The 57,671-nt window shown below is 60.9% G+C and carries 44 protein-coding genes and 1 riboswitch (2 of these 45 cut by a window edge); of the genes, 11 read left to right on the top strand and 33 right to left on the bottom strand.

Annotated elements, in window-relative coordinates; translation table 11 throughout:
• The 28 genes from I2I05_RS16965 to I2I05_RS16830 all read right to left on the bottom strand — a co-directional run.
• Positions 1-632 carry the 5' end (the start) of a cyclic nucleotide-binding domain-containing protein gene (locus tag I2I05_RS16965; RefSeq protein ID WP_196283450.1) on the bottom strand. Its footprint begins 2,671 nt before the window's first position, so only the first 632 of its 3,303 coding nucleotides appear in the window; the start codon lies at positions 630-632; its stop codon lies off the left edge, out of view.
• Positions 633-898: 266 nt separating this feature from the next.
• A complete protein-coding gene (locus tag I2I05_RS16960) occupies positions 899-3,355 on the bottom strand; it encodes a glycoside hydrolase family 3 C-terminal domain-containing protein (protein ID WP_196283449.1) in 2,457 nt (818 codons plus the stop codon).
• A 285-nt stretch (positions 3,356-3,640) separates the two neighbouring features.
• Entirely contained in the window at positions 3,641-5,065 is a 1,425-nt protein-coding gene (locus I2I05_RS16955) for a T9SS type A sorting domain-containing protein (protein ID WP_196283448.1), read from the bottom strand.
• A gap of 141 nt (positions 5,066-5,206) precedes the next feature.
• On the bottom strand, positions 5,207-6,115 hold the full coding sequence (locus I2I05_RS16950; RefSeq protein ID WP_196283447.1) for a glycoside hydrolase family 16 protein: 909 nt from the start codon (positions 6,113-6,115) through the stop codon (positions 5,207-5,209).
• Between the two features lie 12 nt (positions 6,116-6,127).
• Positions 6,128-7,012 carry a glycoside hydrolase family 16 protein gene (locus I2I05_RS16945; RefSeq protein WP_196283446.1) on the bottom strand — a complete coding sequence of 295 codons (885 nt, stop codon included), beginning with the start codon at positions 7,010-7,012 and terminating at the stop codon, positions 6,128-6,130.
• 39 nt (positions 7,013-7,051) lie between these two features.
• A complete protein-coding gene (locus I2I05_RS16940; protein ID WP_196283445.1) occupies positions 7,052-8,311 on the bottom strand; it encodes a PKD domain-containing protein in 1,260 nt (419 codons plus the stop codon).
• Between the two features lie 36 nt (positions 8,312-8,347).
• Positions 8,348-9,826: a RagB/SusD family nutrient uptake outer membrane protein gene (locus tag I2I05_RS16935; protein WP_196283444.1), complete on the bottom strand. Its 1,479-nt coding sequence runs from the start codon at positions 9,824-9,826 to the stop codon at positions 8,348-8,350.
• 20 nt (positions 9,827-9,846) lie between these two features.
• A complete protein-coding gene (locus I2I05_RS16930) occupies positions 9,847-12,981 on the bottom strand; it encodes a SusC/RagA family TonB-linked outer membrane protein (protein WP_196283443.1) in 3,135 nt (1,044 codons plus the stop codon).
• A gap of 66 nt (positions 12,982-13,047) precedes the next feature.
• On the bottom strand, positions 13,048-15,327 hold the full coding sequence (locus I2I05_RS16925) for a glycoside hydrolase family 3 N-terminal domain-containing protein (RefSeq protein ID WP_196283442.1): 2,280 nt from the start codon (positions 15,325-15,327) through the stop codon (positions 13,048-13,050).
• Between the two features lie 574 nt (positions 15,328-15,901).
• Complete coding sequence (locus I2I05_RS16920) at positions 15,902-17,842, bottom strand: 7TM diverse intracellular signaling domain-containing protein (protein WP_196283441.1); 1,941 nt, start codon at positions 17,840-17,842, stop codon at positions 15,902-15,904.
• Positions 17,843-18,021: 179 nt separating this feature from the next.
• The gene (locus I2I05_RS16915) at positions 18,022-20,577 is read right to left on the bottom strand and encodes a DUF5686 and carboxypeptidase-like regulatory domain-containing protein (protein ID WP_196283440.1); all 2,556 of its coding nucleotides are present in this window, start codon (positions 20,575-20,577) and stop codon (positions 18,022-18,024) included.
• Positions 20,578-20,894: 317 nt separating this feature from the next.
• On the bottom strand, positions 20,895-21,191 hold the full coding sequence (locus I2I05_RS16910) for a hypothetical protein (protein WP_196283439.1): 297 nt from the start codon (positions 21,189-21,191) through the stop codon (positions 20,895-20,897).
• Between the two features lie 121 nt (positions 21,192-21,312).
• The gene (locus tag I2I05_RS16905; RefSeq protein WP_196283438.1) at positions 21,313-22,647 is read right to left on the bottom strand and encodes a family 1 glycosylhydrolase; all 1,335 of its coding nucleotides are present in this window, start codon (positions 22,645-22,647) and stop codon (positions 21,313-21,315) included.
• Between the two features lie 195 nt (positions 22,648-22,842).
• A complete protein-coding gene (locus I2I05_RS16900; protein ID WP_196283437.1) occupies positions 22,843-24,537 on the bottom strand; it encodes a GMC family oxidoreductase in 1,695 nt (564 codons plus the stop codon).
• Between the two features lie 143 nt (positions 24,538-24,680).
• Complete coding sequence (locus I2I05_RS16895) at positions 24,681-25,289, bottom strand: gluconate 2-dehydrogenase subunit 3 family protein (protein WP_196283436.1); 609 nt, start codon at positions 25,287-25,289, stop codon at positions 24,681-24,683.
• A gap of 257 nt (positions 25,290-25,546) precedes the next feature.
• Positions 25,547-27,070 (bottom strand): M20/M25/M40 family metallo-hydrolase, encoded by a 1,524-nt coding sequence (locus I2I05_RS16890; protein ID WP_196283435.1) that lies wholly within the window; start codon positions 27,068-27,070, stop codon positions 25,547-25,549.
• An 80-nt stretch (positions 27,071-27,150) separates the two neighbouring features.
• Positions 27,151-27,297, bottom strand: coding sequence for an MFS transporter small subunit (locus I2I05_RS16885; protein WP_196283434.1), 147 nt, complete (start codon positions 27,295-27,297; stop codon positions 27,151-27,153).
• 34 nt (positions 27,298-27,331) lie between these two features.
• The gene (locus I2I05_RS16880; RefSeq protein ID WP_196283433.1) at positions 27,332-28,738 is read right to left on the bottom strand and encodes an L-lactate MFS transporter; all 1,407 of its coding nucleotides are present in this window, start codon (positions 28,736-28,738) and stop codon (positions 27,332-27,334) included.
• Between the two features lie 226 nt (positions 28,739-28,964).
• Positions 28,965-29,822 carry an SDR family oxidoreductase gene (locus tag I2I05_RS16875; protein ID WP_230688394.1) on the bottom strand — a complete coding sequence of 286 codons (858 nt, stop codon included), beginning with the start codon at positions 29,820-29,822 and terminating at the stop codon, positions 28,965-28,967.
• Between the two features lie 180 nt (positions 29,823-30,002).
• The gene (locus I2I05_RS16870) at positions 30,003-31,208 is read right to left on the bottom strand and encodes a PA14 domain-containing protein (RefSeq protein WP_196283431.1); all 1,206 of its coding nucleotides are present in this window, start codon (positions 31,206-31,208) and stop codon (positions 30,003-30,005) included.
• 86 nt (positions 31,209-31,294) lie between these two features.
• A complete protein-coding gene (locus tag I2I05_RS16865) occupies positions 31,295-31,735 on the bottom strand; it encodes a putative signal transducing protein (protein WP_196283430.1) in 441 nt (146 codons plus the stop codon).
• Between the two features lie 14 nt (positions 31,736-31,749).
• Positions 31,750-32,316, bottom strand: a complete 567-nt coding sequence (locus tag I2I05_RS16860) for a hypothetical protein (protein ID WP_196283429.1) — start codon at positions 32,314-32,316, stop codon at positions 31,750-31,752.
• A gap of 41 nt (positions 32,317-32,357) precedes the next feature.
• A complete protein-coding gene (locus tag I2I05_RS16855) occupies positions 32,358-32,867 on the bottom strand; it encodes an energy transducer TonB (protein WP_196283428.1) in 510 nt (169 codons plus the stop codon).
• A 180-nt stretch (positions 32,868-33,047) separates the two neighbouring features.
• Positions 33,048-33,521, bottom strand: a complete 474-nt coding sequence (locus I2I05_RS16850) for a tetratricopeptide repeat protein (protein WP_196283427.1) — start codon at positions 33,519-33,521, stop codon at positions 33,048-33,050.
• Between the two features lie 45 nt (positions 33,522-33,566).
• Complete coding sequence (gene metF, locus I2I05_RS16845; protein ID WP_196283426.1) at positions 33,567-34,523, bottom strand: methylenetetrahydrofolate reductase [NAD(P)H]; 957 nt, start codon at positions 34,521-34,523, stop codon at positions 33,567-33,569.
• An 89-nt stretch (positions 34,524-34,612) separates the two neighbouring features.
• On the bottom strand, positions 34,613-38,317 hold the full coding sequence (gene metH, locus I2I05_RS16840; protein ID WP_196283425.1) for a methionine synthase: 3,705 nt from the start codon (positions 38,315-38,317) through the stop codon (positions 34,613-34,615).
• A gap of 74 nt (positions 38,318-38,391) precedes the next feature.
• Positions 38,392-38,499: riboswitch (SAM riboswitch) on the bottom strand.
• An 83-nt stretch (positions 38,500-38,582) separates the two neighbouring features.
• Complete coding sequence (locus I2I05_RS16835; protein ID WP_196283424.1) at positions 38,583-39,806, bottom strand: molybdopterin molybdotransferase MoeA; 1,224 nt, start codon at positions 39,804-39,806, stop codon at positions 38,583-38,585.
• Between the two features lie 172 nt (positions 39,807-39,978).
• The gene (locus I2I05_RS16830) at positions 39,979-41,046 is read right to left on the bottom strand and encodes an SDR family oxidoreductase (RefSeq protein WP_196283423.1); all 1,068 of its coding nucleotides are present in this window, start codon (positions 41,044-41,046) and stop codon (positions 39,979-39,981) included.
• Positions 41,047-41,287: 241 nt separating this feature from the next.
• Between I2I05_RS16830 and moaC the strand changes: the two genes are divergently transcribed.
• The 3 genes from moaC (at position 41,288) to I2I05_RS16815 (ending at position 43,829) form a co-directional block, all read left to right on the top strand.
• Positions 41,288-41,779: a cyclic pyranopterin monophosphate synthase MoaC gene (gene moaC / locus I2I05_RS16825; protein WP_196283422.1), complete on the top strand. Its 492-nt coding sequence runs from the start codon at positions 41,288-41,290 to the stop codon at positions 41,777-41,779.
• A gap of 8 nt (positions 41,780-41,787) precedes the next feature.
• Entirely contained in the window at positions 41,788-42,978 is a 1,191-nt protein-coding gene (locus I2I05_RS16820) for an NTP transferase domain-containing protein (RefSeq protein ID WP_230688384.1), read from the top strand.
• Positions 42,979-43,139: 161 nt separating this feature from the next.
• Positions 43,140-43,829, top strand: a complete 690-nt coding sequence (locus I2I05_RS16815; protein WP_196283421.1) for a porin family protein — start codon at positions 43,140-43,142, stop codon at positions 43,827-43,829.
• A gap of 188 nt (positions 43,830-44,017) precedes the next feature.
• On the opposite strand, the gene I2I05_RS16810 is transcribed toward I2I05_RS16815, so the two are convergent.
• Complete coding sequence (locus I2I05_RS16810) at positions 44,018-44,449, bottom strand: molybdenum cofactor biosynthesis protein MoaE (RefSeq protein WP_230688383.1); 432 nt, start codon at positions 44,447-44,449, stop codon at positions 44,018-44,020.
• Between the two features lie 98 nt (positions 44,450-44,547).
• Positions 44,548-44,790: a MoaD/ThiS family protein gene (locus I2I05_RS16805; RefSeq protein ID WP_196283420.1), complete on the bottom strand. Its 243-nt coding sequence runs from the start codon at positions 44,788-44,790 to the stop codon at positions 44,548-44,550.
• 146 nt (positions 44,791-44,936) lie between these two features.
• On the opposite strand from I2I05_RS16805, the gene moaA reads away from it, so the two are divergent.
• Positions 44,937-45,974 carry a GTP 3',8-cyclase MoaA gene (gene moaA / locus I2I05_RS16800; protein WP_317192368.1) on the top strand — a complete coding sequence of 346 codons (1,038 nt, stop codon included), beginning with the start codon at positions 44,937-44,939 and terminating at the stop codon, positions 45,972-45,974.
• A 31-nt stretch (positions 45,975-46,005) separates the two neighbouring features.
• Here the strand turns inward: moaA and I2I05_RS16795 are convergent, their stop codons facing one another.
• On the bottom strand, positions 46,006-46,389 hold the full coding sequence (locus tag I2I05_RS16795) for a nuclear transport factor 2 family protein (RefSeq protein ID WP_196283419.1): 384 nt from the start codon (positions 46,387-46,389) through the stop codon (positions 46,006-46,008).
• A gap of 154 nt (positions 46,390-46,543) precedes the next feature.
• On the opposite strand from I2I05_RS16795, the gene I2I05_RS16790 reads away from it, so the two are divergent.
• The 4 genes from I2I05_RS16790 (at position 46,544) to I2I05_RS16775 (ending at position 50,821) form a co-directional block, all read left to right on the top strand.
• On the top strand, positions 46,544-47,704 hold the full coding sequence (locus I2I05_RS16790) for an MFS transporter (protein ID WP_196283418.1): 1,161 nt from the start codon (positions 46,544-46,546) through the stop codon (positions 47,702-47,704).
• 174 nt (positions 47,705-47,878) lie between these two features.
• Positions 47,879-48,256 (top strand): cupin domain-containing protein, encoded by a 378-nt coding sequence (locus I2I05_RS16785; protein WP_196283417.1) that lies wholly within the window; start codon positions 47,879-47,881, stop codon positions 48,254-48,256.
• Between the two features lie 3 nt (positions 48,257-48,259).
• Positions 48,260-49,051, top strand: coding sequence for an SDR family oxidoreductase (locus I2I05_RS16780; protein WP_196283416.1), 792 nt, complete (start codon positions 48,260-48,262; stop codon positions 49,049-49,051).
• 192 nt (positions 49,052-49,243) lie between these two features.
• Positions 49,244-50,821, top strand: coding sequence for an MDR family MFS transporter (locus I2I05_RS16775; RefSeq protein WP_230688382.1), 1,578 nt, complete (start codon positions 49,244-49,246; stop codon positions 50,819-50,821).
• A gap of 95 nt (positions 50,822-50,916) precedes the next feature.
• Here I2I05_RS16775 and I2I05_RS16770 read toward each other — a convergent pair whose 3' ends face one another.
• Entirely contained in the window at positions 50,917-52,104 is a 1,188-nt protein-coding gene (locus tag I2I05_RS16770) for a putative sulfate/molybdate transporter (RefSeq protein WP_317192367.1), read from the bottom strand.
• Between the two features lie 115 nt (positions 52,105-52,219).
• Positions 52,220-53,524 (bottom strand): cation:dicarboxylate symporter family transporter, encoded by a 1,305-nt coding sequence (locus I2I05_RS16765; RefSeq protein WP_196283415.1) that lies wholly within the window; start codon positions 53,522-53,524, stop codon positions 52,220-52,222.
• 200 nt (positions 53,525-53,724) lie between these two features.
• On the opposite strand from I2I05_RS16765, the gene fdhD reads away from it, so the two are divergent.
• From fdhD to I2I05_RS16750, 3 genes are all read left to right on the top strand, one after another.
• On the top strand, positions 53,725-54,603 hold the full coding sequence (gene fdhD / locus I2I05_RS16760) for a formate dehydrogenase accessory sulfurtransferase FdhD (protein WP_196283414.1): 879 nt from the start codon (positions 53,725-53,727) through the stop codon (positions 54,601-54,603).
• Between the two features lie 259 nt (positions 54,604-54,862).
• A complete protein-coding gene (locus I2I05_RS16755; protein ID WP_196283413.1) occupies positions 54,863-55,186 on the top strand; it encodes a DUF7009 family protein in 324 nt (107 codons plus the stop codon).
• A 347-nt stretch (positions 55,187-55,533) separates the two neighbouring features.
• Positions 55,534-57,671 carry the 5' portion of an FdhF/YdeP family oxidoreductase gene (locus tag I2I05_RS16750; RefSeq protein ID WP_196283412.1) on the top strand. Its footprint extends 418 nt past the window's final position, so 2,138 of the gene's 2,556 nt are visible here — the first part of the coding sequence; it begins with the start codon at positions 55,534-55,536; the stop codon falls past the right edge of the window.

Raw genomic sequence — 57,671 nt, 5'->3', positions numbered from 1 at the left:
TGCCGCACGGGCCGGGCAGCGGCTTCCACCACGTGCGAGCTGAGGGTGGAACGCAGTGCAAACAACGCCCCCAGGTAGGCCGCAAACGATACGCCCAGCAGCACCGGCAGCTGCGCATCGCCGTGGATGAGGGCCGCCAGCAGGGCGCCCAGCGCTTTGGCCGGCATGTCGCCCGAACTGATGACGCTAAACAGGCGCTTGCTCTGCCGCACATCGAACACAACCGCCGAAACGCCCCAGAACTCCAGGTTGGTGAGCAGGTAGATGACGCGATACCCCACCATAATGGCCGCCGCCGCCGCCACGGAATGGCCCACCGCCACCAGCACGCCCATGACGCCGGTAAGGGCCACCACGGCCAGCAACACCCGCACGGCGAGTTTTTTCAGCAGGTAGTGGTGCTCGAAGTAGGTGTAAACCTTGCTCACGGCCATCATGGCCAAGGCGCCGGCAATGTAGCCGAGGGGCAGGCTGTGCGCGGGGTCGTGCTCAAGCAGCAGCACGTTGGCCGCGACGTACACCAGCACCGAGCCGATGCCCAGCAGGAAATTGTGCAGCAAAAACAGCCCCACGGTGCGGGCTTCGCTGGTTTTGATGCCAAACAGGCGTTGCAGATAGGTGGCAGAAATCATGCGGGAAGGACGCCGGCACCACCGGGCACGGTCGTAGCCAAAGATACGGGCGCCGGGTCCCTATTTCGGAATAATTGATTCCTTGGGCATTTGCCCCAAATGCCTTCCCGCAATGGCGCAGGGCGCTTGTTTGCTAACCAGAACAGCAACCAACCCGGGTCAACACACCGTTTTCAACAGCAAAGCCTTCTCAACAAAACAGGCCCTTGACAATGTGCCAAGGGCCTGTTCGAGGAAAAAGTGTTACGGGGCGGGTAACTGGTTTCTTATTGGGCGGGCGGGTTGGAATACACTTTGATGGGCCGCGTGAAACTGTTGTTGCCTTCCAGCCATTCGCTGATGAGGTTGCTTTTGTCAATGACTGCGCCGAGCGAGAACGTGCCCGCTGCAGTGGGCTTCCAGTTGTTGGCCGTTGCGGGTAGCAGGCGCGCCTGGCCCGGCAACAGCGGCTGGCCAATGCCGGCGAGGCTGGCCACCGGCGCATTGCCTACGCTGAAGGCAATGTCGAGCTTGCTGGCCCCGCTGACCGGTGCGGTGCCCATGTTTTTCACCATGGCATAAAAAGTAACCGCCTGACCAGGCAAGGGGAAACGCGGCACCGTGAACACCTGCGTTATCTTCAAATCGGGCTTGGCCGGGGCCGCTTGCAGGGTGAAGGCGCCACCCAAAGGCAGGTTATCAGAGGCGCTGCCAACTTTGAAGGCGTAGGCTCCCGGGTGTACTTCGTAGGCTTTGGTCTGCTCGTTCCACTGGTAGAAATCCTCGGCCGAAAGCGTAAAGGTCACGGTTTTCTTCTGCTTCGGTGCCAGCCCGATGCGCTCGAAACCCTTGAGCTGTTTCTCAGGCATAGGCAGCTTCGACGACTTATCCAGCACGTATAGCTGGACGACTTCATCGCCGGCCACGGCCCCGGTGTTCGTCACGTCCACGCTAATGGTGACGGGCGCCCCAGCGGCGGCCGTAGCGGCCGGCAGCTTCAGGTTGGTGTACTGGAACGTGGTGTAGCTCAGGCCCGCCCCGAAGGCAAACTCGGGCTTCATGCCTTTCTTGTCGTAGAGGCGGTAACCCACGCCGTTGGCATCGCGCAAGTCGTCGCCCCAGGCGGGCAGTTGGGCATCGCCGGTGGGCATGGTCACGGGCAGGCGGCCGGCGGGGTTGTAGTCGCCTACCAGCACGTCGGCCAGGGCAGTGCCGGCCTCCTGGCCCGCGTAGAAGGAATAGAGCAGCGCCTTGGTGCGCGGCAGGCTTTCGTGCAGGGCGCACACGCCGCCGCTCTGCACCACTACAATCATCTTGGGGTTGGCTTTGGCGAGGGCGTTGATGAGGGCCTGCTGCTGGCCGGGTAGCGTGGCCGACCTGTTGGCGCGGTCGTGGCCCGAGTTGTATTCTTCGCCTTCCTGCGTGCTGTCGAGGCCGGCAGCAAAGATGACCACATCGGCTCCGCGGGCCAGCTCCCGGGCCAGCTTGAAACCGGAAGTGTCGGCGCTGTTCATGTCGCAGCCCTTGGCAAACGAGATTTTGTTGAGGCCCAGCTTCGTTTCCAGGCCCTGTTTCAGGCTGACGGAGTAGGGCGGGCTGGTTTCGCTGCTGCCGTAGCAGTTCAGGTTGCCCTTATCAGCATTGGGGCCGATGAGGGCGATGCGCTTCACGGTGGCCTTGTTCAGCGGGAGCAGGTTATCCGTGTTTTTGAGCAGGATGATGGATTCGCGGGCGGCCTGCTGGTTGAGCTTGGTGTGGGCCGGCGTGTTGGCATCGGCCTTGCTGCCCTTGGGGTAAAAGTCCAGCAGGCCGGCCATGATTTTCGTGCGCAACACGTTGCGCACCGCTTCGTCGATGGCCGACATGGGCACGGCGCCGCTTTTTACCAGTCCGGGCAGGTCTTTGGTGTAGTCGTCGCTGCCCATGCACACGTCGTTGCCGGCCATGATGGCCTTTTTGGTGTCGTGCACCGCGTCCCAATCCGACACCACATAGAACGGGAAGCCCCAGCGCTCGCGCAGTACGGTGTTGAGCAAGTACGGGCTTTCGGCCGCGTGTTCGCCGTTGAGCAGGTTGTAGGCCGACATCACGCTGAGCACGGCGCCTTCCTGCACCACGGTGCGGAAGTGGTAGCCGTAGTGCTCCATCACGCCGCGGTCCGTAAACAGCTCGTTTCGGGTGTGGCGCGTGGCCTGCTTGCCTTCAATCATGAAGTGCTTCACGGTGGCCATCACCGGCGTGGTTTGAATGCCTTTGGCCATGTGCGACTGTACCTGGCCAATCAGAAATGGGTCTTCGCCGCCGCTTTCGGCGCTGCGGCCGCCGCGCGGGTCCTGGGCCAAATCGATGCACGGCCCCAGTTGCTGGTGCTTGCCAAACGCCCAGAATTCCTCGCCCATGGCCTGGCCCACTTGCTGGGCGAGGCTGCGGTTCCAAGTAGCGACCATGCCCATGCCGGTGGGCCAGGCTATGGCTTTTTGGAAGCGCACGCCGTGCGGGCCGTCGTCCATCACAAAGCCGGGAATGCGGAGCCGCGCGTTGTCGGGCGTGGTCATGAAGCTGTTGTTGGTGAGCTGGGCCAGCTTTTCTTCGGTACTCATCGCCGCCAGCAGCGAATCGATGCGGGGTTCTAGGCCCAGCTGCGACGCCTGAGCTGACTGTTTCTGCGCCTGCGTGTTGCAACCGGTGGAGGCCAGCAAGGCTCCCAAGCCGAGGAATAAATGAAGGCAAAGGTGTTTTTTCATGAAAGAGACGGAGGGCAAACGAGAAAAGACGGAGACGAACAATGCCAGAGAAGGAACGGGGCGCACTTGGTTGGGTACTGGCCACGCATCCCACCGCGTATGGCCCCAGGTGGCCCGTTCCTTCCGCATGGCGCTCGTAGCGGGTAGGCACCGGCGTCGGCAGTGCCGAATGGAGTCTCACCATTCCTTCGGCACGAAAACAATGACCCGTCAGAAAGACAAAACCCCGGACGACAGCAGGACTGCGCCCGGGGCTTTACTGATTTTCAGGTCATCCAAAACAACTTATTCCACGCTCAGCGGCCGGGTCAGGGCCACTCCGTCCACCGTGAGGCGGCAGGTGTAGAGGCCGGGCGCCAGCTGGGCGGCATTAAGCTCGGCCGTGAACTGGCCGGCGGGCCGGGTTTGGCGTTCCACTACTGTAGCCACGCGGCGGCCGAGGTTGTCGTACACGGCCAGGCTCACCACGGCGGGCTTTTGCAGGCTGAACGGCAGATTCGTGAGGCCGGAGGTGGGGTTGGGGTAAGCGGGCGCAAAAGCGGCCGTTGCCGTTTTTACGGTGCGGGCAGCCGTTACGAAGCCCACTAGGCTCGGACCCGTCCAGTCGTCGAGGTACAGGCGGCGGCGTGCGAACGTATTGGGGGCAATCAGCAGCACAATTTCGTTGACGGAAGTATTGGACGTGGCGCTGGGGGTGTTTACGTAATTGAAAGTCAGCGTTTCCCAGGCATTGGTGGCCGTGGTGGTGGCCGTGTACTCAGAGTTGCGACCAGCTGGGTAGTTGTTGGCGGCCGCGACGGTAGAGTCCTGCAGCGTTATCTGGAACGGAATGCCGGGGGCCGTGCTGTAGACCTTCAGGGTCATGCGCACTGTGTTGTTTTTGAAGGGGGTTACATCGGCCAGGGCCGCGCCCTGGGGGTGCACCACCAAGACGTCGTACTGGTTGGCGGAGCGGGTGTAGCGGGCCACCTTGGTGCTGGGGTTGGCGGTGCTGGTGGGGGCGGGGTTCAGCGTGTCGGCATTCAGCCCACCCGACGATTTGTAGGCAATGTATTTAATGACTCGGGTGCCTTCGTAGTTGTCGTAGAGCTGGCTAACGGCACCCGCGGTAATTACAGGGGCAAGCAATTCCGGCCCCATGAGGTCATCGATATAGTAGGTTTCGCCGGTTTTGGTGTTGGGCGCTACCAGCAGCACCATCTGGTCCACATCGGTGGGCAGCACGGCGGGGTCGAAGCCGCCCGACGCACCCGGAATGTAGGTGAAGGTCAGGGTTTCCCAAGCGTTAGCCACGGTGGTGGTGGCCCGGAAGTCGCCGCCAAATTTGCCGGTCGGGTAGTTGGCGGTGTTCAGGCGGCTGTTTTGGAGCACGGCTTCTACCACGGTGCCTACGGCGGGGCTCCGGAACTTCATGCTGATGCGCTTGGTGCCCGCAACATAAGCCGATACGTCGGCCATGGCCGTGTTATTGGGTTTTACCACAATGACGGCATATTGCTGACCAGCGTCGCGGGTGTACAGCGCGCAGGAGGGGCTGCTGTTCACGGTGCTGGAAGCGGGGTTGGCCGTGGGATGGGTGAACACACCCAAGGCTATGGGGTAGGAAACCAGCCGGGTATTCTCAAAATTGTCGTACAGCGTTTGGGCCGCAGCCTGAGTGCCAGTCGCTACTAAAGCAGCCAAGCACAAAATCGGAGTAAAAATTTTCATGCGGGAACGGATTAAAGGTGAGGATGTGAACTTGGAAGCACTTCATCGGTATCAGAGGTGCTATGTTGAAAACGAATTAGATACACTCCGTCATGCTGAGATTGTCGAAGCATGACGGGCTGATTTATTGGACAGCGGTTTCTAGTTCTTTTTCATCTGGTAGATGCGCACGAAGTCCACCAGCATTTGCTGGGGAAAAGCGGCTTCATCAATGCCCTTCTGGCCGCCCCACTCGCCGCCCACGGCCACATTTAAGAGCACGTGAAAGGGCTTGTCCCAGGGCCATGCCTGCCAGCCGGTGCCCTCGTTGCGGGCCGCGAAATACAGCTGCCCATCCACTTCGGCGGTGATGGTTTCGGGCGTCCACTCAATGGCATAGACGTGAAAGGCCGTGGTGGCATCCGCGACGATGGTGACGCCGGTTTTCTGGTTATTGGTGCGGAAGTAATAGCTCTTGCAGTGGGTCGAAGCGTGAATCACGTTGGGGTCGTAGCCCACGTGTTCCATGATGTCGATTTCGCCGTTGTCGGGCCAGCTTTTGTTGCCGTACAGGTTTTGGTCGGGCAGCATCCAGATGGCCGGCCAAGTGCCGCGGCCGGCGGGAATGCGGGCCCGCACCTCGAAGCGGCCGTAGGTTTGGCTGCCGCCTTTGCCCCGCGACAGCAGCCGGGCCGAGGTGTAGGCATTTTCGGGCACCAACGCTTCCTTGCGGGCTTCCACCACCAGGTTGCCGCCCTCTACGCGGGCGTTTTCGCGGCGGGCTTTGGTGTAGTACTGCAGCTCCTGGTTGCCCCAGCCGCCGCCGCCCACGTCGTAGCCCCACTTGGTCGAATCGGGCAGGCCGGTGTAGTTGAACTCGTCGCTCCACACCAGCTTGGTGAAGGTGTAGCGCGGCTTGGGGGGCGCGGTGGTGCCGCTGCCCGCCGGGCCAACGGGCGCAGCCGCAGTCAGCAGCAAGCTGCTAACTACGACCGCCACCCGGGCCAGCGTGGCAGTGCCACGATTGCGCCCTTCGGCCGAATTGACTTTCCCACCTATTCTGGCCGTCATGCGCACTGGTTGTTACTTGTACTGGTAGTACCGCACGTAATCCACCTGCATCTGCTGGGGGAATACGGTGGAGGCGTCGGGGTTGCCATCGAAATCGCCTCCCACGGCCACGTTCAAAATCATGAAGAACGGGTTGTTGAACGGGTAGCCGCCACCCACGGTATCGGCGGTGCCGAAGGTGAAATACAGCTCACCGTCGAGGTACATCCGGATTTGGTCCTTGCTGCGCACCACCGAGTAGATGTGGAAATCTTCGGACAAGTCCACCGCTACATTGTTGGTGGTGCCCTTCAGGCGGCGGGCGCCCTGCGCATCCGGAAAGTGCATGGTGGCCAGCAGCTCCTTGGGCCGGCTGCCGCGCAGCTCCATGATGTCGATTTCGCCGCACTTCGGCCAGTTGTTCTGGTCAATGTCGGCGCCCAGCATCCAGATGGCGGGCCACACGCCCTTGCCTTTCGGAATCTTGGCCCGGGTGTCGATGCGGCCGTACACGAAGGTCTTCTTGTTTTTGGTGAGCAGGCGGGCCGAGGTGTAGGCATTGCTGCCCGCCTGCTGGCGGCGGGCCTGAATGGTTAGGTTGCCGCCGTTTACGAAGGAATTATCGCTCGAATTGGTGTAGCTCTGTAGCTCGTTGTTGCCCCAGCCGCCGCCGCCCAGGTCGTAGCCCCACTTGGTTTGGTCGAGGGAGCTGCCGTCGAATTCGTCGCTCCACACCAAGTCGCTGTACTCGGCGTAGTTGCGGGCTTCCTCGTTGGTCACCGGCACTACCGGTACCACGGGCGGGGGCGTGACCGGGGGCGTGCTCGCCTTGTCGGTGCAGGCCACGAGGCCCAACCCAAGCAGCAAGCCAGCTCCGAGCCGATAATTGCGCAACACACTAATTGATTGATTCCTCATAAACTAAGCAATTTTGGTAAGTAAGAATGAGATTTAGAGTTATTTAGCAACAAGCTTTATTGTGAATACCGTTCCGTTGTTCTGGCCGCTGCCGGCCCGCAGGGTCATCTTCTTGTCGTCGATGCTCAGGATGCGGTACACGCGCTCCGTGGGCGAAGCGTCGGTGGCGGCGATGAAGGCGCCGGACCGCGTGAGCGTGAACTGCGCCAGGCCGGCCCCCGATGCGGGACCCAGTACGAACGGCGAAGTGCCCGTTTGCGCCGCTTGGCAGCTGTAGCCGTTGGCCGAGAAGGTTTCGGCTTTGGCGTCATAACTGAACAAGTTGGCGTCGGAGAAAGTGTATTCGTCGTCGGATTGGCAACCGGGCAGCTCGCCTGGCTTCACTCCGGCGAAATAGGACGTGGGAGCGGCTTCCGTGCCCACCACAATCGGGGCATCGGCCGCGTTGTCGAGCATCCAGGTTTTCGACGAGCCGCCGGTGAGCAGCAGCCGGATGGGGGCCGTGGCGTCGTAAGGCGCCAGCGTGATAATGGTGCGGGTGCCGTCGGGGTTGGTGCCGCGCAGGCGCAGGCGGGTGTCGCTCACGTCCAGAATGTCGTAGGTTTTGTTCGCCACCGAGTCGGGCGCGCCGATGAACCCGCCTTTGCCTTGCAGCACAATTTGGGGGTTGCCAGTGCTGCTGGGCCGGAATACGAAGCTGCCGCCCCGGCTGAGCGAGGTGCCGCAGGTGCCGTTTTGGACGGTTTCGCCGCCGCTTTCGTAGTTCACCGTGAAGTTGTTGCTGAAGGCAAACTGGTCATCGAGCTGGCACGCCAGCAGCGCCCCCGAGGACGAGAGCTGCACGCCGGCCGCCGTTTCTTTCACAATGGCGCCGGGTGTATTGATGAAAGACCACACCCGGGTGCCCGAGCTGGCGCAGCCCACCAGCTTGTTGAACGAAGCGTTGGTGCAGGCGTCGGGGATGGTGATGGTTTGCTTGCTCGAAATGCTTGTGCCGCCTTTGCCCGCCGTGATTAGCTCCACTTCGTAGGTGCCGGGGCGGGTGTAGGTGCGCTTCACCGTGGGGCCGGATGCCACCGCGTTATCGCCCAGGAAATTCCACTGGTACAAAAAGCCGTCCTGGCTGGTGCTGGTGAAGGTAACCACCGTCGGAAACTCGGTGGTGTTGACCTGGAACGTGAAGCTGGACTGCGGCACGGCCCCTTCCAGCTGGTTGTCGTCGTCGTCTTTGGAACAGGAACCCAGCAGCAGCGGGACCGATAAAAGGGCCAGCGCGGCTATACGAACTATATTTTTCATGAGAATAATCGGAGAGGAATTGAAGGAAGACGGAACTTAGTAGCCCGGGTTTTGCGTGAGGCCGGTGTTCACGTCGAGCTCGTTCTGCGGAATGGGCAACACGATGTTGAAGGCCTGCACGCCGCGGTACTTCAGCAATTCGCCGGTGCGCTTCATATCAAACCACCGGTCGTTTTCGAACGCCAGCTCGTACTTGCGCTCGCGCCATACGGCTTCTTTGAAGGCCTGGGCGCTGAGGCTGGCCGACAAATCGCGGGTGCTGGTAGCGTTGATGGGCAAGCCAAAAGCGCGCCGCCGCACTTTGTTGATGTTTTCGAAGCCTTCGGCCGTGTTGCCCACAGCCTCGGCCAAAATCAGGTGCACCTCGGCCATGCGAATCACCGGAATGTTGAGCTCCGAATCCCAGACGTTGGTGTTCACTTTGCCCACAAACCACTTCTTCACGCCGTAGCCGTTGGGCGAGCCGGGCAGGGTAGCGGGCTGCACGCGGCCGTCGGGATACACATCGCCGGGCTTCCAGATGGTCACGTCGCGGCGCAAGTCGCCGGCTTCGTAGCCGGCCACAAACTCGGGCTCGGGAATGTTGAAGCCGTAGCCGCCCTGGGGCACAATGCCCTGGCCGCGGGGGCCGAAGAATTCGTTGCCCACAAAGCCCAGCCCGTCGAAAATGTACTGGTTGCGGCCCGAAATGTACCCCACTTCAAACAGCGCCTCTTTGCCGTACTCGTTGGCCACTTTGAAGTTATCGGCGTAGTTGTCCCACATGGACTTGCCGCTGGACGTGATGACCGAGCGGGCCTGCGTGGCGGCGTCGCCCATTTTGCCTTCGGTGAGGTACACCTTGGCTAGCAGCGCGGCGGCGGCCCACTTGGTGGCCCGGCCCAAATCGTCGCCGCTGTATGAAGCCGGAAGCTTGGAAACAGCATCGAGCAAATCCTTCTCAATCTGAGCGTACACCTGCGCGGCCGGCGTGCGCGGCACGTTCACTTCTGCCAGCGTGGTAGGGGGCACGGTCAGCAAAGGGACATCGCCGTAGGCGCGCACCAGGTCGAAGTAGTATTTGGCCCGCAGAAACGAAGCCTCGCCGATGCTGCGCTGCTGAATGGCAGGGTCAATCTGCATGGTGGGCACCTTTTGCAGCACGATGTTGGCCCGGCCAATGCCTACGTAGCAGCCGCCCCAGAGGCGGGTGGTGAGCGGGTTGGTGGCCGGAATGCTGCCGTAGCGGTCCAGCTGCTGCTGCTCAATGCCGTCGCCGCCGCCACCGCCGCCCGTGTTGGACAGGTCGGAGCCGATGTCGCCGATACCCCACAGGGCGTAGTTATACTGCCCGCCCTTGCCCAGCTCGCTGTAGACGGCATTGGTGGCCTGAATGGCGTCGTTGGTGGTTTTGTAGAAGTTGGCGTCGGTTACCTGGTCGGTGGGCGCTTCTGCCAGGAATTTCTCGCCGCAGCTCGTGAGCAAGCCCAGCGTGAGCAGCAAGGTGCCGCCAGCGTATTTCGTGAGGATTGACATCTCAATGAGTTCTTTAAAGATTAAAAACCAAGGTTCAGGCCGGCCAGGAACACGCGGGGCTGGGGGTACACGCCCAGGTCCACGCCGCGCGAGCCCACCTCAGGGTCAAAACCGGTGTATTTGGTGAGGGTGACCAGGTTTTGGCCGCTCACGTACAGGCGCAGTTGCTTGCCGCCCACCCGGTCGGTGAGGCCCTTGGGCAAGGAATAGCCCAGGGTGAGGGTTTTGAGACGCAGGTACGAACCGTCTTCGAGATAATAGCTGCTCACCTGCAAGTTGCCGTTCGGGTCGCCGGCAATGGCGCGGGGCACGTCGTTACTAGTGCCGGGACCGGTCCAGCGGCCCAGCACGCGGCTGCTGCCGTTGCTGTTGCCATACAGGGCGCTTTCCAGGATGTAGCGGTTCTGGTGGTAGATGTCGTTGCCCTGCGAGCCCTGCACGAACACGTTCAGGTCGAAGCCCGCCCAACTCAGCGTGTTGTTCATGCCGTAGGTAAAGTCGGGGTTGGGGTTGCCGATAAACGTGCGGTCGGCGGCGTTGATAACCTTGTCGCCGTTCAAATCCTTGAAGCGGATGTCGCCGGGCGCGGTGCCCGACTGCTGCACGGCGTGGTTTTTCACGTCTTCCGGCGTCTGGAACAGGCCGTCGGCCACGAAGCCGTAGAACGAACCAAAGGCGTAGCCTTCGTCGTAGCGAACAATCGTGCCGCTCAAGCCACCCAGGCCGTTGTAGGGGTCACCCACGCCCAGCTTCTCGAGGCGGGTTTTGTAGGCCGACAAGTTCAAGGTGGTGCTCCAGGTCAGGCCCGTGCCGCTGCCCTGGATGTTGCGCGAGGTCAGCGAGAAGTCCACGCCGCGGTTGTAGGCCGAGGCGGCGTTGCGGTTCACGCTTTCGAACGTGCCCGATACCAGCGACACCGGCACCGGCGCAATCAGGTTTGGCGACGTGCGGTCGTAGAGGTCGATGCTGCCTTCGAAACGGTTGTCAAGGAAGCCGAAATCAATGCCGATGTTCGCTTGGTTGTTGTTTTCCCACCGCAGCTCGGGGTTGGGCAGGCGCGTGGGCGCCGCGCCCGTCACGATGGTGCCCGCGGGACCGAACGGATACTGAATACCCGAGTTCACGGCAAACAGATAAGCAAAGCGGCCGGCGTTGTTGGGGTTGCCCACGCGGCCGTAGCCCACCCGCACTTTCAGGTTGCTCAACACGCTGTTATCCTTCAAAAACGCTTCTTCGGAAACGCGCCAGCCAGCTGAAACGCCGGGGAAGAAGCCAAACTTCTTGCCGGGCTGGAAGTTGCTCACACCGTCGTAGCGCGCAATGGCCGAGAAGAGGTACTTGCCCGCAAACTCGTAGTTGAAGCGCGCGAAGTAGCTGGCGATGCGCGAACGCGGGTTGATGGTGCTGGCGTTGGCCAGCTGGGTATTGATGGGCCCCGAATTGATAACCTGCAAGTCGTTGCGCAGGTAACCGGTGCGGTAGGCCTCCACGTTGCTGAAATTAAACTCCTGCGCCGATTGGCCCAGCAGCGCGGTTACCTGATGCTTTTCGCCAAACAGGTGGTCGTAGTTGAGGGTGTTTTCAATCAGGTAGCTCGGCGCGTACGACGACGTCGCCGTGGCCCCGGCCGTGGCCTGGGTGTAGCGTGTGTTGTAAGTATCAGTGCCGATTTTCAGCTCCGGCACCCCGGGGCGGAACGCGTTGAAGTTGTCGAAAATGAAGTCAAAGCCCACGTTGGTGCGGAAGCGCAGGCCTTTCAGCGGCTCTACTTCGGCAAAGAAGGTAGACAGCGCCCGGTTGCGGGTGAACTTCTGGTTGGCAATGGTGGCCGATGCCAGCGGGTTCTCCTCAATGAAGTTGTCCTGCTGGCCGCGCGGCTCGTAGTAGTAGCCATCGGGCCGGAACAGGGGAATGATGGACGGAATGCGAATGGCCTGCTGCACCGTGCCGTATTCGCCGTTGTTGGTCGTAATCTGGCGGTCTTCGAGGTGGGTAAGCGAGATGCTGTTGCCGAACTTCAGGTACTTGTTTACCTGCACGTCGCCGTTGGCCCGGAGCGTAAACCGCTCAAACTGCGACCCGATGATGGTGCCGTCCTGCTGGAAATAGCTGCCCGACACCGCAAAACGGGCCTTGTCGCTGCCTCCAGTGGCCGAAAGCGAGTAGTTCTGAATGGCCGCCTGACGGAATACTTCGTCCTGCCAGTTGGTGCCTTCGCCCAGTGCTTGAGGGTTGCGCAGGCGGGGCACTACAATGGGTTGCCCTGCCGCAATGCGGTTCTCGTTGTTGATAACCGCGTATTCCTCGGCCGTGAGCAAGTCGAGCTTGCGCCACACCTGCTGCACGCCGCGGTAGGCATCCAAGTTTACAGTGGAAACGCCCGCTTTGCCGCGCTTGGTGGTGATGAGCACCACGCCGTTGGCCGCACGCACGCCGTAGATGGCCGTAGCCGAAGCATCCTTCAGAATGTCAATGCTTTCAATGTCGTTGGGGCTGATGGCGTTTAGTTGGTTTTCCCCGCCCTCGGGCAATGGAAATCCGTCCACTACGTACAGCGGGTTATTATTGCCCGCCGAGGTAATGCCCCGCACCCGGATAGAGGTGCCGGCTGCTCCGCCCGGCGCGCCGCCGTTTGAGGTGACCGTGACGCCCGCTGCCCGGCCTTGCAGGGCCTGGGTGGCGTCGGCCACGGGCTGGGAAGCAATTTCCCGCGCCGACACCGACGATACCGCCCCCGTTACGCTGCCGCGCTGCTGGGTGCCGTAGCCCACCACCACCACTTCCGTCAGCTTCTGCGTGTCTTCAACCAAGCTGATGGTGACAGCGCCCGCGCTTGCGCTTGATACGGCCAGCGTTTGGGTGGTGAAGCCCACAAAGCTGAATACCAGGGTGCTGCCTTCAGGCGCATTCAGGCTGAACGCGCCGTTGGCATCGGTGCTGGTGCCAACCGTGGTGCCGCGCACCAGCACGGTCACACCGGGCAAGCCCACACCATCCGGCCCCACTACGCGGCCCGAAACGGGCACATCGGCCGTGAGGCTGGCATACAGCAGGTTCGGAGCCGGTGGGGCGGCTGCCGCCAGGGCGGGAAGCCCGCAAGCCAGCAGCACCGCGGTGCGGCGTACCAGCGCAATCATGTAAAAATTTCGCTTCATGGTGGGAGTTGTGAAAGGGTAAGCGAACGGTGAAAAAAGGTTGAGTTGAGCGAGGGGATGCTGATGCTAGTGGGGGGCGACGGCTTCCGCAGGGCGGCTGGCGGGCCGTACCGCCCCGGTAGCGCCCGTCGGCGCCGGCGTGGTGCTGGCTACGGGGCCAGCCGTGTAGCGGAAGCGCGCCGTTTGCGACCCCACCCGGAGGGTGTACCAGCCGTCTTCCAGCTGGGGGCGGCCCTGGCCGTCGGGGTAGCTCAGGTCGCGCAGCGGGTCGATTTCGAACGACATGTCACGGCTTTGCCCTGCGGCAAACGCTTGTTTTTCAAAATGCTTGAGCATCCGCACGGGCCGGGTAATGCGCCCAACCTCGTCGGTCAGGAACCACAGCACGGCTTCTTGGCCAGCCCGGGCGCCCGTATTAGTCACGCGCACCGTGGCGCGCAGCTTGGCACTTTTGCTCCGCAGCAGGGAGTCGCTCAGCGTCAGGCTTGCATAGGAGTAGGTCGTGTAGCTCAGGCCCTCGCCAAACTCCGTAAGCATGGAACTTTTGTACTTAGCGCCGCGCTGCTCAAAGCCAGCACCAAAATCACTCAAATCGAGACTGTTCTCGTTGTTGTCGTGGTGGTAGTTGGAAATGTGGCCAGCAAACTGCGGATAGGTAAAAGGCAGCTTGCCGCTCGGGTTGGTTTTGCCGCTAATGATTTCGGCCAGCGCCGTGCCGCCGCCGTAGCCCGGCAGCCCCGCCCAGATAATGGTCTTCGTCCCCGCCGTCACGTTGCGGATTATCCCCGGCCGGCCACCAATCATGAGCAGGATAGTGGGCTTGCCGCTGGCCTGCGCCGCTAAGGTGAGTTGCTGCTGGTCGTCGGGCAAGGTCAGGTCGGAGGTGTTGCCCAGGCCTTCGGTGTAGGGCCGTTCGCCAAGGGCCAGCACGATGGCATCGGCCTGTTTGGCGGCGGCTGAGATGCTGGCCAGCGTCAGTTTGCCCGCTGCATTGCGGTAGGGCATGGTTTCGACCCGGGCATTGGGATATTCTTGGCGCAGCGCTTCTACCAGCGTGGGCACATCCTTGGGGTAAGCCTCTTCCGGGCGGCCCTGCCAGGCCAGGGTCCAGCCGCCGGAGAGGTTGGCCCGGGAGTCAGCTGAGGGGCCCACCACCAGCAGCCGTTTCACCCGAGTGGGTGCCAGGGGCAAGGTATTGTTGTCGTTTTTGAGTAGCACCACCGACTCGCGAGCGGCGGCTACGGCCTGGGCGCGCAAGGCCGGGTCGCCCACGCGGGATAGCCGGTCGGCGCGGGGCATGGGGTTTTCAAATAATCCGATTTCGTCCTTCATCTGCAGCACGCGGCCGGCCGAGAGGTCGATGCGGGCCTGCGTGAGGCGGCCTTCCTGCACCAACTCTTTCACAAGGCGGCAGAACGTGGTGGTGTAAGGCGTCATGGCCATGTCCACGCCGGCGTCAATGGCCATCCAGGTGGCTTCCTTCTCGTTGGCCGCTACTTTCTGGATGCGCACGAGGCGAATAATATCTTCCCAATCGGTCACGGCCACGCCTTTGAATCCCATTTGGCCGCGCAGCAAATCCGTCAGAACCGCTTTGGACGCGTGCACCGGCTCGCCGTTGATTTCGCCCGAGTTAATCATGATGGATTTCAGTCCGGCATCGATTGCGGCCTGAAACGGAGGACGAAATAACTCTTGCAGCCGCTGGTCTGGAATAAGGGCGTTGGTGCGGTCCCAGCCGTTGCGCGGGTCGGAGTACCCGATAAAGTGCTTGCCGGAACCGGCTACCTTATAAGGGGCAATCTCCGTGTTGTTCTGCAGTTCTTTTACAAAGGCGGCTCCCATCCGGGACGCTACCAGCGGGTCCTCGCCGTACGTTTCATAAAACCGCGGCCAGTAGGCGTTTACGCCTAAGTCCAGCACCGGTGCAAATACCCAGTGGTGGCCCAGGTCGGCCGACTCAAGCACCGTAGCGCGGGCCGTTTGGCGAGCAAGTTCGGGGTTGAAGCTGGCACCGAGGTTGATGTTGTGCGGGAAAATGGCCGTGCCCGCCACGTAGCTGGCCCCGTGCATGTGGTCGATGCCGTAAATGATGGGGACGCGCAGCCGCGATTCTCGCAGGGCAATGCGCTGCAGTGCCGCTGAATAGCGCACCCACTGGGCCGCGGGCACGGCTTCCCCATTTAGGAAAGAGCCAATATGAAATTCCCGTACCAACGCGGCCGCCTTCGCTGAATCCAGGACGACATCTTTTTGCACTCCAGTCGTATTGATAACCGAAATATTCAGCTGAGTCATCTGCCCGATTTTCTCCTCCAGCGTCATCTGCGCCAGGAGCTGCTGCACGCGCGGGCTAAAAGGAGAGGAGGGTGTTTTGGCAGGTGCTACCGTTACGGGGGTAGTGTTTGCTGCGGTAGTAGGAACAGCGCCCCGCTGACAAGATACCAACAGCGGCAGGGCGAGCATGGCGTTGCGCCACCTCGAGGGGCTTGCAACGCCATGCTTCGACGTGCGGAAACAAGTTGCAGAAAAGAGGGCGAGTACAGTGCGAAACACAGGCATTGGGCGGGAAGTGTTACCCAAATGTAGAATAAGGTGTTTGGCAAACGCAACCCCAAAATGCCCTTAATCAGCCGTTTTGGCCATTTTTGAATAATGGCCACTATCGTGCTATACGCTTGCTACACACGTAAAAAATCTTGATTCTGGCTTAATCAGGGCAACATCACATTTTAATCGATTCAGCGTGAAAGCTAAAAAACAATGAAAAAAAATGTCCCCTGACCAAAAAAAAATGATTGCAATAGTCAAAGTAGAGTTTGGCTTCGCAATTATCCGCTGGAATGCCCGCTAAGGCCTAATCCATTGGTGCCGCTCTATCACAATCGTTGCCGGAGAATGCCGTTCGAAATAACTTAATTTATTCCTCTTCAATCTCTGCTAACTCTACTTCCGCAGCCCCGTCCAGAAGCACATAAGTCCAGGCTTCTCCTTCTTCGAATTCGGCGGCTAATCGGCGGCGCTGTAGGGCCGCCAGCACTTTCTGCGCAAATGCCCAGCTGGTGGCCTGGCGCAACTCCAGCACCCGCGCCAATTCAGCCGGTGAATAGTTGCCTTTGTGCGCGTGCAGGAGGAACACCGCGTAGAGTGCTTTCACGATTGAGAATTTGCACTTTTGCAACAAAGTGCCTGCGGTTGCCGACTCCACGTACCGGCAGCGGGTGCAGCGCCGCGCGTGTGGTTCGCGGGCTTCACAGCTTTTTTCGTGTCCGCACTTGCGGCAGCGGTAGCCGGTTTGGGTCCACTTCAGGTCGGCGAGGTAGCGCAGGCACGCGTCCTTATCGGGGTAAATCTGACTGAATTCGCCAAAGTCCACTTCCCGGGCTTCAATGCGTGCAGCTTTCTCGGCGTGCAAGTCGCGGCTAAGGTCACCGTTGAGCTTTTCGATGGCGGCGGATTGCAGCGCCAGCAGCCCGTTGGCTTCGAGCAACTCCCGATTTTGGGCCTCCACGGTATCGTTTTGGCGGCGTAGTTCTATGGTTCTCTGGTTTACAAGGGCTTCCAGTTCCGTGTTAAGTTGGTCTTTGAGCTCCTGGTTTTCCCGCATTTGCTCTACTAGGCGGTCTTGGGCCTGGTGCTTTTTGCGCAGCTGTTTGAGCAGGCGGTGCTGGGTGAGCAGCGTGGTATCCATGATGCCTTTGATTTTCTCGCCCAGGGCGTAACTCAGGACCACCACTTCGGCCACAAAGGCCACATACAGGCTGTAGACGGTGTAAGCGTTGTTATAAAAATCGATGCCCAGCTTGCGCATGATGAGGAACAAAAGGCTGCTGGCTACCAGCCCTTGGCCCAGTAGCAGGTAGCGCGCTGGTTTTAAACCGCGGCGATATGCTTGAAAGCCAGCGTAGTAAAGCAAGCCATAGGGCAATAGATACAACCAGAAGCTAAACCCGGAATGAATAACGGCAGCATCGAGTACGAGCAGGGCCATACTCACGCCCACTACCCAGCGGCCCAGGCGGTGCAGGGCCGGCAGCCGGGAGGCCATGTCCAGAAAGCCGCTGGCGTAGGTGGCAAAGGTGAGCAGGAGCAACACCGGCGCCACCGCCCCGATAAAGTTGTTAAACCTGGGCCAATCGGACCAGAGGTACTGGAATCCGAGCCCGTCTTCGCTAAGGAAAAGCAATGTGCCGCTCAGCACGTAAAATACGTAGTAGAGGTAGGTGCGCTCTTTCAGGAAGAAAAAGAGGATGAGATTGTACATCAGCATGATGCACAAAATGCCGTAGAAGCCGCCTAGCAACCAGTACTGCAGCGATAGTTCGGGAATAAGCCCGTCGCCGCTGTGCAGCATGGCCCGGAAGCTGGTGCGCGTTTCGGAGCGCAGCCGCAGGTAGTAGGTGGCCGTTTGGCCCAGGCGGGGCGGCAGGTCGAAGAGGAAGTTTTTGTAGGGGTGGGGGCGGGTGGCGAACGGCAGACTGGCGCCCGTAGCCACGCTGTCGTAAGCCAGCGGGGCGCCAGGTGGTCCGGGACTGAGGGCAGGCCGGAAGAAAACCGCCCGGCCAATGTGCGAATCGTATAGTTCGAGGTACCAAGTCGCGGTTTGGGTGGCGGGGTGCCGCACGGTGATGCGCAGCCAGTAATTGCTGCCGGGGTGCTGAATATTGGGCGGCTGCCCCGAACCCCGCAGTATGTGGAAGCGCTGGGCCCAGGCCGGGCTTTGCACGTCGGCAATGGTGAGGCGGCCCGTGGGGTCCTCTAGCACGCTATAATAGTAGTCCTGCAGGTAGATAAAGGGCAGGGCCGGGTTCACCACCAGGGTATCTTCGGGAGCTGCGGCAGCGCGCAGGCTAGAACTCAAAAAGACGAAAAGGACCAGCGCTGTGCGAAGCGTCCTCAGCCAGAAGTTACCGCCGGCGGTAGGGCACCGTTGGTTCCGGAATCGATTGCATGTGTAGTGCATGAGGCATCCAAAGTACAAAAAAGCCCACAGGATTCTGTCGTGCAAGCGCTTCTGGGCGGTCGAAAACCGCGGCCCTGCTAAAGCCGGAACTGTGCTCCTACCTTGATGCCGAACTTATTGGCATCCGGCGAGTCGCGGTACGTAAGCCGATGAATGAAGTCAACCCGCAAGAATTTAAAGATGTTTTCAACGCCGTAGCCCACTTCCACATAAGGCTGGCGACCAAGGGGCCGGATAGTCGGCAGGAGTTCGCCTTCGGTGTTGGTGCGGGGCTGCTCGGCATTCGAGGCCGACAGGCCGCCGTAGAGTACATTGGCAGTGCCAACGAAGCGGAGATTGAGGCGCCGCACACCGGGCACGCTGTTGAGAAACAAGCCTTCAAAGTGATGGTCGAGCCGCAACGACACCGACCGGTCGGTGACGAACTCGAAGTAATTCATCAGGTTGAAGGCATTGCCATTGTAAAAAGGCGTTTGGTTGCCCAGCGGGGTTTTGAGAATGAGGTAGGGCACCGGGTCTGGAATCAGGCTGCCCTCGAGGCGGTAACCCAAGCGGCCTAGTTGGCCCACCGACACGCTGTGTGTTATCAGCACGTTGAACTTTTGATAAGCGGGCGACGGCTTGGTGTTTAATAAGTTGCGCGCCCCAATGATGTAGCGAAACGAGAACACCGGCCATCTTTTGAGGCCTACTGGGCGGCGGCGGTTTTCGCTCTGCACCAGGTTCTCATCGGGGGCGTAGCGCGACTCCAGCACGATTTCGGAAAGGCCCAAGTCGCGGGCTTTCGGGGCGGTGGGGCCGCGTTGGTCGGTGGTGAAGTAGGCGAAATCGTGAAGTGGGGTAATGTCCTGGTTACGCACCGTGAGGTACTGCGTGAACCCGTGAAATAAATCGCGCTGAAAACTGAGGGACAGCAGGTTGCGCATGATGGGCTTGCCCTGCCGGACGCGCCCCCAGCGCGAAGCGGCCACAAATAGATTGTTGTTGGACAGGAAATCGTTGTCGAGCAAGGCGGCCTGCTCCACGTCGTGGCGGAATTCACCGCTGAAGACCGTCCAATGGCGCCGCTCGGCAATGAAGCTGGTTTTCAGGCCGTACTTCAACTGCTCGTCTTTAGTGCCGTAGGCTAGGTATCCCTCCGTAAGCCAGTTGCGGCTGATTTCGGGCGTGGAGCGAAACCCAAAGCGGAACCGGCTGCCTTCGTAGTCGTTGCGGGAATAGGTATTGAGTATCGGGCCGATGTCCCAGCGGCCCACGCGTTTGTAGCCATTTACCAGCAGTTCAATCCAGTCGAGCACGTTGCGCACCGACGGAAGCTGCTTGGCCGAGTCGAGCACGGCAAATGTTTGGCGTTCCGACAGGCTGAGCGTGTCGGGGCGGTGCTGGTCGAAGTAGCCGCCGGCCGTACCCTGGGGTGCCCCGCTGAGCAAAGTGCTGCCGGCCCCGCGCGGGGTGGGCTCCATGAGCGACGAAACCACGGGCTGGTCGTAGAAACCGCGTTCGGTGTGCATCTGGTTGCGCACGAAATTGCTGCTGACGGTGGTGAAGCGCACCAACATGGCGGCTTGCTTTTCGGAGGGGCGCACGCTCACCACCAGTTTGGTGCGGGTAGGCAGCCCGGGGCCTTCGGTGGGCGAGGTGAGCTCCTGAAAAATGCGGAGGTCGCCGATGAAGTTGATGTTGGCGTTGGGGCTGGCCACGAGGTCGGCCCGGCGCAGGGCGTAGCCTTCCTGGGTAATCCAGATGGTGCCTTTGAAGGCCAAATCGTGCGACCGTTTGGGCGTAACGGCAATTTTGTAGCACCAGTCGGTACCCACCATCACAGAGTCTTTGAGGTCATAATCGTAGGTGAGGCGGCCGCCTTCGGCGATGGGCGAGATGAAATCCTTGCCCATGACGTTTTGCCAATTGGGGTAGAAATCGAAGTTCTGGAAGTTCGAGCCCAGCATTTGCGAGAGCATCGAGCCCTCGCGCGGCCCCACGCCCCGGATTTGCTTGTGCAGCAAATCTTCCCGCCGACGCAACGGTACCGATTTCTGGTAAACCCGCGAGCCCACTTCGGAGGCGAAAATGGGCAGTGGAGCATCCGTATCGGCTGCCGCCGCTGCCCCTTGGCGCACGGCCAGCGCCCGAATATCCTGAATAATCCTGCGCTTGGCCATGCTGGCCGGTAAGTTAATCAGGCTGGTTTCGATGCGGTTGTACGAATCGTATTCGGCTGCTTGCAGGTACTGGCGTGCGTTTTGGGGCTTGTGCTTTTGCACCTCGCGCAGGATGCGGAAGGCGGGGTTTTCAGGCTGCCGCGAACTCACCACCACTTCGCCCAACGCCACGCCGCCGGCCCGCAAGCGGAACAGCACGGTTTGCACGGGCGCGTCGGTCAGCTTGCGCCGCTGGGTGGCAAAACCAATGGCCGACGCTGCAATGGAATCGGGCGTGCCCTCGACGGTGAGCTTGAACTTGCCTTCGGCATCGGCCGTGGCCCCGGAGGTGGTGTTGGGAACGAAGATGGAGGCAAACGGCACGGGTTCGCCGTTCGTCGCTTCCACCACTTGGCCACTTATCAGAATCCGCTGGGCTGCGGCTGGCACTGCCCACAGGCACACCAAGAGCAACGAAGCCAGAAATCTCATACGCAGGGCAAAGGAGTCAAATGAGTTACGCGGAAGTAGCCTCGCAATCTACGCAAAGCGCGGTGGGCGCCCAAGTAGTTCCGGCAGGAATTGTCAGATTCTGAGGCCACCAATTGCAACCGTGTAGCAAATAGGGGTTTTCAGGCCTGCTTGCAGTGGTTTTGCGGTGTTGGCAGTAAAGCGGCATTTGATTATTGCCAGTCCTTTTTAGCGTGTGTCAAAAAAATAGACGCTTGGCCGTCAATCAGATTAAGTGGAAAATCAAACACAAACGGTAATCTGACTTGCCAAACTGCTTGGGCACAGCTGCTATGCCATCACGACAATCCCCATCCCACCAGCCAGATTTCGGTACCGGGTGGCAAGGTGGCCGCCACGGTGCCCAAGTCGAGCAGCAGGCCGCGCTCCACGCTGTAGGTGCGCGTTATTTCTTCTACGGTAGCAGCACCGGGGCAACGTGCGCCGCTGGGCCACACCACTTCAACGGCCAGCGCCGTGTGCAATGCGTAAGCCGCGAGGTGTGGCGTGGGCGCGGTAGGCAAGGCCAGCAGCCCCAAGCCCGGTAGGGGCCAGGTAGCCGCCACGCGTAAAAGAAGCAGATTAGTATCCGGCATAGATTTAATCTGCAACGGGGGTGGCTGGCAACGTGTTTCGCATTTCTGCACTGCTGAAAAAAACAACGCCCCGGCTACGAAAGCAGCCGGGGCATCGGGTTGGGAGCGTCAGCACTCGGGTTTACACTTCCACTTTCAATGTGGCAGGAGCTTCGGTTACTTCAAACATCTCGCCGTGGGGCACGATGGTAATCTGGCCGTATTCCTCCAATAGCTTTTTGTAGCACCTGGCCACGGCCCGGGGCTTGCGGTCGAGATCAAAGAGCCCACAGGCATTCACGCGGCCCACTTTGCGCGAAAGGCCAATGTCCCAATCCACTTGGTCGATGAGCGAATACCAGGTGAAGCCGAGCACGGGCACGCCTTCGTTGCGCATCCGCAGGATGTTTACCCACTGCTTCCAGAGCCAAGTGGGGGCGTCGTGCGGGTCAAACACGTTGGTTTCGGTGTGCATCACCGGCTTGCGGTAGCGGTGGTAGTAGTCGAGGGTGATGTTGTACCAGCCCAGCACGTCCATGCTGGTGCATACCTCGCCGTCGGGCAGAATAATTTTTTCGTTGCGGCCGTAGTAGTCGTTGCCCATTACCTGGTAGCCGGGTGGCTCGCCGGCCATAAACCAGTCGTACTCGCGCCGCGTCAGGCCGTTGTCAAACAAGTAGTTCAGCACGTCGCCGTCGGGGTGGTGAGCATAAAGCAAATCCAGGGACAGAAAGCGCAGCTTGTTATCCAGCGTGATTTGCGGCGAAGGTGTGGCCCGCAGCTCGTGGATGTACTCCGCCGATTCGCTCTGGACGATGATGCAGTCGGGCCGGTGCCGGGCAATTTGCTGAGTGCCCATGATGCTGGCGGCCACCAAGTGCTTCATGGCCGTCACAAAGGCCTTGTCGGTTTTCAGCTGCTCGTTCCAGATGCCGTCTTTGGCGCTCATCCGGGCCGTGACGTAGATTTCATTGATTGGAGTATAAAACCGCACCCACGGGTAGCGCTGGGCCACTGCGCCCGCATACTGGGCAAAATGTACGGGCAACTCCGGGTTTTGGAAGTTGCCCAGCCAGTCGGGCACCCCAAAATGCAGCAAGTCCAGAATGGGCGTGATTTCGAGGCGCTGCATCTCTGCCATCACCAAATCGGCGAATTCCCAGTCGTAGCGACCCGGCCCGAGGTGAGTTTTGTGATACGGCAGCCCGTAGCGCAGTACCTTCAGCCCCAGGTCTTTTACGAGCTGCAAATCCTCCTGCCACCGCTCGTAGTGGCCGCATTCTTCCAGCAAGTCGCGCCGCGTGCGGCCGTTGTCAATCGTGGGATTCGAGCACTCGATGCCGGTGGCAAACATGAAGTTGTTGGGCAGGCCGGTGGGCAGGCCCCGCCCGTCGTGGCCCCGCGCGCCACCAAACTCGTCGCCCTCGTAGTTGCCGTCGCCGAAATGGGCCTTGATGCTGGTGAGAAAGGATTTCATGGTAAGAGCAAAAAGAATGTTAAACTCCCCTCCTTGGTAAGGAGGGGACGCGGCCGCGAAGCGGACGCTGGGGTGGTTGGGGCGTTGAACGACTTGCGTGTGGTTCGTTCCGGCACCGTTCAGCGAATCCAACCACGCCCGTCCGAGCCTGCGGCTCGAACATCCCCTCCTTATCCAAGGAGGGGAGTTTTCTGTTCACACGTCGCGGCGCTGTTGGCTTTCCAGAAACTTATCCGCCGTGCGCAGGCTCAAGGCCATGATGGTCAGGGCCGGATTAACGCTCAACGCACTCGGAAAAGTCGAGTTATCGCAGATGTACAGATTGGGCACGTCGAAGGCGCGGCCGTTGGCATCCACCACGGCATCGTCGCCGCTCAGGCCCATGCGGGCCGTGCCGATGACGTGCGCCATGCGCGGAAAAGACCAGATATCGGTGGCCCCAGCGGCCGTCCAGATGCGGCGCATCAGGGCTTCGGCGTGGTCGTTCATGCGGCGCTCGTTTTCCTGCATGGTGAAGTGCAGGCGCGGCTTGGGCAGCCCGCGGGCGTCTTTCTCGTCAGCCAGTTCCATGTAGTTGTCGGCGTGGGGCAGGCAGTCGCCGAGGATGTTGATGCCGGCTACGTGGTTGTAGTTTTTCATGTAGTCGCGCAGCTGCTGGCCCCAGTACTTGCGGCCCCGCGCCACCTGCCCGGCAAACGTGACCGGCATGATGCCGATGCTTTGCAACAGGTAGCCGCCCACAAAATCGGCATCCTTGGGCCGGTGGGTATCCTGCGAAATCAAACTACCCGGAATGCCCTTGTGGGGACGCGTGGCTTCCCCGAAGGTGCCAAAAACCTGCACGCCGGGGTGCGCCATCAGGTTTTTACCCACCTGCCCGCTGGTCAAAGCCAATTCATTCAGCAGCAGCAAGCGCGGCGTTTCCACCGAGCCACTGCAGAGGAACAGGTTGCGGCAGCGTTGGCGGCGCTGCTCGCCGTTTTGGGTATACACCACGCCGGTGATGCGGCCCTGCGCGTCGCGCTCAATCTCCGTGACGAAGCTATTGGGCTGAATTTTTGCCCCGTATTTCACCGCCAGGGGAATAAACGTGACGTCCATGCTCGCCTTGGCGCCGTTGGAGCAGCCCGCCTGGCAAAAGCCGCGGTTGGTGCAGGCCTCGCGCCAGCCCACGCCTTCCTGGTAGTAGCGCGCCGATAGGGCGGCGTTGGCCGCGGGCGAAGTCGTGATGCCCAGCATCTCGCAGCCCCGCACCATGAGTTGGGCCGCACTGTTCAGGGGCAGCGGCGCCAGCGGGTAGCCCTTGCGGCGCGCGGGTCCCCAGGGATAGGGGGTGGGGCCCGAAATTCCCAGAAACTGCTCCAGTTCCTCGTAGTACGGCTCTAGCTCTTCGTAGCCAAAAGGCCAATCTTCGCCCTGGCCGAAGTCGCGCCGCACGTGCAAGTCATCTGGCAGAGGGCGGGGCGTGTAGGCGGTGTAGTGCAGGGTGGAGCCGCCCACACCGGTGCCGGAATTGTTCTTGCCCATGGCCAGTGGGTCGGCGCCGGCGCACAGCCGCTCGTCGTTCCAAAACAGGAAGTCCTGCGCTTTCTCGTCGGTGGCAAAGTCGGTGGCGGGCTGGTGCCAAGGGCCAGCTTCCAGCGCCATCACCTTCAGGCCGGCCATGGCCAGGCGGGCCAGCAGCGGCGCCCCGCCCGCGCCCAGCCCAATGACCAGGCAGTCTACCTCATCGCCCGCAGTTGGAATGGCCTGGGGCTGTTCCAACGGGATATCAACCGGTGCCATTTCCTTCACGGGCTCGTCGGCAATCAGGGCGCGCAGCAAGGGGTCTTGAATTTCGGGCTTTACTGGGTTAAGGACGCCTTCTTCCAGGATTTCTTCGTCGGGCATAGGAGTTGATACCTAGTGAGATGATACAGATAAATAAAATAAGCCTGTCATGCTGAACGCAGCGAAGGACCTTATCACGCAGGAGATTACTGCAAAGAGTTATTGGGTGATAAAGTCCTTCGCTGCGCTCAGGATGGCAGTCGTTACCCGCCTACTTGGCTGGGCTCCCGTTCTTCTTTTTCGTTCAGGCCGATTTTGGTCCAGGCCGGTAAGTCGGCCATGCCGACGTAGCCGATTTCCTCCTGGGCCAGCGGGTGAGCGTAATAGGTTTCGGTGAGTTCAGCCAGGAGTTCTTCAAAGAAGCGGCCGGCATCCAGCGTTTCCCACGTAGTGCCGGGCGGGGTGCCGTCGGCTAAGGACTGAAGGGTAGAATCCTGCTGTTCGGCACTCAACGCCATAAAATCAGCTTGAAATAGCGCCTGCGCTATTTCCTGGATGCCGCCGAGACCCATGCGCAGGGCTTCGCGGTCGGGCGGAAGGGCATCGTAGCGCCAGCCATCGGCCCGGCCCTCGGCGAGGCGTTGGTCCACGGCGGGAGCCAGGGGAATGGGACGCTCGGGCCGGTCGGGCTGCGGGAATAGGCGGCCGGCTACCGCTTCGAGCAGGGCAAAGGTCTCGGGCGCCAGAAACTGCGGCTCGTACGCAGCAGGAGCATCGAGCCGGTTTTGCAGCGCGGCGCGGGTGGCCTCCGAGACGTGCTCAGTGGCGAGTAGCGCTCGAACGCTGCCGCTGGGATAAGTTGGAACAGACATACAAAAGGCTTCAGCTGAAGGAGTGCCGATTGAGACGGCTCAGCTAGTAACCCCTTACGAGCAAAATCTTCCCAGCGGCTGAAGAATTCTGGCGGTAACTACAATTGATAGTGTCTACTACAAGCCGTCATGCTGAGCTTGTGGAAGCGTCTTTACGGCCCCCGTTGTCATGCTGAGCGCCGCGAAGCATCTTCTCACCTAGGAACGATTGGTTCTTACCTGAGAAGATGCTTCGCGGCGCTCAGCATGACAGACGATTACTTCAGCAGCATAATGGCGGCCATGGTTTCGATGCCGTCCCACAAGTTGCCGAGGCGGATGTTTTCGTTTTCGGCGTGCTGGTTGTTATCGTAGTTGGCCACCGGCACCGTGATGGTTTGGGCCTGAAGCTGCTGCTCGAACACGTACAGCGGCAGGCTGCCGCCCATGGTGGGCAGCAGCACCACGCGGTCGGGGGTGGTGGTCTGCACTGCGGCCACCACTTGGCGGGCAATGGGCAGGTCGAGGCGGGTGCGCTGGGCGTTGTAGCCGGTTTCGGGCTGCACGCGCACCAGCCGCGGAAACTGGGCCCGCTCGGCGTCAGTGGGCTCGTCGCGGGTCACGTGGTAGCCTTGCCGCTCGATATGCCGGATGACTTTCTGCACTTGGCGTTGGGCGTCGTTGCCAGGTACGAGGCGCAAGTCCAGCACGGCCGTCGCCACCGTGGGAATGACGTTGGCGGCCTGCGCGCCCACGTTGGCGCTTTGCATGCCGTTGATATTAAGGGAGGGCTGGTTGAGCAGCTCCACCAGCGACTGTCCGGTGCCGTACGGCCGGGCAAATCCCAACTCCTGCTGAATGGTCTTATCCAGATTCGGCACTTGGGCCAGAGCGGTTTTCTCCGCTGGCGTCAGCGGCGTTACGTCATCATAAAAGCCCGCAACGCGCACCCGGCCAGTACTATCCGTCATGGAGGCCAGCAGGCGAGACAGTTCCATGGCCGGATTGGGCACCCAGTTGCCGTAGTGCCCGCTGTGCAGGGGCCGGCGCGGGCCGTATACTTTCAGGCTCATGTTCACATCGCCCCGCGCGCCGAACACCACTTGCTTGCGGCCCGACTGGTGCACCGGCCCGTCGCAAATTACCCACACATCCGAGGCCAGCAGCGCTTTATGGCGGGCCAGAATCTCGGCCAAATGCGGCGAGCCCCGCTCTTCTTCGCCTTCAAAAAAGAACTTGATGTTGACCTTGGGCTTGAGCTTGCTGGCCACTAAGGCCTGATAGCCGGTGAGGATGGTCATCACGCCGGCCTTGTCGTCCGAAGCACTACGGGCGTAGAGGCGCCAGTCGGGGCTGAGGGGCTGGCCGGGCGCGGGGCGCGTCGCCAGCTGGCCGCCGCGGTCGAGCGGGCCCGTCGCCAGGGTGGGTTTGAAGGGGCTAAGGCCCTCGCGCCACTGCGCCGGATTCACGGGCTGGCCGTCATAATGCGCGTAAAAGATGACGGTGCGGGTAGCACCCGGCGTGCGAACCTCGCCAAACACCACCGGCGGCACGCCCGCCGTGGGCGCGGCCAATAGCTGCGTTTTGATGCCGCGCCGCTGCATCATCTCCTGAATAAACCCGGCGGTGCGGCGCAGGTTGGCCGTGTCGGCAGCCACGTTGGGAATGGCGACCAGTTGCTCAAATTCAGTCAGCAATTCGTGCTCGTGCGTCTGCCGGAACTGCCGGACTTTCTGCAATGGGTCGTTGGCCTGAGCGGAACCAAGGAGGGCCAAAAGGGCCAGCGCGAATAGCTTTTTCATGGCCGTAAAGTAAAGCCAATAAAAAAAGCAGCCGGCACGAGGCCGGCTGCTTTCCAATATGGGGCAATTGCGGGGGCAGTTTAGTTAAACAGTGCCAGCGCCTTGATGAACGTTTGCGACACGCCCCAAGCCAGGGGAATGCCCACGAACAGCCAAGCCAGCGCCACCGACAGCGTCGAGCTGGGCTCTTCGCTAGTGCTGGGGTACGAATTCGGTTGCGGATTCATATCAATTTCAAATTACAGAGATGAAAGGAAATGCTTACGCGCCAGCCGGTACGGTGACGCCTTTTTTCACGTGGTACCGCTCGTTCACGGCCGTCACCAGCAGGTTGGCAATAAAGCCCACCACCAGCACGCCGGCCATGGTGTAGAATACGCTTTGGTAAGCGGCGGCACCGGTCAGGCCCTTGGCTTTTTGATTGTCACGCAAGTAGTTCACCAGCAATGGCCCCAGCACCCCGGCCGTAGACCAGGCCGTGAGCAGGCGGCCGTGGATGGCGCCCACTTGCATCGTGCCGAACATGTCGCGCAGATAAGCCGGGATGGTGGCAAAACCGCCCCCATACATGCTCATAATAACGCAGCAAACGACCACGAACAAGGTGAGCGAGGCCCCGGCTGCCAGCGTGGGCACCAGCGCATAAAGCACCACGCCCAGGCCCAGGTAAATCATGTAAGTAGGCTTGCGACCAATCTTGTCCGAAGCCGACGACCAGAAGAACCGGCCCAGCAGGTTGAACAAACTAAGCAGGCCCACAAAGCCGGCCGCCGCGGCTGCCGTCACACCCCGCCCGGCACCCATGGCCGTGTCGGAGAAGGATTCCTGAATGAGCGGCGAGGCCGATTCGAGCACGCCGATGCCGGCCGTCACGTTCATGCAGAGTACAACCCACAGCATCCAGAATTGCGGGGTTTTGATGGCGTTGTCGGCGTCTACGTTGGCCGTGGTTATCATGGCGCTCGACTGCGCCGGCACCACGTAGCCCTCTGGCTTCCAGCCCTCGGCCGGTACCCGAATGGTGAACACACCAAACATCATGAAGGCCAGATAAATAAGGCCCATGACAATGAACGTAGGCGCTACACCCATGGGCGCCACGTCCTTGAACTGCGCCATGAGGGCCACAGCCAGCGGCGAGCCAATCATGGCGCCGCCGCCAAAGCCCATGATGGCCATGCCGGTGGCCACGCCCGGCCGGTCCGGAAACCACTTAATCAGCGTACTCACCGGCGAAATGTAGCCGATGCCCAGGCCGCAGCCGCCCACGAATCCGTAGCCGAAGTACACGAGCCAGATTTGGTGCAGGTGCACGCCCAGCGACGCAATCAGAAAACCGCCGCCGAAGCACAGGGCCGAGGCCATCATGGCCTTGCGCGGGCCCACGCGCTCCAGCCACTTGCCAAACACAGCGGCCGAAAGGCCCAGCAGCACAATGGCAATCGAGAAAATTACGGCCAGCTGCCCGGCCGTCCAGTCGTCGGGCGCCGGGGCGTCCACATTGCCGCTGATAAGGGCGCCCATGGGCTTCTTGAACACACTAAAAGCGTAGGCTTGCCCAATGGCCAAGTGAATGGCCAGGGCCGCCGGCGGCACCAGCCAGCGGTTGTAGCCGGGGCCCGCCACGGTGCGGCTGCGGTCAAGCAGAGAAGTGGAATTTTCAGCCATGAATAAGTGGGAATTGGAGTGAAAGAAACAGTGAATTGGTGCGGTCCCTTTCGCCAGTGGCATGGCGGATAGGGCTGTTAGCGAAAGGTAACCGGCTTTTAAACAGATTGATTGTTGGAGGTTGAAAAAATTTGCTAAATAGATATAGCTGACGCGGCCAAAGAAAGAGGAGGGAATAATTACCTACGGGTAATTATTCCCTCCTCCGATTCATTTTCTCGCCGCCTTACTCGTCGCTGCTAAGCTTGCCGCCGGTAACGTGCAGGAGGCTGCCGGTCATAAACGAACCGTCCTGGCTGGCGAGCAGCACGTAGGCCGGCGCAATTTCCTCGGGCTGGCCGGGGCGCTTGAGAGCCACTTCGTGGCCGAACTTCTCGATTTCGGCCAGGGGCATGGTGGCCGGGATGTTGGGCGTCCAGACGGGGCCCGGCACCACGCAGTTCACCCGAATGCCGCGTTCGCCCAAATACAGCGCCAGCGACTTGGTGAGGGCATGAATGCCAGCCTTGCTGGCCGAGTAGTCGACCAAAATCGGGATGCCCGTGATGCCCACAATGCTACCAGTATTGATAATGCAGTCGCCCTTGGCAAGGTGCGGCAAGGCCGCCTGCGCCATCCAGATGTAACCGAGAATGTTGGTATCAAACGTGCGCCGGATTTGCTCCTCGCTGATGTCCTCGAATTTTTCCTGGCTCATCTGGAATGCCGCGTTGTTCACCAAGATGTTCAGCCCGCCCAGCTCGGCCACAGTGCGGCGCACGGCCTGCTTGCACTGCTCTGGGTCACGCACGTCGAGTTGCAGCAACAGGCACTTGCGCTTCTCCTTTTCTACTAGCTGCTTGGTTTTTTCGGCGTCTTTCAGGTTCTCGTTAAAAAGCACGGCCACGTGGGCGCCTTCCTTGGCAAAAGCAATGGCCACGGCCCGGCCAATGCCCGAGTCGGCCCCGGTGATGAGCGCCACCTTGTCTTTGAGCTTGCCGGCCGCGCGGTAGTTGGCCAGGTCCGAGTCCGGTTGCAGCTTCATGTCGGCCTGGGCGGCCGGGTAAGGTAGCTTTTGGGCAGCGGCTTTGAAATCGGTGGCCATGGGGCGGCGCTCGGTTTTGGCGGGCGCGGGCTTGGCTTTGGCTGGGGCAGCGGGCTTTTTGGCGGTAGGCTTGGCGGGAACGGTCTTTTTCGTGGTCATGCGGAAGTGAAAAGGATGGGCCCTTGCTTACGCGAAAAAAAACAGAACGACTAACGGCAGCACCAACGCACCGACAGTTGCTCAGAGCCGGCGCAGCACCACCCGGCGGTTGAGGGGGCGCTGGGCGGGGTCGGCGTTGTCGGCCACGGGCTGGGTGCCGCCGTAGCCTTTGGGCTGCAACTGGCCCGCCGCTACCCCGTGCGCCGCAAGGTAAAGGCACACGGCTTCGGCCCGCTGCTGCGAGAGTTGGCGGTTTAGCTCAGCGTTGCCCACGTTGTCGGTGTGGCCCTGCACTTCAAAGCGCAGGGCCGGGCGAGCACGGAGGGCGGCGGCCAAGCCATCAAGCGCCGTGCGGGCCGCTGGCAACAGCTGCGCCTTTCCCTGGTTGAAATACAGCTCGGGCAAGGTCACGGTTTCGCCGATGCTCAAGGCTGCGAGCTGGGCCGTGCTCCCCGAATCGGAAGCCGCTAAAACCGGCGCCTGCCGCACTGCGGCATAAGCGGGCCTAGCAGCAGGTTTCACGGTGGCTTTGGCAACCGGTTTGGCTATTGGCCGGCCGACGGGTTTGACCACGACTTTTGTGGGCGGCTGCGGTCGCTGCACAGGAGCTGACGCCAGCGCTTTCGCCTGCCCCAGCGGCGCTTTCGGTTCTTTGGCTGGGGGCAGGGGCGGCACCGTGCGCGCTGCTACTGCTTTGGGGTTTTCCCGGAACAAGTAGCGCGTTGGAATGGGCGACGGCCCGGGTGTCTCGGCGGTAGCGCCCCACAAGTTGCGCCACGAGGCCGGGGGCGGACCCAGCGGTGCATCGGGCCGCTCCCAGGTAACCACGGCGCGAGTGTCGAGGATATCCTGGTAGTATTCAACCCGTAAGTGGTAAGGCTGGCCGCCTTTCAATTCGAGAGAAGTCGTGAAGTTGCTCACCGGCTGCGGCCGCCACTCGTCCATAATCAGCCGGTTGTTCACCCAAATGCGGATGCCGTCGTCCACGCTCACGTGAAAAATGTATTTGCCGCTGGCCGGGGGCACCAGCCAGCCCGTCCAGCGCACCGAAAAATACTCGGTGGGCAACCCAAGCGCCGGCGGGCGATGGCCCCAGTCGAAGGCTAGGGTGGGGTCGCGGCGGCTGAGTACGAACTTCTCAAAATTGGTCCCTTCGTAGTAGTCGCCTTTGATGCCGTTGCCCACGATTTGAGTTTGAGCCCGAGCTGGCAACACCGGCAGCAGTACGGCCAGCAGCAACCCACGCAATAACGGGCCCCGCAGCCCCCAATAATTAACCCACGCCATGCGGCAATAACGGCATTTTGGGAAAAGTAGTATCGACTTTTGAAATCGGCTGCAGCCCAATAGTCGCGCTTCCTGATGTGGTGCTCTTACTTGAATTCGTGGCCGCAGTGAAAGCAGTGATGGCGCTTGCCCCGCACCGGATACCGCAGCAGAATGGAGAGCAGCCCCGACCACAGCCCGTAGGTATTGCGCGTAGCCGGCCCGTAGGCCACATCCGGGGAGCCACACTTGGGGCAGCGCGGCGCCACGGGGTCGGGTGCATCGGCAGCAAAAGAGGCTTCGTCGGGGCCGGTGGCCAACGGCACGGGTACTGCTTGGAGGATTTCCAGCGCGGCTTCCGCATCGGCTTGGCGCACGTGCAGCCGCACGCCCCCGGTAATGGGGCTGTAGAGCGGCATGAGCGACACCAGATTCTCGTTGCTCAGAAAGCACGGGATGCCCGCCGCCTCCAGCCGGGTGCGGGCCAGGTTGGCCGCCATCGGCTCATAGTACGATTCCAGGAAAACGACGGAGTCGGGGGAGGACATGCAGGCTACGCTACCTATCGGGCGGCTTGCTTGGTGGCCTCGTTGATGCCTTCGGCGGTGCGGCCGGCTTGTAGGGCCACAAATTCGGCCTGCCGGGCGCGAATGCGCACTTCCTCGCGGGCCGGCAAGTCCATGCGAATCTGCTTCACTTGGTCGTTCAGGCGGCGGTACACGGCGCGGGCGTAGTCCCAGTCGCGGTCAGTCCAGGTGGCGCGCTGCTCGCGGGCCGACCGAATGAGCTGGGCGTAGGCGTTGGGCAGGTCGGCGGGCGTGAGGTTATCCAGCTGGCCGGAGTACGGGCCCATCAGCTTGTTTTCCATCGCAATTTCCTGGCGCGGGTCCAGCGGCTGCTTGCGGCGGGCGCGGTTGGCGGCGTCGTAGCTGGCAGTGGCTTTGCCCACGCGGGCTACTTTCTGGGCAGCGGTTCGGGCCAGGGTATCGAGTTCGCGCACGCCTTCGCGGGCCACTTCCTGGCGCTCGCGGGGCGTTGAGTCGCAGCCGGTGAGCAGCAAAGCCGGCAGCAGTAGTGTTGCGGCCAAGCCGCCCAATCCATTTTTGAAATCTTCAACCAGTCGGTTCATAGCACAATGCCCAGCGGGCCGGTAATTTGTTGTGCTGCCTTCTACGGCTTCGCCATGCGAAAGGTAAGCGTGAGCTCATATTCGGCGGGCACGGCCCGGGTGCTCAGCCGGGCGGGTATCCATTCGTTGGGGATGGTGCGGGCCACGCGCAGGGCCTCCTGGTCGCAGCCGCCGCCGATGCTGCGCACCACGCGGTGGTCGCTGGCCTGCCCCAGCGTATCGATAGCGAAGGCAATGGTTACCTGACCCTGAATGTTGCGGGCCTGGGCCTGCGCCGGGTACTGCAGCTGCGTGGTGTAAGTAGCCAGCGCGGCATCGCCGCCGATAAACAGCGGGGGCTGGTCTACCACGCGGCTGGCCCATTGGCCCGGGGTGGTTTGGATGCGGTACTTCATGTCGCCGCTGGGACGGTAGTAAACCAGCGCTTTAGCGGAATGGTCGTAGCGTTGCACCACCACTTTTTCTTGGGATGCGGTGTAGCCGTAGTATTCCCAGATGCCCACCTTGTCGCGGCGCTCCATGAGGCCACTTTCCCATTTGGTGGTTCGCATCTTCTGAGCGTTGGATATAGAGGCAACGCCCAGCAGCAAGAAAAGTTGAAAAGCTAGAGTAATTGTATTTTTCACAGCTAGGTAGAGTGTGTAAAAAAGAATATTTGGCTATTATTTGACCCCAATCGTTTCCGGCTGGGAAAGGTAGCAAAACGTTCTTCGTTTACAAAGCACCTGCTCTTACAAACCGTCTTCTTCTAATTGCTCGCGCACTTCCAATAGCTGCTTTTGCAGCCCCGGCAGATGTGGGCAAATGACTGATAGCCGATTGAGTACCCGCAGGGCCCGCGCGTAATCACCCAGCTGCCGCAGCATGCCTGCCTGCCCCCACAGCGCGCCAAAATGACGTGGTTCGCGGTGCAGGGTTTCCCGAATATCGTCTAGTGAGGCCCGGTATTCGCCGCGCAGGTAATGTGCTGTTGCTCTCTTATTCCACGCCTCAGCAAAGCTCGGGTTAACTTGAATTATACGAGTAAAATATTCGATGGCCCGGGTATAATCTTCGGCTTGCAAGGCCCGCAGGCCCTCCTCCATTGCTTTGTCAATGGCAACATTATCAGTGGTTAGCCACAGCTGCCAAATGCCATCTTGCAGGACCTCAATCTCGGCGGGGGCAGTGGCCAGCCGCAAGCGGGCGAAAAGCTCGTCGAGCATGAAATAAGGACAAATGAACTGAATGAAACCTCGGATTGCTGAAAATTAAAACAGCTCCTTCGCCACGCGCCGGATGCTTTCCGACTTGCCCATGGAGTAGTAGTGCAGGCATGGCACGCCGTGGGCCATGAGCTCGCGGCTTTGGTTGAGGCACCACTCGATGCCCACGCTACGCACGGCCTCATTGTCGCGGCACTGGCTCACGGCTTCCACCAGGGTTTCGGGCAAGTTCAGGTAGAAGGCCCGCGGCAGCATGGTGAGCTGCGATTTGGTGGTGAGTGGCTTCAGGCCGGGAATAATGGGCACGTCGATGCCGGCCGCGCGGCAGAGCTTTTCGAAGCGGAAAAATTCTTCGTTGTCGAAGAACATCTGCGTCACGATGTAATCGGCGCCGCGGTCTACTTTGTGGCGCAGGTAGCGAATATCCGAGTTGTAATTCGGCGCTTCGAAGTGCTTTTCGGGGTAGCCGGCCGTGCCGATGCAGAAGTCGGTGGCCCATACGTCGTCCTGCTCCTGGTCGAGGTACTCGCCCTTGTTCAGGTTGGCTACTTGCCCAATGAGGTCGCAGGCATAGGCGTGGCCATCGGGCTCGGGCTTGAACATTCCCTCCGACTTAATGGGGTCGCCGCGCAGGGCCAGGATGGAATCGATACCCAGAAAGTGCAGGTCAATCAGCGCGTTCTCGGTTTCTTCTTTGGTGAAGCCGCCGCAGATGAGGTGGGGCACGGTGTCCACATCAAACCGGTTTTTGATGGCCGCGCAAATGCCTACCGTGCCCGGCCGGCGGCGCACGGTTTTCTTCTCCAGCAGGCCGTTGGGGTGCTGGCGGTACACGTATTCCTCGCGGTGGTACGTCACGTCGATAAACGGCGGCTTGAACTCCATCAGCGGCTCAATATTAGAGAACAGCGTGTGGATGTTTTCGCCCTTTTTCGGTGGGAGAACCTCAAAGGAAAAGAGCGTTTTGCCGTTGGCACGCTCCAAGTGTTCGGTAACTTTCATGTAGAGAATAGCGCGGACTTTGTAGTCCGCGTTCGGAATTGGGGTGATGCGGCCGATAGCAGCCGTTCCAAGTCGGTGCAATACGCGGACTACAAAGTCCGCGCTACAGGTTCGTAGTTCAGGTTTGGCATCAACCAGCGTTCCAGCTCAGCGGTTTCCATGCCTTTGCGTTGGGCTATGTCGGCTACTTGGTCAACCCCAATTTTGCCCAGGCCGAAGTAGCGCGAATCCGGGTGCGCGTAGTACATGCCGCTTACTGAAGAGGCCGGGTACATGGCCAAGTTTTCGGTGAGCGTGATGCCCGTTTTAGCGCCAGCATCCAGCAGTTGGAACAAGGTGATTTTCTCGGTGTGGTCGGGGCAGCCGGGGTAGCCGGGCGCTGGGCGCACGCCGCGGTATTTCTCCTGCACCAAATCCTCATTACTCAGATGCTCGTCGGGCGCGTAGCCCCAGAACTCGCGGCGTACCCGCTCGTGCAGGCGCTCGGCAAAGGCTTCGGCCAGGCGGTCGGCCAGCGCTTTCACCATGATGCTGGAGTAATCGTCGTGGTCGGCGGCAAACTGGTCGAGCAGCTTCTCAATACCGATGCCCGCCGTGACGGCAAACCCGCCCATGTAGTCAGCCCGTCCCGAGTCTTTCGGCGCCAGGAAGTCAGAGAAGGCAATGTTGCGGATGCCGGGGCCTTTTTCGCCCTGCTGCCGCAACGTGAAAAACTCGGTGGCCACCGTGCCGCGGTTGTCGTCGGCATAGATTTCGATGGTATCGTGGTCCACGGTATTGGCAGGCCAGAAGCCCAGCACGGCGCGGGCCGTGAGCAGCTTCTCGTCAATGATGCGCTTGAGCATGGCCTGCGCGTCTTCGAAGAGCTTATTGGCCGCTTCGCCCAGGTTCTCGTCGGTGAGGATGCGCGGATAGCGGCCTTTCAGCTCCCAAGTGTGAAAGAACGGCGTCCAGTCGATGTATTCGGCCAGCTCGGCTAAGTCGTAATCTTCCAGCACTTTCGTGCCGAGGAAGGTGGGCTTGGTGATGGGCGTGGTAGCCCAATCGGCCTTAAATCCGTTTTCGCGGGCCGCTCCAATGGTGAGGTAGTTTTTGTCGCGCTGGCGGCTGGCGTAGTCGGCGCGCAGGGCAGCGTAGTCGTCGGCCACGGTCTGGGCATAGGCTGCTTCGCCCGAGCCGAGCAGGCCGGCAGCCACGCCCACGCTGCGCGAGGCGTCGTTTACGTGCACCACAGCGCCGCTGTACGCTGGCGCAATTTTCACGGCCGTGTGCAGGCGCGAAGTAGTGGCGCCGCCGATAAGCAGGGGTACTTTCATGCCGCGTTTCTGCATGGCCTGGGCCACGTACACCATCTCATCGAGCGAGGGCGTGATAAGGCCGGAGAGGCCGATAACGTCCACGTTCTGGGCTTGGGCCTCGTCGAGAATCTTCTCGAGCGGCACCATTACGCCGAGGTCGATAATGTCGAAGTTGTTGCAGGCCAGCACCACGCCCACGATGTTCTTGCCGATGTCGTGCACGTCGCCCTTCACCGTCGCCATGAGGATTTTGCCGGCCGTCTGGCGATCGGAGCCCTGCTTATCGGCCAGCAAATACGGCTCCAGATAAGCCACGGCCTTCTTCATCACGCGGGCCGATTTCACCACCTGTGGCAGAAACATTTTGCCGGCGCCAAACAGGTCGCCCACCACGTTCATGCCGGCCATTAGCGGGCCTTCAATTACGTCGAGCGGGCGGGCTAGCTCAAGGCGAGCAGCTTCGGTGTCTTCGTCGATGAATTCAGTGATGCCCTTTACCAGCGCGTGAGACAGGCGCTCCTGCACCGGCAGGCTGCGCCAGGCATCGGCCACCACTTCCACCTTGCCTTTTTGCTTTACGGTTTCGGCAAATTCGAGCAGTCGCTCGGTGGCGTCGGCGCGGCGGTTGAGCAGCACGTCTTCCACCAGTTCCAGCAGGTCCTTGGGTACTTCGTCGTACACCGCGAGCTGGTTGGGGTTCACAATGCCCATGTCCAGGCCCGCTTGGATGGCGTGGTAGAGGAAGGCCGCGTGCATGGCCTCGCGCACCACGTCGTTGCCACGGAACGAGAAGCTGATGTTGCTGACGCCACCGCTGGTGAGGGCGCCGGGCAGGTTCGCCTTAATCCAGCGCACGGCCTCAATGAAGTCGATGGCGTAGTTCCGGTGTTCCTCCATGCCGGTGCCGACGATGAGGATGTTGGGGTCGAAAATGATGTCCGAGGCTGGGAAGTCGATGCTCATCAGCAGGTCGTAGCTGCGCTGGCAGATTTCCTTGCGGCGCTCCAAGGTGTCGGCTTGGCCGTCCTCGTCGAAGGCCATAACGACCATGGCCGCGCCGTACTGGCGCACGGTGCGCGCCCGCTGCAAAAACACCTCCGGCCCTTCTTTCAGCGAAATCGAGTTAACGATACTCTTGCCCTGCACGCACTTCAGGCCGGCTTCCAGCACGCTCCATTTCGAGGAGTCTATCATCAACGGCACCCGCGAAATATCGGGCTCTGAGGCAATGAGGTGCAGGAAGGTGGTCATGGCCTGCTCCGAGTCAAGCATGCCTTCATCCATGTTGATGTCAAGCACCTGGGCGCCTTCCTCCACTTGCACACGGGCCACGGCCAGGGCTTCCTCATAGGCGCCGGTGCGAATGAGGCGGGCGAAGGCGCGCGAACCGGTCACGTTGCAGCGCTCGCCCACGTTCACAAACAGACTCTCGGGCTTAATGGCGAATGGCTCCAAGCCGCTCAGGTGGGTAGCGGGCGGGATTTCGGTAGGCAGTGGGCGCGGCTTGTATTGCTCGGCCAGCTTGCTCAATTCAGCAATGTGCTGGGGCGTGGTGCCACAACAGCCGCCCACCACCGTCACAATGCCGTCCTTCAAATAATCTTCGACCAGCGCCGCAAATTCCTGGGCCGATTCATCGTAGCCGCCAAACGCATTCGGCAAACCCGCGTTGGGATACGCCGAAATGTGCACGTTGGAAATGCGGCTCAATTCCTCCACGTATTGCTTGAGCTGGTGCGCACCAAGGGCGCAGTTCAGCCCCACGCTCAGCAGCGGCAAGTGGCTGATGCTGTTCCAGAACGCTTCCACCGTCTGGCCCGAGAGCGTGCGGCCCGAAGCATCGGTGATGGTGCCCGAAATCATGAGCGGCACCTGGCGGCCTCCTTCGTCGAAGAACTTCTGCACCGCGTACAGCGCCGCTTTGGCGTTCAGGGTGTCAAAGATGGTTTCGATGAGCAGCGTGTCCACGCCGCCGTCCACGAGGCCGCGCACCTGCTCCAGGTAGGCCGTGGCTAATTCGTCAAACGTCACGGCGCGAAAGCCGGGGCGGTTCACATCGGGCGAGAGCGAGGCGGTGCGGTTGGTGGGGCCCACGGCGCCGGCCACGAAGCGCGGCTTGTCAGGCGTGGCGTACTCGTCGGCGGCTTCGCGGGCCAGGCGCGCCGACTCATAGTTCAACTCGTACACCACGTGTTCCAGGCCGTAATCAGCTTGGGCAATGGTAGTGCCGCTGAACGTGTTGGTTTCCACCATATCGGCCCCCGCGGCAAAGTACTCCGCGTGAATGCCTTTGATGATATCCGGCCGGGTAAGGCTCAGCAGGTCGTTGTTGCCGCGCAGCGGACGGTCGTGGTCGGCGAAGCGGGTGCCGCGAAAGTCTTCCTCGGTCAGCGGGTGGCGCTGAATCATGGTGCCCATGGCGCCGTCGAGAATCAGCAGGCGCTGGCGCAGTAAATCGGGAAGCGGGGAGGGGGCGGAGAGCGTGGCGGTGGACATTTCTTTCGGATTGAGTAGCGAGCAAGCAGCGCGTATATCCAGAAAGAAACCCGTGCGGGCTGGCACGGTTCCGGCTGTCATCTTCTTCCACCGAAATCGTGGTGAAACGGGAGTTGGCACCTACTCGTGGTAGGTTGCCAAGACGTCATCGGGCCCGGTCCCTCGGTCTTTCTGGATAGCAGCGTACCGCGAAGATACGACGGAAGACGGATTGCAGTCTACCTCAAAAGGTATGTGTCATGCTGAGCGCAACAGGTTCTACTTATTACAGCGCCCAGGCGGGCCACACGCTGCCAGCAGGAAATACCGCCGGCTCGGGTGGCAGCTCCAGAAACGCCGTTGCCCCGACCAAGCCGGTTAAATCGCCGGAGCCTCCCACGCGCAGCGGCGTGGCTAAGCGTCGGCCATCGGCATCAACAGTCAGGCGCACGGGCACGAAGTGGGCTAGCTGCGGTTTAAAATTGATGTCAACAGTCAGCACGGCAGGAGCGGGGGCTTCCAGGGCTGCGGGCATGTCGGCAGCGTTTTCGGGCTGCTGGACGGCGCGCAGCCAGGGCCGCACGTAGCGGCACGCCGTGAGGAACGTCGAGACCGGGTTGCCGGGAAGGCCGAACACTACCGGGCCTTCGGCGCGCGCGCCAAACCACATGGGCTTGCCGGGGCGCTGGTTCACTTCGTGGAAAATCTCGACCACTTCCAACTCGCGGAGTAGACTCGGGAGGTGGTCGGCGCGGCCCTTGCTCACGGCGCCGCTCAGCACCACGGCATCAAAGCCCGCGCTTAGGATATTGATGAGGCCCTGACGTAACGCCGTAATCTCGTCGGTAAGGTGGAAAAGCGACACCTCCGCGCCGGTCTGTGCAAACAAGCCCTGGAGCGCATAAGCATTGGAACGCCGGATTTGGTGCGGCAGGGGCGTCTCATTAATGCCCACCAATTCATCGCCGGTGCTCACCACGGCCACGCGCGGCGTGCGGGTCACGCGGATTTCGGCGGCTCCCACAGTGGCGGCCACAGCTAGTTCGGCTGGGCCCAAACGAGTGCCGGGGGTGAGGAGCACATCGCCTTGGCGGCGGTCCGCCGCCTGGCGGTGAATGTTGACGCCAGGCGCGTCGGGGGGCGCAATCTGAATGCTTGCGCGGCCACCTTCCAGCAAAATGTCTTCGTAGCGCACCACCACATCGGTGCCGGGCGGCAGCACAGCGCCGGTCATGACTTCCACGGCCGCCTGGGTATTTTGCAGCAGCTGCGGGGGCGCGCCGGCATACTGCGTGTGCTCGATACCAAACTCCGTTTGGCCAGCGGCCCAGGTAGCGTGCACTACCGCAATGCCATCCATGGCCACCCGGCTGAAAGGCGGAAAGTCGCGGTCGGCCGTGAGGCTTTCTGCTAAAATGCGGCCCAGCGCCTTGGGCAGCGGCACGGTTTCGGGCGGCAAAGGGCGGGCAGTGGCCAGCACGCGGGCAGTGGCTTCGGCAGTGGAAATCATGGGCAGGTTTATGGCGAGACTAATTATTGAATTGCAACGGATGAACCAAGGCCGTCATGCTGAGCGCAGCCGAAGCATCTCGCCCGCTTCGTTGCAATCATTTGATTTACTGCTCCGAGCGAGATGCTTCGGCTGCGCTCAACATGACGTTGTAGGAAATAGTCCTGCTTACCTACGGAATCAACCGGTCTTCGCGCAGCTTGGTAAACAGGTCGAAGAAGGAATCTTCAGTGCGCTGGTACACGGCGAAGCCCCGCTCGCGGCTGTTGGCCATGTCGGTCATTACTTCGATGGGCCGGCCCAAGTCCAGGTCGGTGTGCCAGGGCGAGGCCAGGCGGCTCAGGTCGGGCTCGGCGAGGCCGTGGCGCGTGGCAATGTCGCGCCAGAGGTCCGCGTCCGCGGCCATTTCAGCCTCTAATGGGTGAATGGCGCCGTCGAAACCCACGGGCTCCACGCCAAACCAATCGGCCAGCTTTCCCCACAGCCAGCTCCAGCGGAAAATATCCCCGTTCACGATGTTGTAGGCTTCGTTGCGGGCGGCTTCGGTGGTGGCGGCCCACACCAGCTGCTTGGCGATAACGCGGGCATCGGTCACGTCGGACAGGCCTTCCCACTGCGCTTTTGAGCCGGGCCAGCGGAACGGCCGCCCCGTTTCCTTGCAGATGCTGGCGTACACGGCCAGCGTGGTGCCCAGGTTCATGAGGTTGCCCACGGCCTTGCCGATGATGGTGTGCGGGCGGTGAATGCTCCAGGTGAAGCCGTCTCGCTCGGCCGCGGCATATACTTCGTCTTCCTGCGCGTAGTAAAAGTTGTCGAGCGCCAGCCGGGGCTGCGACTCCCGCAACGGCGTAGGCGGCGCCACGCCTCCACTCACATACGCCTCAAATGGCCCCAGATAATGCTTCAAGCCAGTAACCAGGGCCACGTGCTGCACCGATTTTTTCGGGCCGAGCACCGCCAGCAGGTTGCGCACCATGGCGCTGTTCACGCGGATGTTTTCGGCCTCGGTGTCGTTGCGCATCCAGCTGGTGATGAAAACGTGCGTGGGCGCCAGGTCGGCCAGGGCCGTTTCCAGGCTGGCCACGTCCATGAGGTCGGCGGCTACGGGCTGCAGGCCGGCAATGTCGGTGCTGGGCCGGCGGGCCAGGCCGTAGGTAGTCCAGTTGTTGGCGAGGAGTTCTTGGGCGAGGTTGCTGCCGATAATGCCACTGGCACCGACGACTAAAGCTGTATTGGTCATATTAAAATTCGAGTTGAATGCGGGCTTGGGCAGGCCCAACCCGCGTTGTTTGCAGTGAGCAAACGTGTTTTGGGCAGTTAATGGCCGGAAAACGGACCTCCTGCACGATATTTTGCAGCTAAACAATCCGCAGCCGCAATTGGCTGTTAGCAACGCTGCGGCTGCCGCGTGCCTGGCGCGGGGCCGTCGCTTTTTACTCACAATGCCAACGATTAGACGCTAGTCTGCGTCTGTAAGCGCTATGCTAACCAAGAATTTTACCCACGTCAACGCCGCCAACCAGCCTACTATGGTGGACGTGGGCGCCAAAACCCCAACCCGCCGCGTGGCCCGCGCCCGCTGCCGCGTGGTGCTGGGCGCAGAGCTGCTGGGCCGGGTGCAGGCCGGCGAAATGCCTTCGCACAAGGGTCCGGTCATTCACACGGCCATTCTGGCGGGCATCATGGGCGCCAAGCGCACCTCGGAACTCATCCCGCTGTGCCACCCGCTGGGCCTGGACGATTGCAAGGTCACCATCGAGCCCGACGGCCCCGACGCCCTACGCGTGGAATGCACCGCCGTGGTCACCGGCCGCACGGGCGTGGAGATGGAGGCGCTTACCGGCGCCACCGTCGCGGCCCTCACCATCTACGACATGTGCAAGGCGTTTTCGCACGACATTACCATTGATAGCGTGCAGCTTGTGGAAAAAACCGGGGGTAAGCGCGACTTTTTGCGTCCCGAAAATTCGTAAATTCCATCATGGACAGTCATTCAAGCCCAACAGCAAAACGAACGAAACACGCGGCCTTGGCCCGGCCCGATATGGGCGAATTTGGGCGGCACGAATTAGCCATTTTGGGGGCTCCCTGCGGGGAGATTCAAGCCTTGGTAGCCCGATTGCTGCCGCATCTTGCCCCGAAACTACGGGTAGCGTACGTCGATGCCGACCACGCCGCTGGCGATGCCGCCGAGGGTTCGGCAGCAGCCCAGACCAACCCGGTGCCCTACGTAGCCGCCAATGGCCTTTCCGCCGAGCTAGTCGATAAAATAACCTACCGCCAGCTCAACCTGACGCGGGTGCTGGACAAGTTTTCGCAGCCCGAGCTGCTGGCCCACGAAAGCGTGGTGCTCGTCAATGGCAACCACTTTCGGGCCCGCCAGCAAGTGGTGATTGTGGACCCGCGCAAGCCGCTGGATAAGAAGCTCGACCGCCTCACCGACGTGCGCCTCATTCTCCTGGCCGAGGGTCAAACCGACTTGCCCGCTGTGCTGGCCGAGCACCTGAGCGCCGCGCCGCTGCCCCCTGTGCTGCGCCTCGCCAATACCGCCGCCATCGCCGCTTTCATCCGGCAGTGGTACGAACTGGCCGTGCCGGTGCTGCGCGGCCTCGTGCTGGCCGGCGGCCGCAGCGAACGGATGCAGACCGACAAAGGCGCCCTGCACTACCACGCCCTCGACCAGCGCCAGCACACCGCCGCGCTGCTCAGCGAATTTTGCCCCGACGTGCGCGTATCCGTGCGTCCCGACCAGGCCGCCGAGCTGCCCGCGGGCCTGAAGCCTTTGCCCGATACGTTCCTCAACCTCGGCCCGCTGGGGGGCTTGCTATCCGCTTTTCAGGCCGACCCTAATGCGGCATGGCTGGTACTGGCCTGCGACTTGCCCTTTCTCACCCGCACCACGCTGGAGTTTTTGGTGACGAACCGGCAGCCGGCCCGCGCCGCTACGGCCCTCAAAAGCCCTTGGAATGACTTTCCGGAGCCGTTGGTCACCATTTGGGAACCGCGGAGCTACGGGCAGTTGCTGCGGTTTTTGGCGCTTGGCTATTCCTGCCCGCGGAAGGCGCTGATTAATTCTGATATCGAACTACTAACTCCGCCAGTGCCCGAAGAGCTGCGCAACGTGAACACGCCCGAAGAGCGGGCCGCGGCGCAGCGCGAATTGATTCGCTAACCCACTGCCCCGATGCAGGTTGGAAGTTTATTGCGGAAACTGCGCAGATTTTTTTGGCCCTTATGGTACATCTGTTGACTTAAAAAGGTCGTTTACGGTTCTGATTGGCACACTTTTCGAGTAGGGCCAATCCGAATCCATATTCAACCTATTCAGTCACCATGAAAAAATCTGCATTTCTAATCGGGGCTTTATTCGCTACGGCGGCGGTTTCATCGGCCCAGGCCCAGGACGTGCGCTTTGGTTTGCGCGCCGGTGCTAATTATTCCAACCTGGCCGGCAACATCAAAAACGAAGATACCTACAATAACAAAATCGGTTTTTTGGGCGGTGTAATGGTCAACGTGCCCGTCGTGGAAGGTTTCTTCTCGGTGCAGCCCGAAATTCTGTATTCGCAAAAGGGCTTTGAGAACAAGCCCACCGAATTCACCGACATTCTGGGCCGCAAGCAAAAGCGCGAGGGTGATGTCAATTTCAACTACATCGACGTGCCGGTGCTGCTAAAAATCAACGCCGCCGGTTTCATCGTCGAGGCCGGCCCGCAGTACTCCTACCTGCTCAGCTCCAACAACGAGACCAAAACGACCATTACGCCTGCTCTCGGCGGCGCGCCGTCCACCGTCGAAGCCCGCGACAAAAACGACGTGAGCGGCCTCAACCGCAACGAACTCGGCTACCTGGCCGGCGTGGGCTATCAAGCTGAAAACGGCCTGAGCCTGAACCTGCGCTACACCGGCGCCTTCAGCGACTTCGTAAAAAGCGACGATAACAGCTATTTCGACGGCGACCTGAAAAACGCTCGTCACTCCGCCTTCCAACTCTCGCTCGGCTACTTGATTGGAGGCAAGTAATTCTGCCGCTCGTCGCATGATTGCCCGCCTGTCATGCTGAGCATCGCAAAGCATCTTCTGACCGCTGAACAAAGTAGTTGTTGTGTGACAAGATGCTTCGCTGCGCTCAGCATGACAGATGAAATGTTTTGCCATTAAAAAGCCCGGTTCCTGCGCAGGAACCGGGCTTTTTGGTGAATACAGATAAGCTACGGATGCGCCGCTACCCACTCCGTGCCGTCCTCGTATTCCTCCCTTTTCCATATCGTCACTACTTGCTTTAATGTGTCGATTATGAACTGGCAGGCGGCGAAGCTTTCGGCGCGGTGCGGCGTGGCCACGGCCACCACCACGGCCACATCGCCAAGAGCTAGCGTGCCTTTGCGGTGCACCACGGCCACTTCCTGAAGCATGGGCCACTTTTCGTATGCCTGCGCTACCACATGGCCAAGCTGCGTGAGGGCCATGCTATCATAAGATTCGTAGTGCAGGCGGCGCACTGGGCGGCCGCCCGATTGGTTGCGCACCGTGCCGATAAAGGCGTTGACCGCACCCGCGGCGTCGGTTTGCACGGCAGCGAGGGCCGCAGCTACGTTGATGGGTTGGTCGGTGATTTCGAGGTGGGGCGTCATTATGGACATTGCAAAAAGTAGCGCGGACTTTTAGTCCGCGAGTTGCTGCTCGGAGAAGCAACGCCGATGTGGTAGTTCAGGCGCGGACTAAAAGTCCGCGCTACGGGTTAGCCGCCGGCTACGGGCGGGATGAGGGCAATTTCATCGACTGTGTGCAAAGGCTGGTCGAGCGAGGCGTATTCGTTGTTTACGGCCACGGCGCAGCTGCGCAATTCGCCCAGAGCGGGGTATTGCTTGCGCATTTCGGCCAGCAGCTCGCCCACCGTAGCAGGTGCCGGAGCGGGAAGCTCTATAACCGACGTACCCACGATATCGCGGGTGATGCCGAACAAGGAGACTTTTAAAGACATATCTTTCGACGTAAAATAGTGGTGTAAACCGGCGCTCAGCAGGGCTTTCGAGCCTGCTGCGTACCCCATCTGAACACCTGGCGGCTGTCGGGGGTTTACCGCAAGCGGGTTGTCTTACGTACAGCCCGACAAAATTGGTGATAAACGTGCTTTCAACTGCTTCTCCTGCGGCCACCAACGTGGTTTCGACGCTCTACGACCAGCACGGCCGGCCGCTAGAATACCTGCGCCTAGCCGTGACGGACCGCTGCAACCTGCGCTGCTTCTATTGCATGCCCGAAGAAGGCATCAAGTACATGCCCAAGCACGAGTTGCTGAGCTACGAAGAAATGCTGCGCCTCACCGGCCTGCTGGCCACCATGGGCGTGCGCAAAGTGCGCCTGACCGGCGGCGAGCCCTTCGTGCGGCGCGACTTGGTGCCCTTCATGGAACGCCTGGCCCAGCTGCCCGGCATCGAAGACATCAGCCTCACCACCAATGGGGTACTCACTGCACCGCACGTGCCCGCGCTGGCCCGCATGGGCGTGAAGGCGGTAAACCTCAGCCTCGACACGTTGGACCGCGCCCGTTTTGCCAGCATCACGCGGCGCGACGAGTTGCCGCGCGTGATGGAAACGTTCTACGCCTTGCTAGACGCCGGTATCAAGGTCAAAATCAACGCGGTGGTGATGGACGGGCAGAACATCGATGCCTTGATTCCTTTGGCCGACCTGAGCCGCACCCTGCCCGTGGACGTGCGCTTTATCGAGGAAATGCCCTTCAACGGTGGCAGCCACGAGGCCGGACCCGATTCGCTGCCGTGGAACCACGTGCGCATCCGCCAGCACCTCGAGCAACATTTTGGCGAGCTCACGCCGGTGGCCATGGCGCCCGGAGCTACTGCCTCAGATTATTCCATTGCCGGCCACCAGGGCCGTGTGGGCATCATCGCGGCGTATTCGCGCACGTTCTGCGGTACCTGCAACCGCCTGCGCATGACGGCCGAAGGCGGCATCAAAACCTGCCTTTATGACCAAGGCGTGCTCGATGTGCGGGCCCTGCTCCGCGGCGGCAAGGACGACGAAGAAATAGCCGCAGCGCTCGCGGCGGCCTTCCGTTTCCGGGCGGCCAACGGTTTCGAAGCGGAGCGACAGCGGCCCCTGCACCAGCTTAGCTTCGAGAGCATGGCCACCATCGGCGGCTAGCTAGCAGCGTGGCAGTTCGCGTTTTTGCCTGCTAAAACATGCCGTTGGTATTCTGCGCCGCTTCGGGCACCACTTGCAGCACGTCCCAGTGCTCCACGATTTTTCCGTCCGCATCGAACCGAAAAATGTCGATGCCGGCGTAGTCGTGGCCGCCGGGCCAGGTTTGGTGGCAGTGCAGCACCACCAGGTCGCCTTCGGCCACGGCGCGGACCACGCGCACGTGCTTGCCGGGGTATTCGGCCTGCATGCGCAGGAAATACGCGAGGAAGCCCAGCTTGCCGTCGGCCACATGGGGGTTGTGCTGAATGTACTCGGCGCCGACGTATTGTTCCAGCGCTTTGCCGGGCTGGCAGTCGTTGAACATCAGCTCATAGAAAGCAATGGCGTTCTGCTTGTTATGGTCTTGTTGGGTCATGATTTCGGAGCGGGAACGTTTGCTGGAAGCCGGAAAAACCTTTTACGAATAAAGCAACTACTCCGTGCTGGCCGGCGTTGGGGGAGCTTGTAATTTGCTAAAAAATAGTGTGAAACGGCCCCTGCCCAGCGCTCGGGCCGAGAAGGTATTCGGTATGATTTCATTGACTGCAACGGCCCTGCCCATTTCCCGAAAAGCCCACCGGTTGGCAGTGGGCGCTTTGTTTTTCCTGTTGGGCCTGTGCTTTGCCAGCTGGGCTTCGCGCATCCCGAGCGTGCAGCAGCGCATGGGCATTTCGGAAGCGCAACTGGGCCTGTTGCTGCTGGCGCTGCCCATCGGCCAGCTGCTGTCGTTGCCCGTCACGGGCTGGCTGGTGGCCAAGGAAGGCAGCCGCAAAGTGGTGCTGTGGGGCGTGGTGCTCTATGCCACGGCCTTGGTGGCCATGGGCTGGGCCAGCAACCTCTACCAGCTGATACCCTGCCTGATACTGTTTGGCGTGGGCGGCAACCTGACCAATATTTCGGTGAATACGCAGGCCGTGGGCGTGGAGCGGCTCTACAAGCACAAGCCCATCATGGCTTCCTTCCACGGGCTGTGGAGCCTGGCGGGGTTTGCGGCCGCGGCGGTGGGCGCTTTCATGATTGGCCACGCGGTGCCGCCGGGCGTGCATTTCGTGCTCATTGAGCTGTTTATCCTGGCAGGCTTGGCGGTGAGCGCCGGCTACACCGTGCGCGAAGACACCGGCGTCGACCCCGACCAACCCATTTTCGTGAAGCCCGACAAAGAGCTGTTGGGCCTGGGCGCCATTGCCTTTTGTGCCCTCATCTGCGAAGGCGCCATGTTTGACTGGAGCGGCGTGTATTTCAAAAAGGTTATTCAGGCTGATAAAGATTGGGTGGGCGCGGGCTACACGGCTTTTATGAGCACCATGGCGCTGGGCCGCTTTGGGGCCGATAAGCTGGCCGAGCGGCTGGGCGCCCGGCGCGTTATTCAGCTCTGCGGCTTGCTCACCGCTACCGGCCTGTCTATTGCCGTGCTGCTGCCGATGCTGGGCACGGCGCTGTTCGGGTTCTTTTTGGTGGGGTTCGGGACGTCGGCGGTGGTGCCGCTGGTGTATAGCGCGGCGGGTCGGTCCACGCATATGTCGGCGGGTATGGCGCTGGCTTCGGTTTCGACCATTGGCTTTTTGGGCTTTTTGCTGGGGCCGCCGGTGATTGGCATGGTGGCCGGCGCCACCAGCCTGCGCTTTTCGTTTGCCCTAATTGCCTTTATGGGCTTGTGCGTGTCGGCGGTGGCCAGCCGGGTGCGGGTGTAGGTTGCCGGAGTTATGCAGGAGAGCCCCAAAAAAGAACGTCATGCAGAGCGCAGCGAAGCATCTCGCATGCAATAAGTAATTAGCGGTGGCACGCGAGATGCTTCACTGCGCTCTGCATGACGTTCTTGAGTGCTGAAACGCTTCTCAACCATCAAAACCCATCCAATCCACCTCATGGAAGTAACCCAAACCGCCACCAAATACACCTGGGACGACATGCCCAAAGAGCAACTGTCGGACCAGTTATCGCGCCGCCTCATCACGGGCAATGACATGATGCTGGCCCACGTGTACCTCAAAAAAGGCTGCGTTGTGCCCCTGCACCACCACATTAATGAACAGATAACCTACATTCTGGAAGGCGCTTTACGTTTCCATATTGGGGCCGAAGACGGCGAGGAAATCATCGTGCGGGCCGGCGAAGTGCTACACATCCCGTCCAACGTGCCGCACACGGCGGAGGCCTTGGAAGACACGCTGGACGTGGACATCTTCAGCCCGCCCCGCCAGGATTGGTTGGATAAATCCGACGATTACCTGCGCCAGAAATAGCCCATGGACCTCGGACTAAAAGGCAAAGTGGCCCTGGTGGCCGCCGCCAGCAAGGGCCTGGGCCGCGCCGTAGCCGAAGAACTCGCGGCCGAAGGTGCCTCGCTAGTGCTATGCGCCCGCGGCGAAGAAGCTCTCCAGGAAACCTGCGCCGCCATCGCGGCGGCTACCGGCGTGCCCGTGCTCGGCGTGCCAGCCAATGTGGCCGACCCCGCCGACGTGGCCCGCGTGGTGCAGGCCGCCATGGAGCGGTTTGGCCGCGTCGACATTCTGGTGACCAACGCCGGCGGCCCACCCGCCGGTACCTTCGACACGCTGAGTCGGGAAATGTGGGAGTCGGCCACGCACCTGCTGCTCACCAGCGTGGTGGAGCTCACCCGCGCCGTGCTCCCCGGCATGAAGCAGCGGGGCTGGGGCCGCATTCTGAACGTGACGTCCATCGCGGCCAAGCAACCAGTTGACAATTTGTTGCTCTCCAACAGCCTGCGCGCAGCCGTGACCGGCATGGCCCGCACGCTGGCCAACGAAGTCGCGCCGTTTGGCGTCACGGTAAACAACATCCTGCCCGGCTACACGCGCACCGAGCGGGTGGTGAACCTGGCCGATGCCGTGGCCGCGCGCGACGGCATTTCGGCCGCCGATGCCACGGCTCGTTGGGAAGCCGAAATTCCGATGCGGCGCCTCGGCGAGCCCCGGGAGTTTGCGGCCCTAGCGGCTTTTTTATGCTCGGAGCGCGCCAGTTACATCACCGGCAGCTCCATTGCCGTAGATGGGGGCTGGATTCGCTCGCTGCTATAATGGCGCCGGGTAGCGCAACCTAAATACACGTCATGCAGAGCGCAGCGAAGCATCTTGCCCGCCACCACTAGACCTATCGTAAGGAGTAGCGGTGGCGGGCAAGATGCTTCGCTGCGCTCTGCATGACGTTCTTCTTGGCCTGTTTCTGCTTTCGCTTCTTCCTTCTCCTTATCACCTCACCCTACCCACGCTTTGGACGAGAACCGTTCCCACCGGCAGAAAATGCTCACGTTTGCCGGCGTTTTGTTGGCCATGTTTCTTGGCTCGCTCGACCAGACCATTGTGTCCACGGCGCTGCCGCGCATCGTGGAAGATTTGCACGGGCTGGAGCGGTTTACGTGGGTAGCCACGGCGTATTTGGTGGCCAGCACGGCACTGGTGCCCATTTATGGCAAGCTCGCCGACATGTACTCGCGGCGCAAGATTGAGGTCACGGCCGTTATTATTTTTCTCATTGGCTCGATGCTGTGCGGGCTGGCCGGCGAGTTTGGCCCGCTGCCGCTGCTGGGCGACGGCATGAACCAGCTGGTGGTGTTCCGGGCCATTCAGGGGTTCGGCGGGGCGGGACTATTCGCCATGGCCTTCATCATCATTGCTGATTTGTTTCCGCCGGCTGAGCGGGGGCGGTACCAGGGGTTTACGGGGGCGGTATTCGGTACTTCGTCGGTGCTGGGGCCGTTTCTGGGCGGTTTCCTCACCGACCACGGCAGCAACCTGATTCCGGGCGTGGCCGGCTGGCGGCTGGTGTTCTACGTGAATCTGCCGCTGGGCCTGCTGGCTTTGTGGTTTATCCTGACCCAGATGCCCGCCCTGCGCCCGCGCAGCCAGCCCAAGCCGTTCGATTACCTCTCGGCCGCCTTGCTCATGGCGGGCTTGGTGCCGCTGGTAATGGCCCTGCAACTCAATAGGGCGGTGTACGGCTGGACGGACCCCGTCACGCTGGGGTTGCTGGCGGTGGCTGTGGTTTCGCTGGCAGGGTTCGTGTTTCGCAGCCTGCGGCACGAGAACCCCATCCTGGATTTTCAGCTCTTCCAAAACCCCGTGTTTCGGACGGCCAACGGGGCGCTGTTTCTGCTGGGCGGCGCGTTTCTGGGCATCATCATCTTCCAGCCGCTGTTCATGGTGAACGTGCTGGGCGTGTCGGCCACCAAAGCCGGCGTGAGCCTCATTCCGCTCTCCATGGGCGTGGTGATGGGCTCGCTGCTGGCAGGCCAAATGGTGTCGCGCTACGGCCACTACAAGCGCTGGATGCTGGCCGGACTGGTGGTGCTGCTCGGCGGACTTTCGCTATTAGCTACCATGCCCGCCAACGTGAGCTACTACCAGGTGCTGGGCTATTTGCTGCTTTGCGGCATCGGCCTGGGGCCCACCATGCCGCTCTACACGCTGGCCATTCAAAATGCCATCGAGCCGCGTCTATTGGGGCAGGCTACGTCGGCCAGCCAGTTTTTTCGGCAGATTGGCGGAGCCATTACGGCCTCGGTGCTGGGAGCCGTGCTCACCCTAACCTTAGCGCAAAACCTGCCCGCGGCCGGTGCGCCGCTGTTGGTACCGGTGCGGCAGCTGGTGACGAGCGAAGGGCCGGCCCTGCCAGTGGGCGCGGCATCAGGCGCCGCCTCGCCGGTTATGCGGGCAGCCTTTTCAAAAGCAATTTCGCGGGTCTACTTCGTCAATATCTTTTTGGTCGTGGGCGGACTGCTTCTAACTCTTTTTGTGCCGGAGCTGCCTTTGCGCAAAACCAACGCGGAGCCGGGCGCAACTGCAGAGTGACTTAGTGAAGAATTAAAGAGAATAGCCGGCTTTGGGTATCGAACGAGGAGTGGATGAGGGAAATGACGTTTGCCTTTTTCAAAAGTCGAACCCTACTACTTCCCCAACCCCACCCAGCCGCGCCGCAGAGCGTAGTGCAGCGCCGTGCCCACCACCAAACCCACTAAATAGCCGTACGGCAGGCCGGCGCAGAGCAAGCCCACCAGCAGCGCCACCAGCAGCTCGGAGTGCCGGCCGCTGATGTCGCGGAGCAAGGCGGCCAGCGTCAGGGCTTCGAACAGGAGTAGCACGCCCAAAATAGGCAGGGGGAAAATCTGGACCACCTGCTGAAATCCCTGGCTGAAAAACAAGCCCAATACCAGGAACAGGGCGCCATACAGCAGCACCGAGCCGCCCGTGCGCGCCCCAAAGGCGTAGTGCCCCACCATGCCGCCCGAGCCGTGGCATACCGGAAATCCACCCAAAAACGGGTTCAATAAGTTCATCAGCGCGTACGTGAAGCTGATTTTGCGCACCGTGAGCTGCCGCTCGGGGAAGTAGTCGTTGGCAATCTGACGGGTGGCCAGCACCGAGTTGCCCAGCGACAACGGAATCTGGGGCAGCGCCAGCAGCACGGCCCCGGTCAGGATATCGGCCATTTGCGGCACGTGCCAGGTGGGCAGGTGCAGGCCAACGGCCCGCTGCGCCGTGGCCAAATCCAGCTTGAAAACCAGCGCATACGTCACGCCCAGGGCAATAACTGCTAGTGCCGCCGGCCAGCGCCGGTTGCCCAGCAGCACCACCGTGATGATGAACGCCACCGCCGCTAGCGCAAAGCCGGGCAGGCCGTCGGCCGGTACGTACTGTTTCAAGGCCAAAGTGGCCAGCTGCAGCGCCAAGCCAAACTGAATGCCGCGCACCACGGCCTTGGGCACGAGCCGCGCCAGGGCATCAATCAGCCCCGTTACCGACAGGAAGAACATGCTCACGCCAATGGCCAGCCCGCCGCCAAAAATGACCCGCCCGGGAATTTTCTGGGCAATAACCAAGGCAGCGAAGGCCTTGAGCGGCTGCACGGGCATGGGCATGCGGTACCACAGCCCCGAAAACACCTGCATCAGCCCGAACATGATGAGCACGCCGGCGCTGTCCATTCCCGAGGCGGCAATGACGCCGATGAGCAGCGGCAGGTCGGTGCCGAGGTCGCCAAACGCGCCGGCCAGTTCGTTGCGGTCGAAGCGGATGGGTGGGCGGCGGGTAGAGGCAAGGCTCGGTTCGGCCTGGGTCAGGGTTGAGGGTTCCACAGTGGCAAAGGTCGGGAAGTAGCGTGGACTCTGCGAGTCCGCGCCCGTGTGGTTTCGTTCGTTCGATGCGCGGACTCGCAGAGTCCCTCCGGGTACGACCACGCTACAGGCAGTGCTACTGCGGAGCCGTTTTTTCGGCCACTTCCTCTGCTATTTCGCCCAGATACTCGCCGCTGCTCAGATGGCGGCGGCGGAAGCGCAGGGGCCGCAGGCGCTTGCCCAGGGCGGCTTCGGCCAGGTTGTGGTCGAGGGCGCCTTCGGTGTGCGCCAGAAAAACGGTGGCCACCCCGTTGCCAATAAAATTGGTGATGGAGCGCGCTTCCGACATAAACCGGTCCACGCCCAGCAGCAGGGCCAGGCCTTCCACCGGAATGACTTTGAGGGCGGTGAGCGTGCTGGCCAACACCACAAAGCCGCTGCCTGCCACGCCGGCCGCGCCCTTGCTGGTCACCATCAAAATGCCCATCATGGTCAGAAGTTGAGCGCCGGATAAATCGACGTGGAAGACTTGCGCCAGAAAAAGCGTGGCCAGCGACAGGTAGATAGTGGTGCCGTCCAGATTAAATGAGTAGCCCGTGGGCACCACCAGCCCCACCACCGGCTGCGCGCAACCCATGCGATCGAGCTTTTCCATGAGGCCCGGCAGGCCGGCTTCGGACGAAGAAGTGCCGAGCACAATCAGCAACTCGGCCTTGATGTACTTAAGAAACGACCACATGCCGATGCGGCAGTAGCGAAGAATGCCTCCCAGGATAAGAAAAACGAACACGGCCATGGTCAAGTACACCGTGGCCATTAGCTTGCCCAGTGGCAACAGCGTGGCAATGCCGAACTTCCCAATGGTGAAGGCCATGCCGCCAAACGCCCCAATGGGCGCTAGCAGCATCACCAGATGCAGCCCACGGAATACGTATTTCGAGGCTTCTTTCAGAAAATGAATGATGCGCTTACGCCCCGCGTATTTGCTCAGAACGATGCCCAGCACGATGGAGAGCAGTAGCACTTGCAGCGTAAAGTTATCGGCCAAAAAGTGCAGCCAGGAGAACTCAACGGCCCGTTTGGTGTACTCGCCCACGGCCGCGCCGCTGACCTTGCCCACCGCCACCCCGGCGCCGGGCTTCACCAAAGCCGCCACGCCCACGCCGATGAGCAGCGCCAGCGTGGTCACGATTTCGAAATACAGCAGGGCCTTGCCGCCAATGCGCCCCACCTTCTTCAAGTCGCCCATGGTGCTGATGCCGAGGGTGATAGTGAGGAAAATAATGGGGTTGATGAACAGCTTGACGACGGCGATAAACCACTTGCCGAGAAATTCAGTTTTCACGGCGGTAGCGGGTGCAAAGTGCCCCAGCAGCGCTCCGCTCACAATGGCCAGCAGCACCCACAGCGTAAGATTTTGAGTCAGCTTTCTGAATTTCATTCGGTAGAAGTTGTAACTACGGGATAGGCAACGAGGCGCAAGAACGGCATGATGAAAGAACGTCATGCAGCGCGCAGCGAAGTAGCTTGCCCGCCATCACTAATCTTTTTCGTTTGACGATTGGTTTAGTTATGGCACACGTCATGCTTCGACAAGCTCAGCATGACGTGTAGATTAAAATTTATATTCTCATCCTATTCATGGACCCTGCCATTCTGCTCCCCGCCGCTAGTTACGAGTTTGCCACCATTCAAAAAGTGAGTGGCGCGGGCCCGCCCGTCACGGCCTCCGACCAGCTGGCCGCTGAGGAGCCGCTGGAAATCCGCGTGGGCTATGAGGTAAATGGCCAGCGCGAGCACCGCACCTTATCCGTGACCATGCGCACGCCCGGCCACGACGAAGAGCTGGCTGCCGGCTTCCTGCTCACCGAAGGCATTATTCAGCACAAATCCGACTTATTGGGCATTATCCCTTGCCCCGATGTGCAAAAGGCCGAAGAAGCCGGCAACGTGACCCGTGCCGAGCTCGCCGCGCACGTCAAAGTGGATTTCTCGGCCATGGAGCGTCATTTTTATACTAGCTCCAGCTGCGGTGTGTGCGGCAAAACCAGCATCGACGCCGTGCGCACCGCTTCCTGCCCGGTGCTGCCCACCGATGGCCCGTATTTGAGCTACGAAACAGTGCACCGGTTGCCCGAGCGCCTGCGTGCCGCTCAGGCCGGCTTCGAGCAAACCGGGGGCCAGCACGCCTCGGCGCTGTTCACGCCAGCGGGTGAGCTGGTCTTGCTGCGCGAAGACGTGGGCCGCCACAATGCACTGGACAAGGTGATTGGTGCCGCGCTGCTGGCCGAGTGGCTGCCGCTTCACCAGCACGTGCTGTTGGTGAGTGGCCGCGTAAGCTTTGAGTTGGTGCAGAAAGCCGCCGCGGCGGGCATTGGCATTATTGCCGCCGTGGGTGCCCCGAGTAGCCTGGCCGTGCAGGCCGCCGAAAACTTCGGGATGACCGTGCTGGGCTTCGTGCGCCAAGGGCGCTACAATATCTACAGCCACGGTTGGCGCCTGAAAGAGGCCAATGGCTAGGCGAAATACTTGCCGCGCGAGCCGGCCACGACAGTGCCGGTTTTACGGCACCGGTGAAAGGTCGTAATAGCAGACGCTGGCCTGTTTTTAAATAGTAAGTAGTAAGAGCCGCCGTATAAAGCCAATAGAAACTACAAAATTCTGGCTGCCTTTCGGGGCAGCACAAGCGAGTTGCAAGGCCAATTTTACGCTGCTTAAGCCGGGCACTAGATAACCCCGGCTATATCTTCCCGCTTAAGAAACCGTATTCAATTCCAGTATGAAACTCCGCTTCGAAGACAATTCCATTCGCCTCCGGCTCTCTGAAGCTGAAGTTGCGCATTTTGCTCAGACTGGCCGCGTCGCGGTAGTCGTGCCACTGGGGTTGTCGTCGCGGGAGAACCTCACTTATGCGCTGGAGCGCTCCGAAACCGAGGAATTTCGCATCACCCACGGGGCTGGAGCCATTACCATCAAAGTGCCGGCTGCCTTGGCCACCAAGTGGACCAGCACCGACCAAAACGGTCTCTCCGCCACCCTGATGATGGCCGAAAGTCAGCCCCTGAAAGTGCTGGTTGAAAAGGATTTGGACTGCCGTCACTAATTGTTGGCAAAATCGTAACAGGCGGGTAATTTGCTGCGGCCACGCACTTGCAATACTGTAGATGGCGCAGTACACTTGCGGGATAGTATTTCCGGTGAATAGTACATGCCTTGTGTTCGGGTGTTCGCCAAGCCAGATTACGTAGTTTTCATGCTGCTTTCAGTTGGCTGGCTAGTATTTGGAGAAACAGCGTTTAATGATTTTCCGGAAACGTTTGTTGATTTTTAGGCAAATTCGTATTTGTTGAAAATCAGCTGCTTGTTAATTGTTTTTAAACAAATGCGAGCCATTAACATTAAGATGTTTGGCTGAGCCGTATTCCTTATTAATCAACCGTTCTGCTTGTCATGGAAAAATCCCCCGCCGAAGACCCCAGCCAAGCTGGCAAAACCGAACAGCAAGGCGCTGAAGCCAATGCGCCGCACAGCGGCGAACGGCCCGACCAGGGCACCGCGCCAGCGCCCGACCACTACCGCCCGGACCCGCAATCCGAGCGCGATGAAAGCAACATAGACGCCCCCGACGTGCCCAACGCCAAGTACCGCAACCCCATTCTGGCCCAGCCCCCGGAAGCGCTGACCGGCCTCGTGTTAAAAGAGCAAGACCGGGTAGCCGCCGGCCTCACGGCTGTTATCAAATCCATGGAGTTTAGCTGGAGCGAAGGCGGCTTGCAGCGCGGCACCAAGGGCCTGCTCAAAATGAACCAGAAGGACGGTTTCGACTGCTCCAGCTGCGCTTGGCCCGACCCGGACGACCACCGCTCGGTGGCCGAGTTCTGCGAGAACGGCGCCAAGGCCACCGCGTCCGATGCCGACGACAAGGCCGCCGGTCCTGAGTTCTTCGCCAAGCACAGCTTGGCCGAGCTTTCGCGCATGACCGACCGCGACCAGAACAACGCTGGCCGCCTAACGCACCCCATGGTGAAGCGCCCCGGCGACAATCACTACAAGCCCATTGCCTGGCCCGATGCCTTCAAAATGATAGGTGACGAGCTGAACGCCTTGAGTTCGCCCAACGAGGCCCTGTTCTACACGTCGGGCAAAGTGCCGAATGAGCCGGCTTTCCTTTTCCAGCTTTTCGCCAAGCAGTTCGGCACCAACAACCTGCCCGACTGCTCCAACATGTGCCACGAAAGCAGCGGCGCCGCGCTCAGCCCCACCTTGGGCTTGGGCAAAGGCTCCGTCACGCTGAATGATTTGTACGAAGCCGAAGTCATCCTCGTCATCGGCCAAAACCCCGGCACCAACCACCCGCGCATGCTGTCGGCCTTGCAAAAGGCCAAGCGGAACGGGGCCAAAATCATCAGCGTGAACCCGCTGATTGAGGCTGGCCTCCAGAACTTCAAGAACCCGCAGGATTTCATGAACCCGCTGCGGGCCTTGGGCGCGCTGATTGGCGACGGCACTCAGATTACCGACCTGTTCCTGCAAGTGCGGATTGACGGCGACATGGCCCTGCTGCGCGGCATCATGAAGCACCTGTTTGAGGCTGAGGACATGAACCCCGGCAAAGTCGTGGACCACGGCTTCATTGCCGAGCACACCACCGGTTTCGAGTCGTTCGAGCAGAACATCCGCAACACCAGCTGGGAAGACATCGAGTCGGAAAGCGGCATCAGCCGCGCCCAGTTGCTGGAAGCAGCCAACATGCTGGCCACGAAGCAGAAAATCATTACCTGCTGGGCCATGGGCGTCACGCAGCAGCGCCAGGGCGTGCAAACCATCCAGGAAATCGTGAACCTGCACCTGATGAAGGGCGCCATCGGCAAGCCCGGCGCGGGCACTTGCCCGGTGCGTGGCCACTCCAACGTGCAGGGCGACCGCACCATGGGCATCTGGGAGCAGCCCACCAAGGTGTTTCAGGATTCGCTGGCCAAAGAATTCCACTTCACGCCGCCTTATGAGCACGGCCTCGACGTGGTAGAGTCCATCAAGGCCATGTACAAGGGCAAAACCAAGGTGTACTTCAGCCTTGGCGGCAACCTGCTGGCGGCCGGCCCCGACACCGAAGTCATTGCCGAAGGCATGCGCAAGCAGAAACTGACCGTGTTTGTGGGCACCAAGCTCAACCGCGGCCACCTCGTGACCGGCGAAACCAGCCTGCTGTTGCCCTGCTTCACGCACTTGGACATTGACATGCAAAAATCCGGTCACCAGATGACTTCCTGCGAGAATTCTATGGGCGTGGTGAGCCAGAACAAAGGCGTGCTGGTGCCCCTGGAAGGCCAGATGATGAGCGAAGTCGCCATCATTGCGGGCGTGGCCATTGCCACTCTGGGCGACAAAACCAACATTGCCGACTGGGTGGCGATGACGGAGAACTACGACGTTATCCGCGACCACATCAGCCGCGTGATTCCGGGCTTCGAAGGCTTCAACGAGAAGCTGCGCCGCCCCGGCGGGTTCTACCTGCCCAATGGCCCCCGCGAGCGGAAATTCACCACCAAAAACGGCAAGGCGAACTTCTCTACCACGGAGCTGCTGAA

Source organism: Hymenobacter jeongseonensis, from assembly GCF_015694725.1.
Lineage (GTDB): Bacteria > Bacteroidota > Bacteroidia > Cytophagales > Hymenobacteraceae > Hymenobacter > Hymenobacter jeongseonensis.
This window is presented reverse-complemented; position numbering and strand designations above follow the sequence as displayed.

Excerpts from the sequence above, each read along its gene's own strand:
- I2I05_RS16960 (WP_196283449.1), bottom strand. The coding sequence starts at position 3,355 with ATGAAAAAACACCTTTGCCTTCATTTATTCCTCGGCTTGGGAGCCTTG.
- I2I05_RS16955 (WP_196283448.1), bottom strand. The coding sequence starts at position 5,065 with ATGAAAATTTTTACTCCGATTTTGTGCTTGGCTGCTTTAGTAGCGACT.
- I2I05_RS16950 (WP_196283447.1), bottom strand. The coding sequence starts at position 6,115 with ATGACGGCCAGAATAGGTGGGAAAGTCAATTCGGCCGAAGGGCGCAAT.
- I2I05_RS16945 (WP_196283446.1), bottom strand. The coding sequence starts at position 7,012 with ATGAGGAATCAATCAATTAGTGTGTTGCGCAATTATCGGCTCGGAGCT.
- I2I05_RS16940 (WP_196283445.1), bottom strand. The coding sequence starts at position 8,311 with ATGAAAAATATAGTTCGTATAGCCGCGCTGGCCCTTTTATCGGTCCCG.
- I2I05_RS16935 (WP_196283444.1), bottom strand. The coding sequence starts at position 9,826 with ATGTCAATCCTCACGAAATACGCTGGCGGCACCTTGCTGCTCACGCTG.
- I2I05_RS16930 (WP_196283443.1), bottom strand. The coding sequence starts at position 12,981 with ATGAAGCGAAATTTTTACATGATTGCGCTGGTACGCCGCACCGCGGTG.
- I2I05_RS16915 (WP_196283440.1), bottom strand. The coding sequence starts at position 20,577 with ATGAGATTTCTGGCTTCGTTGCTCTTGGTGTGCCTGTGGGCAGTGCCA.
- I2I05_RS16910 (WP_196283439.1), bottom strand. The coding sequence starts at position 21,191 with ATGCCGGATACTAATCTGCTTCTTTTACGCGTGGCGGCTACCTGGCCC.
- I2I05_RS16905 (WP_196283438.1), bottom strand. The coding sequence starts at position 22,647 with ATGAAATCCTTTCTCACCAGCATCAAGGCCCATTTCGGCGACGGCAAC.
- I2I05_RS16900 (WP_196283437.1), bottom strand. The coding sequence starts at position 24,537 with ATGCCCGACGAAGAAATCCTGGAAGAAGGCGTCCTTAACCCAGTAAAG.
- I2I05_RS16895 (WP_196283436.1), bottom strand. The coding sequence starts at position 25,289 with ATGTCTGTTCCAACTTATCCCAGCGGCAGCGTTCGAGCGCTACTCGCC.
- I2I05_RS16890 (WP_196283435.1), bottom strand. The coding sequence starts at position 27,070 with ATGAAAAAGCTATTCGCGCTGGCCCTTTTGGCCCTCCTTGGTTCCGCT.
- I2I05_RS16885 (WP_196283434.1), bottom strand. The coding sequence starts at position 27,297 with ATGAATCCGCAACCGAATTCGTACCCCAGCACTAGCGAAGAGCCCAGC.
- I2I05_RS16880 (WP_196283433.1), bottom strand. The coding sequence starts at position 28,738 with ATGGCTGAAAATTCCACTTCTCTGCTTGACCGCAGCCGCACCGTGGCG.
- I2I05_RS16875 (WP_230688394.1), bottom strand. The coding sequence starts at position 29,822 with ATGGCCACCGATTTCAAAGCCGCTGCCCAAAAGCTACCTTACCCGGCC.
- I2I05_RS16870 (WP_196283431.1), bottom strand. The coding sequence starts at position 31,208 with ATGGCGTGGGTTAATTATTGGGGGCTGCGGGGCCCGTTATTGCGTGGG.
- I2I05_RS16865 (WP_196283430.1), bottom strand. The coding sequence starts at position 31,735 with ATGTCCTCCCCCGACTCCGTCGTTTTCCTGGAATCGTACTATGAGCCG.
- I2I05_RS16860 (WP_196283429.1), bottom strand. The coding sequence starts at position 32,316 with ATGAACCGACTGGTTGAAGATTTCAAAAATGGATTGGGCGGCTTGGCC.
- I2I05_RS16855 (WP_196283428.1), bottom strand. The coding sequence starts at position 32,867 with ATGCGAACCACCAAATGGGAAAGTGGCCTCATGGAGCGCCGCGACAAG.
- I2I05_RS16850 (WP_196283427.1), bottom strand. The coding sequence starts at position 33,521 with ATGCTCGACGAGCTTTTCGCCCGCTTGCGGCTGGCCACTGCCCCCGCC.
- metF (WP_196283426.1), bottom strand. The coding sequence starts at position 34,523 with ATGAAAGTTACCGAACACTTGGAGCGTGCCAACGGCAAAACGCTCTTT.
- metH (WP_196283425.1), bottom strand. The coding sequence starts at position 38,317 with ATGTCCACCGCCACGCTCTCCGCCCCCTCCCCGCTTCCCGATTTACTG.
- I2I05_RS16835 (WP_196283424.1), bottom strand. The coding sequence starts at position 39,806 with ATGATTTCCACTGCCGAAGCCACTGCCCGCGTGCTGGCCACTGCCCGC.
- I2I05_RS16830 (WP_196283423.1), bottom strand. The coding sequence starts at position 41,046 with ATGACCAATACAGCTTTAGTCGTCGGTGCCAGTGGCATTATCGGCAGC.
- moaC (WP_196283422.1), top strand. The coding sequence starts at position 41,288 with ATGCTAACCAAGAATTTTACCCACGTCAACGCCGCCAACCAGCCTACT.
- I2I05_RS16820 (WP_230688384.1), top strand. The coding sequence starts at position 41,788 with ATGGACAGTCATTCAAGCCCAACAGCAAAACGAACGAAACACGCGGCC.
- I2I05_RS16815 (WP_196283421.1), top strand. The coding sequence starts at position 43,140 with ATGAAAAAATCTGCATTTCTAATCGGGGCTTTATTCGCTACGGCGGCG.
- I2I05_RS16810 (WP_230688383.1), bottom strand. The coding sequence starts at position 44,449 with ATGTCCATAATGACGCCCCACCTCGAAATCACCGACCAACCCATCAAC.
- I2I05_RS16805 (WP_196283420.1), bottom strand. The coding sequence starts at position 44,790 with ATGTCTTTAAAAGTCTCCTTGTTCGGCATCACCCGCGATATCGTGGGT.
- I2I05_RS16795 (WP_196283419.1), bottom strand. The coding sequence starts at position 46,389 with ATGACCCAACAAGACCATAACAAGCAGAACGCCATTGCTTTCTATGAG.
- I2I05_RS16790 (WP_196283418.1), top strand. The coding sequence starts at position 46,544 with ATGATTTCATTGACTGCAACGGCCCTGCCCATTTCCCGAAAAGCCCAC.
- I2I05_RS16785 (WP_196283417.1), top strand. The coding sequence starts at position 47,879 with ATGGAAGTAACCCAAACCGCCACCAAATACACCTGGGACGACATGCCC.
- I2I05_RS16780 (WP_196283416.1), top strand. The coding sequence starts at position 48,260 with ATGGACCTCGGACTAAAAGGCAAAGTGGCCCTGGTGGCCGCCGCCAGC.
- I2I05_RS16765 (WP_196283415.1), bottom strand. The coding sequence starts at position 53,524 with ATGAAATTCAGAAAGCTGACTCAAAATCTTACGCTGTGGGTGCTGCTG.
- fdhD (WP_196283414.1), top strand. The coding sequence starts at position 53,725 with ATGGACCCTGCCATTCTGCTCCCCGCCGCTAGTTACGAGTTTGCCACC.
- I2I05_RS16755 (WP_196283413.1), top strand. The coding sequence starts at position 54,863 with ATGAAACTCCGCTTCGAAGACAATTCCATTCGCCTCCGGCTCTCTGAA.